56 protein-coding genes (2 of these 56 only partly in view) are annotated in these 56,418 nt (G+C 61.1%); 38 read left to right on the forward strand and 18 right to left on the reverse strand.

What is annotated here, in order from left to right:
• Positions 1-30 carry the 3' portion of a fumarylacetoacetate hydrolase family protein gene (locus K3756_RS01395; RefSeq protein WP_259990183.1) on the forward strand. Its footprint begins 663 nt before the window's first position, so 30 of the gene's 693 nt are visible here — the last part of the coding sequence; the start codon falls outside the window, past its left edge; its stop codon occupies positions 28-30.
• A 10-nt stretch (positions 31-40) separates the two neighbouring features.
• Here the strand turns inward: K3756_RS01395 and K3756_RS01400 are convergent, their stop codons facing one another.
• The 7 genes from K3756_RS01400 to K3756_RS01430 all read right to left on the reverse strand — a co-directional run bounded on the left by K3756_RS01400 (position 41) and on the right by K3756_RS01430 (position 6,622).
• The gene (locus K3756_RS01400; protein WP_259990185.1) at positions 41-637 is read right to left on the reverse strand and encodes a DUF805 domain-containing protein; all 597 of its coding nucleotides are present in this window, start codon (positions 635-637) and stop codon (positions 41-43) included.
• A gap of 72 nt (positions 638-709) precedes the next feature.
• Entirely contained in the window at positions 710-2,086 is a 1,377-nt protein-coding gene (locus K3756_RS01405; RefSeq protein WP_259990187.1) for a tetratricopeptide repeat protein, read from the reverse strand.
• Positions 2,083-2,295, reverse strand: coding sequence for a hypothetical protein (locus K3756_RS01410; RefSeq protein WP_259990189.1), 213 nt, complete (start codon positions 2,293-2,295; stop codon positions 2,083-2,085). Before K3756_RS01410 ends, K3756_RS01405 begins: the two co-directional genes overlap by 4 nt.
• Positions 2,282-3,280, reverse strand: a complete 999-nt coding sequence (locus tag K3756_RS01415; RefSeq protein WP_259990191.1) for a P1 family peptidase — start codon at positions 3,278-3,280, stop codon at positions 2,282-2,284. The genes K3756_RS01410 and K3756_RS01415 overlap by 14 nt, the downstream gene beginning before the upstream one ends.
• Positions 3,277-4,866 carry an ABC transporter ATP-binding protein gene (locus tag K3756_RS01420; protein WP_259990193.1) on the reverse strand — a complete coding sequence of 530 codons (1,590 nt, stop codon included), beginning with the start codon at positions 4,864-4,866 and terminating at the stop codon, positions 3,277-3,279. The genes K3756_RS01415 and K3756_RS01420 overlap by 4 nt, the downstream gene beginning before the upstream one ends.
• Positions 4,863-5,678 carry an ABC transporter permease gene (locus K3756_RS01425; RefSeq protein ID WP_259990194.1) on the reverse strand — a complete coding sequence of 272 codons (816 nt, stop codon included), beginning with the start codon at positions 5,676-5,678 and terminating at the stop codon, positions 4,863-4,865. The genes K3756_RS01420 and K3756_RS01425 overlap by 4 nt, the downstream gene beginning before the upstream one ends.
• The gene (locus tag K3756_RS01430) at positions 5,675-6,622 is read right to left on the reverse strand and encodes an ABC transporter permease (protein ID WP_259990196.1); all 948 of its coding nucleotides are present in this window, start codon (positions 6,620-6,622) and stop codon (positions 5,675-5,677) included. Before K3756_RS01430 ends, K3756_RS01425 begins: the two co-directional genes overlap by 4 nt.
• 254 nt (positions 6,623-6,876) lie before the next feature.
• Here K3756_RS01430 and K3756_RS01435 point away from each other — a divergent pair, with 254 nt between their 5' ends.
• The gene (locus tag K3756_RS01435) at positions 6,877-8,001 is read left to right on the forward strand and encodes an acetoin utilization protein AcuC (RefSeq protein WP_259990198.1); all 1,125 of its coding nucleotides are present in this window, start codon (positions 6,877-6,879) and stop codon (positions 7,999-8,001) included.
• 64 nt (positions 8,002-8,065) lie between these two features.
• On the opposite strand, the gene K3756_RS01440 is transcribed toward K3756_RS01435, so the two are convergent.
• Positions 8,066-9,538, reverse strand: coding sequence for an ABC transporter substrate-binding protein (locus K3756_RS01440; protein ID WP_259990200.1), 1,473 nt, complete (start codon positions 9,536-9,538; stop codon positions 8,066-8,068).
• A gap of 144 nt (positions 9,539-9,682) precedes the next feature.
• On the opposite strand from K3756_RS01440, the gene panB reads away from it, so the two are divergent.
• Genes panB through K3756_RS01455 form a run of 3 tightly spaced genes read left to right on the forward strand, consistent with a single transcriptional unit; the run spans position 9,683 to position 12,662 of the window.
• Positions 9,683-10,516 (forward strand): 3-methyl-2-oxobutanoate hydroxymethyltransferase, encoded by an 834-nt coding sequence (gene panB, locus K3756_RS01445; RefSeq protein ID WP_259990202.1) that lies wholly within the window; start codon positions 9,683-9,685, stop codon positions 10,514-10,516.
• Positions 10,513-11,364: a pantoate--beta-alanine ligase gene (panC, locus tag K3756_RS01450; protein ID WP_259990204.1), complete on the forward strand. Its 852-nt coding sequence runs from the start codon at positions 10,513-10,515 to the stop codon at positions 11,362-11,364. The genes panB and panC overlap by 4 nt, the downstream gene beginning before the upstream one ends.
• A 56-nt stretch (positions 11,365-11,420) precedes the next feature.
• Positions 11,421-12,662, forward strand: coding sequence for an Hsp70 family protein (locus K3756_RS01455; protein WP_259990205.1), 1,242 nt, complete (start codon positions 11,421-11,423; stop codon positions 12,660-12,662).
• On the opposite strand, the gene K3756_RS01460 is transcribed toward K3756_RS01455, so the two are convergent.
• Positions 12,659-13,936 carry an acetylornithine deacetylase/succinyl-diaminopimelate desuccinylase family protein gene (locus tag K3756_RS01460; RefSeq protein WP_259990207.1) on the reverse strand — a complete coding sequence of 426 codons (1,278 nt, stop codon included), beginning with the start codon at positions 13,934-13,936 and terminating at the stop codon, positions 12,659-12,661. The two genes, K3756_RS01455 and K3756_RS01460, sit on opposite strands and share 4 nt — an antisense overlap.
• Before the next feature lie 151 nt (positions 13,937-14,087).
• Here K3756_RS01460 and K3756_RS01465 point away from each other — a divergent pair, with 151 nt between their 5' ends.
• Positions 14,088-14,936, forward strand: coding sequence for a formate/nitrite transporter family protein (locus K3756_RS01465; protein WP_259990209.1), 849 nt, complete (start codon positions 14,088-14,090; stop codon positions 14,934-14,936).
• Between the two features lie 18 nt (positions 14,937-14,954).
• Complete coding sequence (locus K3756_RS01470; RefSeq protein ID WP_259990211.1) at positions 14,955-15,914, forward strand: YihY/virulence factor BrkB family protein; 960 nt, start codon at positions 14,955-14,957, stop codon at positions 15,912-15,914.
• Positions 15,915-15,917: 3 nt separating this feature from the next.
• On the opposite strand, the gene K3756_RS01475 is transcribed toward K3756_RS01470, so the two are convergent.
• Positions 15,918-16,646 (reverse strand): Crp/Fnr family transcriptional regulator, encoded by a 729-nt coding sequence (locus K3756_RS01475; protein ID WP_259990214.1) that lies wholly within the window; start codon positions 16,644-16,646, stop codon positions 15,918-15,920.
• A 67-nt stretch (positions 16,647-16,713) separates the two neighbouring features.
• Between K3756_RS01475 and K3756_RS01480 the strand changes: the two genes are divergently transcribed.
• Complete coding sequence (locus K3756_RS01480; RefSeq protein WP_259990216.1) at positions 16,714-17,100, forward strand: hypothetical protein; 387 nt, start codon at positions 16,714-16,716, stop codon at positions 17,098-17,100.
• On the opposite strand, the gene K3756_RS01485 is transcribed toward K3756_RS01480, so the two are convergent.
• The 3 genes from K3756_RS01485 to K3756_RS01495 form a co-directional block, all read right to left on the reverse strand.
• Complete coding sequence (locus K3756_RS01485; protein WP_259990217.1) at positions 17,060-17,407, reverse strand: hypothetical protein; 348 nt, start codon at positions 17,405-17,407, stop codon at positions 17,060-17,062. The two genes, K3756_RS01480 and K3756_RS01485, sit on opposite strands and share 41 nt — an antisense overlap.
• 1 nt (position 17,408) lies before the next feature.
• Positions 17,409-17,723 (reverse strand): DUF883 C-terminal domain-containing protein, encoded by a 315-nt coding sequence (locus K3756_RS01490; RefSeq protein ID WP_259990219.1) that lies wholly within the window; start codon positions 17,721-17,723, stop codon positions 17,409-17,411.
• A 146-nt stretch (positions 17,724-17,869) separates the two neighbouring features.
• Positions 17,870-18,679, reverse strand: coding sequence for a response regulator (locus tag K3756_RS01495; protein WP_259990222.1), 810 nt, complete (start codon positions 18,677-18,679; stop codon positions 17,870-17,872).
• A 108-nt stretch (positions 18,680-18,787) separates the two neighbouring features.
• Between K3756_RS01495 and K3756_RS01500 the strand changes: the two genes are divergently transcribed.
• The 4 genes from K3756_RS01500 to K3756_RS01515 all read left to right on the forward strand — a co-directional run bounded on the left by K3756_RS01500 (position 18,788) and on the right by K3756_RS01515 (position 21,629).
• Positions 18,788-18,943 (forward strand): NepR family anti-sigma factor, encoded by a 156-nt coding sequence (locus K3756_RS01500; RefSeq protein ID WP_259990224.1) that lies wholly within the window; start codon positions 18,788-18,790, stop codon positions 18,941-18,943.
• Positions 18,943-19,500, forward strand: coding sequence for an RNA polymerase sigma factor (locus K3756_RS01505; RefSeq protein ID WP_259990225.1), 558 nt, complete (start codon positions 18,943-18,945; stop codon positions 19,498-19,500). Before K3756_RS01500 ends, K3756_RS01505 begins: the two co-directional genes overlap by 1 nt.
• Before the next feature lie 149 nt (positions 19,501-19,649).
• Positions 19,650-21,224: a sensor histidine kinase gene (locus K3756_RS01510; protein ID WP_259990227.1), complete on the forward strand. Its 1,575-nt coding sequence runs from the start codon at positions 19,650-19,652 to the stop codon at positions 21,222-21,224.
• 219 nt (positions 21,225-21,443) lie between these two features.
• Positions 21,444-21,629: a hypothetical protein gene (locus K3756_RS01515; RefSeq protein WP_259990229.1), complete on the forward strand. Its 186-nt coding sequence runs from the start codon at positions 21,444-21,446 to the stop codon at positions 21,627-21,629.
• 43 nt (positions 21,630-21,672) lie between these two features.
• On the opposite strand, the gene K3756_RS01520 is transcribed toward K3756_RS01515, so the two are convergent.
• On the reverse strand, positions 21,673-22,221 hold the full coding sequence (locus tag K3756_RS01520; RefSeq protein ID WP_259990231.1) for a cupin domain-containing protein: 549 nt from the start codon (positions 22,219-22,221) through the stop codon (positions 21,673-21,675).
• A gap of 191 nt (positions 22,222-22,412) precedes the next feature.
• On the opposite strand from K3756_RS01520, the gene gabT reads away from it, so the two are divergent.
• Together gabT and K3756_RS01530 are read left to right on the forward strand one after the other, a co-directional pair.
• Positions 22,413-23,789 (forward strand): 4-aminobutyrate--2-oxoglutarate transaminase, encoded by a 1,377-nt coding sequence (gene gabT / locus K3756_RS01525; RefSeq protein WP_259990233.1) that lies wholly within the window; start codon positions 22,413-22,415, stop codon positions 23,787-23,789.
• Positions 23,790-23,880: 91 nt separating this feature from the next.
• The gene (locus tag K3756_RS01530) at positions 23,881-24,726 is read left to right on the forward strand and encodes a hypothetical protein (protein ID WP_259990235.1); all 846 of its coding nucleotides are present in this window, start codon (positions 23,881-23,883) and stop codon (positions 24,724-24,726) included.
• Here the strand turns inward: K3756_RS01530 and K3756_RS01535 are convergent, their stop codons facing one another.
• Entirely contained in the window at positions 24,727-26,352 is a 1,626-nt protein-coding gene (locus K3756_RS01535; RefSeq protein ID WP_259990237.1) for an FMN-binding glutamate synthase family protein, read from the reverse strand.
• A 396-nt stretch (positions 26,353-26,748) separates the two neighbouring features.
• Between K3756_RS01535 and K3756_RS01540 the strand changes: the two genes are divergently transcribed.
• From K3756_RS01540 to K3756_RS01605, 14 genes are all read left to right on the forward strand, one after another.
• Complete coding sequence (locus K3756_RS01540) at positions 26,749-27,708, forward strand: TAXI family TRAP transporter solute-binding subunit (protein WP_259990239.1); 960 nt, start codon at positions 26,749-26,751, stop codon at positions 27,706-27,708.
• 117 nt (positions 27,709-27,825) lie between these two features.
• The gene (locus K3756_RS01545; protein WP_259990240.1) at positions 27,826-30,576 is read left to right on the forward strand and encodes a TRAP transporter permease; all 2,751 of its coding nucleotides are present in this window, start codon (positions 27,826-27,828) and stop codon (positions 30,574-30,576) included.
• A 138-nt stretch (positions 30,577-30,714) separates the two neighbouring features.
• Positions 30,715-31,818, forward strand: a complete 1,104-nt coding sequence (locus K3756_RS01550; protein WP_259990242.1) for a carbon-nitrogen hydrolase family protein — start codon at positions 30,715-30,717, stop codon at positions 31,816-31,818.
• A 71-nt stretch (positions 31,819-31,889) separates the two neighbouring features.
• The gene (locus tag K3756_RS01555; RefSeq protein ID WP_259990244.1) at positions 31,890-34,622 is read left to right on the forward strand and encodes an aminotransferase class I/II-fold pyridoxal phosphate-dependent enzyme; all 2,733 of its coding nucleotides are present in this window, start codon (positions 31,890-31,892) and stop codon (positions 34,620-34,622) included.
• Positions 34,623-34,664: 42 nt separating this feature from the next.
• Complete coding sequence (locus K3756_RS01560) at positions 34,665-36,122, forward strand: biotin carboxylase (RefSeq protein ID WP_259990247.1); 1,458 nt, start codon at positions 34,665-34,667, stop codon at positions 36,120-36,122.
• Between the two features lie 21 nt (positions 36,123-36,143).
• Positions 36,144-37,115 (forward strand): C45 family autoproteolytic acyltransferase/hydolase, encoded by a 972-nt coding sequence (locus K3756_RS01565; RefSeq protein WP_259990249.1) that lies wholly within the window; start codon positions 36,144-36,146, stop codon positions 37,113-37,115.
• A complete protein-coding gene (locus K3756_RS01570; RefSeq protein ID WP_259990251.1) occupies positions 37,115-38,233 on the forward strand; it encodes a CaiB/BaiF CoA-transferase family protein in 1,119 nt (372 codons plus the stop codon). The genes K3756_RS01565 and K3756_RS01570 overlap by 1 nt, the downstream gene beginning before the upstream one ends.
• 73 nt (positions 38,234-38,306) lie before the next feature.
• Positions 38,307-38,954 (forward strand): paraquat-inducible protein A, encoded by a 648-nt coding sequence (locus K3756_RS01575; RefSeq protein WP_259990253.1) that lies wholly within the window; start codon positions 38,307-38,309, stop codon positions 38,952-38,954.
• Complete coding sequence (locus K3756_RS01580) at positions 38,912-39,571, forward strand: paraquat-inducible protein A (protein WP_409202431.1); 660 nt, start codon at positions 38,912-38,914, stop codon at positions 39,569-39,571. The genes K3756_RS01575 and K3756_RS01580 overlap by 43 nt, the downstream gene beginning before the upstream one ends.
• On the forward strand, positions 39,564-41,648 hold the full coding sequence (locus K3756_RS01585; protein ID WP_259990257.1) for an intermembrane transport protein PqiB: 2,085 nt from the start codon (positions 39,564-39,566) through the stop codon (positions 41,646-41,648). Before K3756_RS01580 ends, K3756_RS01585 begins: the two co-directional genes overlap by 8 nt.
• Before the next feature lie 4 nt (positions 41,649-41,652).
• Positions 41,653-42,207 (forward strand): membrane integrity-associated transporter subunit PqiC, encoded by a 555-nt coding sequence (locus tag K3756_RS01590; RefSeq protein ID WP_259990259.1) that lies wholly within the window; start codon positions 41,653-41,655, stop codon positions 42,205-42,207.
• A gap of 45 nt (positions 42,208-42,252) precedes the next feature.
• Positions 42,253-42,741, forward strand: coding sequence for an SsrA-binding protein SmpB (smpB, locus tag K3756_RS01595; RefSeq protein ID WP_259990261.1), 489 nt, complete (start codon positions 42,253-42,255; stop codon positions 42,739-42,741).
• 81 nt (positions 42,742-42,822) lie between these two features.
• The gene (gene sseA, locus K3756_RS01600) at positions 42,823-43,677 is read left to right on the forward strand and encodes a 3-mercaptopyruvate sulfurtransferase (RefSeq protein WP_259990263.1); all 855 of its coding nucleotides are present in this window, start codon (positions 42,823-42,825) and stop codon (positions 43,675-43,677) included.
• Positions 43,677-44,861: an amino acid aminotransferase gene (locus K3756_RS01605; RefSeq protein WP_259990265.1), complete on the forward strand. Its 1,185-nt coding sequence runs from the start codon at positions 43,677-43,679 to the stop codon at positions 44,859-44,861. The genes sseA and K3756_RS01605 overlap by 1 nt, the downstream gene beginning before the upstream one ends.
• Positions 44,862-44,968: 107 nt before the next feature.
• Here K3756_RS01605 and K3756_RS01610 read toward each other — a convergent pair whose 3' ends face one another.
• Both K3756_RS01610 and K3756_RS01615 read right to left on the reverse strand, forming a co-directional pair.
• Positions 44,969-46,282 (reverse strand): ammonium transporter, encoded by a 1,314-nt coding sequence (locus K3756_RS01610; protein WP_259990267.1) that lies wholly within the window; start codon positions 46,280-46,282, stop codon positions 44,969-44,971.
• A gap of 18 nt (positions 46,283-46,300) precedes the next feature.
• Complete coding sequence (locus tag K3756_RS01615) at positions 46,301-46,639, reverse strand: P-II family nitrogen regulator (protein WP_259990270.1); 339 nt, start codon at positions 46,637-46,639, stop codon at positions 46,301-46,303.
• 253 nt (positions 46,640-46,892) lie between these two features.
• Here K3756_RS01615 and K3756_RS01620 point away from each other — a divergent pair, with 253 nt between their 5' ends.
• The 7 genes from K3756_RS01620 (at position 46,893) to K3756_RS01650 (ending at position 53,828) form a co-directional block, all read left to right on the forward strand.
• Positions 46,893-49,082 (forward strand): transglycosylase domain-containing protein, encoded by a 2,190-nt coding sequence (locus K3756_RS01620; RefSeq protein WP_259990272.1) that lies wholly within the window; start codon positions 46,893-46,895, stop codon positions 49,080-49,082.
• Positions 49,083-49,178: 96 nt separating this feature from the next.
• Entirely contained in the window at positions 49,179-50,024 is an 846-nt protein-coding gene (locus K3756_RS01625; RefSeq protein WP_259990274.1) for a PhzF family phenazine biosynthesis protein, read from the forward strand.
• 87 nt (positions 50,025-50,111) lie between these two features.
• On the forward strand, positions 50,112-50,570 hold the full coding sequence (locus K3756_RS01630; RefSeq protein ID WP_259990275.1) for a RidA family protein: 459 nt from the start codon (positions 50,112-50,114) through the stop codon (positions 50,568-50,570).
• A complete protein-coding gene (locus K3756_RS01635; protein WP_259990276.1) occupies positions 50,567-51,343 on the forward strand; it encodes a glycerophosphodiester phosphodiesterase family protein in 777 nt (258 codons plus the stop codon). Before K3756_RS01630 ends, K3756_RS01635 begins: the two co-directional genes overlap by 4 nt.
• Before the next feature lie 50 nt (positions 51,344-51,393).
• Positions 51,394-52,581 (forward strand): GNAT family N-acetyltransferase, encoded by a 1,188-nt coding sequence (locus tag K3756_RS01640; RefSeq protein ID WP_259990277.1) that lies wholly within the window; start codon positions 51,394-51,396, stop codon positions 52,579-52,581.
• Complete coding sequence (locus K3756_RS01645; RefSeq protein ID WP_259990278.1) at positions 52,578-52,871, forward strand: 4a-hydroxytetrahydrobiopterin dehydratase; 294 nt, start codon at positions 52,578-52,580, stop codon at positions 52,869-52,871. The genes K3756_RS01640 and K3756_RS01645 overlap by 4 nt, the downstream gene beginning before the upstream one ends.
• A 12-nt stretch (positions 52,872-52,883) precedes the next feature.
• Positions 52,884-53,828, forward strand: coding sequence for a mechanosensitive ion channel family protein (locus K3756_RS01650; protein ID WP_259990279.1), 945 nt, complete (start codon positions 52,884-52,886; stop codon positions 53,826-53,828).
• A gap of 54 nt (positions 53,829-53,882) precedes the next feature.
• On the opposite strand, the gene K3756_RS01655 is transcribed toward K3756_RS01650, so the two are convergent.
• Positions 53,883-54,374: a peroxiredoxin gene (locus K3756_RS01655; RefSeq protein WP_259990280.1), complete on the reverse strand. Its 492-nt coding sequence runs from the start codon at positions 54,372-54,374 to the stop codon at positions 53,883-53,885.
• A gap of 87 nt (positions 54,375-54,461) precedes the next feature.
• Between K3756_RS01655 and K3756_RS01660 the strand changes: the two genes are divergently transcribed.
• The 3 genes in view from K3756_RS01660 to K3756_RS01670 are tightly spaced (at most 44 nt apart) and all read left to right on the forward strand, a layout consistent with a single transcriptional unit that may run on beyond the window.
• Positions 54,462-55,670, forward strand: coding sequence for an NAD(P)/FAD-dependent oxidoreductase (locus tag K3756_RS01660; RefSeq protein WP_259990281.1), 1,209 nt, complete (start codon positions 54,462-54,464; stop codon positions 55,668-55,670).
• Positions 55,667-56,224, forward strand: coding sequence for a 16S rRNA (guanine(966)-N(2))-methyltransferase RsmD (gene rsmD / locus K3756_RS01665; protein WP_259990282.1), 558 nt, complete (start codon positions 55,667-55,669; stop codon positions 56,222-56,224). Before K3756_RS01660 ends, rsmD begins: the two co-directional genes overlap by 4 nt.
• Positions 56,225-56,268: 44 nt before the next feature.
• Positions 56,269-56,418, forward strand: partial view of a hypothetical protein gene (locus K3756_RS01670; protein ID WP_259990283.1) — the 5' portion only. The gene runs 30 nt beyond the window's last position; the window shows 150 of its 180 coding nt (coding positions 1-150); the start codon lies at positions 56,269-56,271; the stop codon falls past the right edge of the window.

Genomic DNA, 56,418 nt, shown 5'->3' on the forward strand with positions numbered 1-56,418 from the left:
GAGCTGGAAGTGACCATCGGCCCGCGCTGAGCCGTGCCGATCAGCCGCGGGGGGCAGGCCCCCAGCGGTTGGCGCTGTCTTCCGATTTCTGCACAAAGAAGAACAACAGTACGAAAAACCCGATCAGCGGTACCAGTGCGATCAGCACCCACCAGCCGGTTCGCCCGATGTCATGCAGGCGCCGCACCCCTACCGCGAGCGATGGCAGCAGCATCACCAGAGAACTCAGGCTGCCGATGGGCTGGCTGTCGAACATACCGAGCGATCCATCGAGGATCGCGGCCCCGACGCTGATGATGATGGACCAGACGCACCACCACCAGAACTGCGGGCGCGATGACCGCGTGCGGAAGTCGACGAACCGGGCGAACCCGTCCTTGAGCGCGCCGGTGAACGAGTTTGCATCGGCGCGGGCGGGGTCCTCGGGGATGTCGTCGGGCAGATAGGGCGCGCGTGCGGGCGGCGTGTTGGCGCTGCGCAGCCGGCCCAGCGGCAACCAGTCGTCCATGCCTTCCTGCCAGACCAACGTATTTTCACGGACCACGCCCGCGTCGATCAATTCATCGAACTGCACCTGGCTGACCGGCCCTTTGGAGGTGCCCTCGAAGGCATAGTACCATTCGGTGGGTTCTGTCATGAAATGTCTTTCCTAAAAATGCCGTGCTGAAAGCGCCAGATTAGGGCGCAGGGCCGCCGATGCAAGTCTGATTCAACCGGCGGTTCCCCGTACGGTCTGCGCGGCGCGGGCCTGTGCCTCATTCGCAAGCTCTGGCAGGCCCACGCGGGAGTAGACATCGGCCAGCATCAGGTTCAGCGGCACGCCGTCGGGATCGAACGTGCGGCGCATCTCGAGCACCTGTTGTGCGGCTGAGCAGCGGCCTGCGTGGATCAGCGCATCGAGGTGGATCTGCTCAAACAGATCGCGCTGCGCGTGGCTGCCGCCGCATTCCGCCATGCGCGGCAGCACCGGCCCCAGATGCGCAATGCATGCGTTCCAGTCGCCCAGTGCGTGCGCCCGCAGCCCGCGCGCCGCGGGCAATGCCACATCGGCCCACGCGGCGTGGTCAAAGGCGGTTTGATCGCCGGCGCGCGTTGCGATAGCCTGCAGCAGCCCGTCGGCCTCTTTGCGGCCGGTCCGCCCCAGTGCATAGAGGTATTGCAGGGTCAGGAACGGATTGACCAGATCGTCGCCGCGCCGCGCCACTTGTTCTGCCACGTCCTTCCAGCGGTCGCCCACATCGACGCCCGCAAAGTCCATCCGCGCCAGCAGGGACGCCGCGCCCACCTGATCCTGGCTGTAGTCCTTGGCCAGCCCCCAGACGTGCGTGTCATAGGCCAGCCGCACATCGTCGTGCCGCCCCAGGCTGAGGTAGAAGAGCGCCAGATGCCACCAGTTGTGGCTGCGCATGAAGCTGTTGAGCGGGGCCCAGCTGTCGGCCACGCTTTCGAGAAATGCCGCCCCTTCCGTGATGCGCCCTTCGGTCAGCATCACATGCGCGATGGCGTGATGGGCCCATGCTTCGTCGGGTTGGAGCGCCATGGCACGGCGCGCGGCGGTTTCGGCCTTGTCCAGCAGGTGGCACTGTTCATAGCCGAATGCGATCATGCCGTGCGTATAGGCGATGTCCTGGGCGTGCGGAATTGCCTTGAGCGCCATGCGCAGCATCCCTGCCGCATCGCCGATGTTGAAAAGGTGATACTGGGCGAGTTTCAGGATCGCCATATCGCGCGGCCAGTCATCGGTGATGCGGTCGCAGATTTCGATGACCTGCGGCACATCGCCCGCCACCCAAGCCGCGACCGCGTCGATCACGGCGGCTTCGCGGTCGCTGACGGTGGCGCGTCCGGCCATGGCGCGTTCGATGTAGGGGGCTGCCTTGCGCGGGGCGACGGGCGCTTCGAGGAACATCCACAACATCGCGGCATAGGCGTTGGCGAGCGGGCAGTCGGGCGCGGCATCTGCTGCGCCGATGATACCGGTCGCTTTGGGGTGATAGCTGAGAAAGCCGTGAATAAAAGCGTCGATGGCGTGCAGGGCAGGCGCGTCTGCATGGCTGACCGGCAGGCCGTAAAGATCGGTGGTCATGGGGCGTCTCCCTCGAGAATATCGGCAAAGTGGCGCAGACGTGTGCGGGCTGCATCGGGCGCGTTCCGCCGTTTTGGCCGGTCCGTGGTGAGCCGCGGCACACGGGGTGACCGGCTGGCGCAGTCGCTCGGCAGGTCCGGCAGCGGCGACGGGCCGCGGCCGTCGCGTTCGGAGGCAAGGGGGATTTTGTCGGTACTAGGGCTCGGCATTCATGTCGCTCCAGCAGGCCAGCAGATCGCCCGGTGCGGGCCGCGCCAGATACACCGCCCGTGCGATCGCCCGCGCAAGGCACAGCGATGCGGCATGGCCAATCAGTGCCGGATCTGCGGTGTCGCGGGATGCCGTGCTCAGCGCGAAGACAAGATCGCCATCATGGGGGGTGTGTGCGGGCACGCAAGCGCGTGCGATGCCATCGTGGGCGGCGACGGCCATGCGGTGACACTGCGCCTTGTCGAGCGCCGCGTCCGTCGCGACAATGGCGATGGTGGTATTGCCCTGCGCAGACATGGCGGCGTGTTTACGGCTGGCGTGGAGCGCGCCGAGACCGCTTGCGGGGTCGGGGCCAAGCCCGCCGAATTCCGCGCCGATCTCGAAAGGCGCCGCAAAGAAATGACGGTCGCCGGGGGTGGTCACCGCGCCCAGAGGGTTGGCCGCAACCAGTGCCGCCACCAATGACCCGTCCGGAAGGCGCAGAGACGCGGAGCCCAGACCGCCCTTGAGCATCGCGGTAAGCGCGCCGGTGCCCGCGCCGACACTGCCCTGTGCCACGTCACCGTCGGTCGCGGCATCGAAGGCCTGTCGGCCAAGCGCGCGGTAGGGGTTGTCGTGCCACGTCTTGTCGCCACCGTTGAGCAGATCGAAGAGGATGGCGCCGGGCACCAGCGGCACACGGGCGGGCCCCACAGCAAATCCGCGCCCGGCGGCGCGCAACCCGTCGACCACACCGGAACAGGCATCCAGCCCGAAGGCCGATCCACCCGACAGCACCAGCGCATCGACTGCACCGACCGATTTATCTGGGGCGAGCAGATCGGTTTCGCGGGTTCCCGGTGCGCCGCCCATCACGTGGCACGATGCCACAAACGGATGGTCGGCGGTCACGACCGTCGCGCCGGATTTCAGGGTCTGATCCTGTGCGCTGCCGACTTTCAGGCCGGCAATGTCGGTCAGGCAGTTGCGGGGGCCGGGTGTCATACGGACAGACCTTTCAATTCAGGCAGACGCGGGGCCGCATCGATCAGGGTGCGGGTGTAGGGATGGGCCGGTTCGGTGAATACGCTTTCGGTGTCGCCCTGTTCCACGATCCGGCCCTTCTGCATCACCAATACCCTGTCGGTGATCGTACGCACAACGCTCAGGTCATGGGAGATGAACAGGTAGCTGAGGTCATAGGCGGCGCATAGATCGGCCAGCAGATCGAGAATGCGCGCCCGGACAGAGACATCCAGCGCGCTGACCGCTTCGTCGAAGATGATGATACGGGGCCGGATGATGAGGGCCCGCGCGATGGCGATCCTTTGCCGTTGTCCGCCGGAGAATTCGTGGATGTAGCGGCCTGCGTCCTGCGGGGACAGCCCCACGTCGCGCAGAGCGCGGTCGATGGCACGGGCGCGCGCCGCGCCCTGGGGCGGTGTGTCCATCAGGTGAAACGGTTCGGTGATCAGACGGGCGACACGGTGGCGCGGATTGAAGCTGCCGAAGGGGTCCTGAAACACCACCTGCATCTGGCTTCGCTGCGCCCGATTGCCTGTCTGGAGGGGCGTACCGTCGAGCGTTATCGTGCCTTCCTGAAGTGGCTCCAGCCCCAGAAGCGCCCGTGTCAGGGTCGATTTCCCGCAACCGCTTTCGCCGACAAGGCCCAGCCTTTCGCCCTGTGCCAAGGTAAAGCTGACGTTGTCGACGGCCCGAAAGCGCCCCGGTGCGCCGAAAAGCGTGCTGCGCGGTGTGCGGTAGTCGCGGCACGCTCCGCGCACGTCGAGCACGGGCTTGGTGCCAATGCGGGGGGGCAGTTCGACGGCGTGGCCCGATGCCGCAAAAAGTTGCCGGGTATAGGGGTGGGCCATTTCGCGCAGCACATCCGTGGTCTTGCCCTGCTCGACGATGGTACCCGCGCGCATGACGATGATCCGGTCGGCCATGCCCGCGACCACTGCGAGATCGTGGGTAATCATCAGCAGGCCCATGCCGTCTTCGCGGGCAAGGCGCGTCAGCAGGTCGAGGATTTGCGCCTGTGTCGTGACGTCGAGCGCGGTGGTGGGTTCATCCGCAATCAAGAGCGCCGGGCGCCGCGCGATGGCCATTGCGATCACCACCCGCTGGCGCTGGCCGCCCGACAATTCGTGCGGATACCGGTCGCGGGGGAATTGATCGGCGGGCAGGCCCACGCGGTCGAGCGTGTCGCTGGCCCGCTCCAGTGCCGCGCTGCGCGAAATGCGCTCGTGCACGCGGAGGGTTTCGGCCACCTGATCGCCGATGGTGCGCACCGGGTTGAGCGCGGTCATCGGCTCCTGAAATACCATGCCGACCGTATTGCCGCGCAGGTCGCACAGGGCGCTTTCGGGAAGCTCCGTCAAAATATGTTTGTCCAGAACGATGCGCCCGTCGACAAAGGCGCCTTTCGGCAACAGCTGCATCACGGCAAGGGCGGTCATGGATTTGCCGGACCCGCTTTCGCCGGTGATTGCCACGATTTCACCCGGGGCCATGTCAAAGCTGAGGTTGTGCAGGATGCCGAAGCTCTGGATCGACAGGCTGAGGTTCTCGACAGACAGCAGCGTCATGTGCGCACCACCCGCAACCGGGGATCCAACGCATCGCGCAGCCCGTCGCCAAGCAGGTTGAGCCCCAGAACCATCGCAATGATCGCGAAGCCGGGCATCAGCGCCAGATGTGGTGCCACGCTGACCAGTGTCTGGGCGTCCGCCAGCATGCGCCCCCAGCTGGGCAGAGGAGGTTGGGCACCCAGACCGACATAGCTCAGCCCTGCTTCGGCGAGGATACCGAGGCTGAACTGGATGGTGCCCTGAACGATCAGCAGGTTGGTGACATTGGGCAGGATATGTTCGAGCGATATGCGCGTGGATGATTTTCCCGCGACGCGGGCGGCCATGATGAATTCCCTTTCCCACAGGCTCAGCGCGGCCCCGCGGGTAATGCGGGCGAAGACGGGAATGTTGAAGATGCCGATGGCGATGATCGCGTTGACCGCGCCTGCCCCGAACACGGCGGTGATCAGGATTGCGATAACGAGGCTGGGAAACGCGAATATCAGGTCGTTGCCACGCATGATGACCTCGTCCAGCACGCTGCCCCGCCCGGCTGCGGCCCACAGTCCCAGCGGCACGCCGAGCCCCATGCCGATGCCCACCGCGACAAGCGCCACGGCGATCGAGGTCCGCGCCCCCACCATCAGCATGCTCAGGATATCGCGCCCGAAATGATCGGTGCCCAACAGGTGGTCGCCACCGGGGGGCTGCAGCTTGTTGGGGATATCGAGTGCGGTATGATCAAACGGTGTCCAGACGAAGGACACGAGCGCGGCCAGCACAAAGACAAAGGTGAGCGCCCCACCGATGAAGAGCGTGCGGCTCATGCCCGCGCCCTCAGGCGGGGGTCGACCGCCGCATAGGCCAGATCGACCATAAAGTTTACGAAAATCACGGCGAACACCAGCAGCATCACCACCGATTCTACCACGATCAGATCGCGCGCCGAAATCGACTGGAAAATCAGGCGACCCAGACCGGGGAGGTAGAAAACCTGCTCTATGATGATCCCGCCTGCCAGCAGAAACGAAAACTGCAGGCCGATGATGGTCAGGACAGGGATCAGGGCATTGCGCAAACCGTGCCGCCACAGGGTCTGGCGGGCGGACAATCCCTTTGCCCGCGCGGTGCGCATGAAATCCTCGCCCAGCACATCGAGGAGCGCCGACCGCATCACCCGTGTCAGGATGGCCGCCTGCGGCAAGGCGAGCGCGATGGCGGGCAGGGTCAGCGAATAAAGCCCCGCCGCGATGCCGTCGTCCCACCCCGCAAAGCCGCCTGCCGCGAACCACCGCAGCTTGATCGCAAAGAGCAACACAAGGATCATGGCAAACCAGAAGTTCGGAACGGCGACACCCAGTTGCGTGGCCCCCATCACGGCCATGTCGCCGGGCCGCCCGCGTCGGGCCGCCGCGTAAACGCCGGCCGGAAATGCAATCGCCGTCGACAGTGCCAAGGCAAAAAGCGCCAGCGGCAAGGACACCCACAATCGCTGTGCGATCATCTGCGAAACGGGGGTGCGGTAGGTGTAGGATGTGCCGAAATCACCGACCAGCATGCCACTCACCCATGAAAGATACCGCGCCAGCTTGCCCTGATCGAGGCCCAGTTCGGCGCGCAAGGCCGCCAGCGTTTCAGGTTGCGCATTCAGCCCCAGCATGAAGGACGCCGGATCACCCGGGGCAACTTCGATCACCACAAAGATCACCACAGAGGCGATGGCCAGGCTGATCCCCAAAGACAGCAGTCGTTTCAGCGTATACCGCAGCATAGGCAGGACGTTAGGCCGCGCGGCAGGAGGCGTCCAGCGAAAGCACAAACAGGGGCTGCTGGCGGTCGCGAAAAAAGTTGGGAACCAATCGGGGGATGGTGACGTTCCATTTACAACGACCACGCCGGGATCCAACCCCCTCGACCCGGCGCTGTTCATTTCTTACGTAACGAGTGAAGCGGGTGCTTTCCCTGGCACCCGCTTTTTCTTTGCCCGACGCTTGGCGGGGCGCGGGGCAACCCTATCTCTGCGCCATGGCCACGCCGCTCTTCATCGGACACGAGATTTTTCGCGGCTCCAGTTACGGCCGCTGGCATCCGCTGCGCGTGCCCAGAGTCTCGACGGTCATGGATCTGTCGCGGGCGCTGGGATGGTTGCCGCGCTCGCAGTTCATCACGTCGCCAAGGGCCAAGCCAAAGGCGCTTCAGGTCTGGCACGATCCGGCCTATATCGCGGCGCTGCAGCGTGTCGAGGCGACCCAGCATGCCACCCCCGATGATCTGGCGCGGCACGATATCGGAAGCGTCACCAATCCGGTATTCGGCGAGATTTTCCGTCGCCCCGCAACCGCGGCAGGCGGCTCCATCCTCGCAGGCGAGCTGCTGGCAAACGGCGGAACCATCTACAACCCTGCGGGCGGTACGCACCACGGGCTGCCTGACCGGGCCAACGGGTTTTGCTATCTCAACGACCCGGTGTTGGCGATGCTGTCGTTGCGCCATCACGGCGTGCGGCGGATTGCCTATATCGATATCGACGCGCACCATTGCGACGGGGTGGCACAGGGCTTTGCCGGCGATGACGCATGCCTGATGATTTCACTGCACGAGGAACGACTGTGGCCGCGCACCGGTCAGATTGACGATGACGCGGGCGGCAATGCGATCAATTTGCCAGTGCCACGTGGCTTCAACGACAGCGAGATGGCCTATGTCGTGGACCGCCTCATCTTGCCGTTCGTTGACAGCTATCGCCCTGATGCGGTGGTGTTCCTGTGCGGTGCCGATGGGGTCGAGGAAGACCCGCTCGCCCATCTGGGTCTCAGCAACAATGCACATTGGGCACTGTTGCGGGCGCTGATGGCGCTGGGGGTGCCGCGCCTCCTCGTGCTGGGCGGCGGCGGGTACAACCCTTGGACGGTCGGGCGGTTGTGGACCGGCGTCTGGGGGATCCTCAACAACCATCCCATCCCGGAAAGGCTCCCCGAACAGGCCGAAACCGTTCTGCGGGGTCTGCGGTTCGACAACAACAGACGCGGACGCAACCCGCCACAGCGTTGGTTCACGACCCTACAGGACGCTCCCCGACCCGGCGCTATCCGCGCCGAAATACGATCACGGGTGACATATCTGCGCCGGCGCCTTTCTCATTTGGCATGAAATACTCCGGGGGAATCGTGCCGTCAGGCAGGATGGGGGCTGGCCCCCAACCCGCGCGCCGCTCTCACTGCGCCCAGCGTACGGCCGTAAGGTCATTGGCTTGGGTCGGCTGGTTTTCCCAAAGCCCTTCGAGATCGGCGTTCGCCACGGACAAGGCCGCGAGCTGGAACAGATACCCGTTCACGTGATCGGCCGCGATCATGCGCTGGGCATCTTTGAGCAGTGCAGAACGGGCATCGGGATCGGTGGTGCTGTTCAGATCGGCCATCAGCGACTGGAACGCGGCATTGTCATATTGGAAATAATACTCCGGGTTCGCATAGATGCCGATGTCCATCGGTTCGGTATGGCTGACGATGCTGAGGCCGAAATTCTTGCCGCGGAACACGGTCTCCAGCCACTGGGCCCATTCCACATTGGTGATTTTGGCGTCTATCCCGACCTGCGCCAGTTGTGCCGCGACGATTTCACCGCCGCGCCGGGCATAGGAGGGGGGGGGCAGGTGCAGTGTCGTTTCGAACCCGTCGGCAAAGCCCGCTTCGGCCAAAAGGGCCCGTGCCCGGTCAGGGTCATAGGCGCTGTCGGCTGTCAGATCGACATAGGCCGGATTATGGGGCGCGAAATGGGTGCCGATGGGCGTGCCGTAGCCGAACATGGCACCGTCGATTATCGCCTGTCGGTCGATGGCATGGGCCACCGCGGCGCGGACCTGTGGATTGTCAAACGGGGGCTGCTGGTTGTTGATCGACAGGATGGTCTCGCCCTCGGTCGATCCGACAAGCACCTGAAAGCGCGGGTCGGCTTCGAACTGCGGCAGGTTCTCGGGCGCGGGAAAACCGGAAAAAGCGTCGATATCCTCCGCCATCATCGCAGCGAAGGCGGCGGTGGGGTCCGAGATGAATTTGAAGGTCGCGGCAGACAGCACCGCCGGCGTGCCCCAATAGGTGTCGTTGCGCACCAGTTCGACCTTGTCGCCCTGTGTCCAGCTGTCGAACTTGAACGCCCCCGTGCCGATGGGGGTCTGTTTGATGGTGTCGATGCTTTCAGGGGCCACGATGACCGCATCGCCCCATGCCAGGTTGAACAGCATGTTGCCGTTGGCTTCGCTCAGCGTAATTTCGACCGTCATCGGGTCCACAACGGTGACTTTCGAGATCGCGGCATAGAGTGCCTTTTGCGCATTGGCGCTGTCTTCGGCCCCGATCCGGTCGAGGGTGAATTTGACATCCTCGGCGTCCATCGTGCTGCCGTCGTGGAACGTCACGCCGTCCTGAAGCGTGAAGGTATAGGTCAGCCCGTCGTCCGAAATTTCCCAGGATTTGGCGAGCCCCGGAACCACCGCGCCATTCCGGTCAAAGCGTGTCAGCCCCTCGAAAACATTGGCATACAGGACGCTGTCGATCGCACCTGCGGCAGCGCTGGTCGGGTCCAAATGCGGTGGTTCAAGCTGGATGGCGATGGTGATGTCGTCCTTGGACCAAGCGGCCCCGGCAGTCAGCGCCACAGTGGTGGTGGTGAGGATCAGATTGCGGATCATGGCGGGTTTTTCCGTTGTTGTTTCTGGCGATCTGCCTTGCAGCTTTCCCTACTACGTTGCGTTTAGCAAGGATTCGGGCAGTGGCAGACGGGGGGGTGGCCTGCTATAGCGGGGCAAATATTTACCAAGCGAAAGGTCGCGATCATGAGCGCCACCGCCCCCAAGAAAGCCCCTCTGCCGGACGATATCCGGGCCCGAAAAGGTGGCGTTCCCCTGGTCAGTCTGACTGCCTACACCACGCCCATGGCGCAGATGATGGACCCGCATTGCGACTTTGTGCTGGTGGGTGACAGCGTAGGAATGGTGCTGCACGGTCTGCCATCGACGCTGGGTGTGACGATGGAAATGATGATCCTGCACGGCCAGGCCGTCGCGCGGGGGCTGAGCGGTGCGATGATGGTCATCGACATGCCCTTCGGCAGTTATGAGCGCAGCCGCGAGCAGGCTTTTGACAATGCCGCCCGCCTGATGGCCGAAACCGGCGCGGGTGCCGTCAAGCTCGAGGGGGGCGTGGCCATGGCCGAAACAATAGCGTTTCTGGTGGCCCGCGGCATTCCCGTTATGGCGCATGTGGGTCTGACACCTCAGTCGATCAACACGCTGGGCGGCTACAAGGTCCAAGGGCGCGGTGCTGCCGGGGATGCGATGATGGCCGATGCAAAGGCCGTTGCTGCGGCCGGGGCTTTTGCGGTGGTGCTGGAAAAAGTGCCGCAAACGCTGGCCGATGCCGTGACTGCCGCCGTCGATATTCCCACGATCGGGATCGGCGCGTCGGCGGGATGCGACGGCCAGATCCTTGTCGTGGACGATATGCTGGGTCTGTTCACGGCGTTCAAAGCAAAATTCGTCAAGCGCTACGCAGAGCTGGGCGCGACAGGTGCCGATGCGATTGCGGCCTATGCCGAGGATGTGCGCGCACGGCGCTTTCCCGGCCCCGAGCATGTCTTTGCCGATACGGCACCGGAACCGCGCAAATGAGCGCGCCGATCGTTCGGACGCGCGCGGAGCTGCGGGCAATGACCGCCGGTTGGCGACGCGCCGGAGAGACGATCGGGGTGGTTCCCACGATGGGCGCGTTGCACGATGGCCATCTGAGCCTTGTGGCGCGGGCGAAATCCACGGCGGACCGTGTTATCGTCACCATTTTCGTCAACCCCAAGCAGTTCAACAATCCCGAAGACCTGAAGAACTATCCCCGCACCGAGCATGAGGATGCGCGCAAACTCGAGCGTTTCGGGGTCGATGCCATCTACGTGCCGGACGGCGCACAGATGTACCCGGAGGGCTTTGCCACCAACGTCAGCGTGACCCGCATGACCGATATTCTGTGCGGTGCGCATCGGGCCGGGCATTTTGACGGTGTTGCGACCGTCGTCGCCAAGTTGTTTCTGCAGACCTCTGCCGATTTTGCATTCTTCGGCGAAAAGGATTTTCAGCAGTTGCAGGTCGTGCGGCGGATGGCCCGTGATCTGGACATTCCGGTGGAGGTGATCGGCTGCCCGACCATCCGCGAGATTGACGGTCTGGCCATGTCATCGCGCAATCTTTTGCTGTCGGACCGCGCACGCGCGCGTGCCGCAACGTTGTACGAGGTAATGGAGGATATGGGCGACGCGCTGAGCGCCGGGGCCTTGGTGGCAGATCTGCTTTCTGATGCCCGCAGGCGGCTGGACGCGGCGGGGTTTGGCGAGATCGACTATCTCGAGCTGCGCCGCAATGACACGCTCGACCTGCTGGAGCGTGCCGAGGTGCCCGCCCGCCTGTTCGCCGCCGTGTGGATGGCGGGTGTGCGGTTGATCGACAACATCGACGTGACGCCCGCCTGAGCATTGCGCTGTCGCGGGCCTGACGTTACACCGCGCGTTTTGCGAGGGAGCGGAGCATGGCGGTACTGGGTGTAGATTTCGGAACGTCCAATTCTGCGGCCGCTGTGATGCGCGACGGCATCCCCTTCATCATCCCGCTGGAGCCCGCGGCGCAGACCTTGCCAACGGCGGTGTTTTTCGACTTTGACGCGCGGCGGATGAGTGTCGGATCGCCCGCAGGGGCGGCGCTTTTGGCAGGGGACGAGGGCCGCTACATGCGCGCGCTCAAGAGCCTTCTGGGCACTGCATTGATGCGCGAGACGCGGAACCTGCTGGGCGAACGGATCGATTTCATCGAGATCACCGCGCGGTTCCTGCGCGAGATCAAGCGCCGTGCCGAAGCGGCCACAGGCGAGCCCTACGACAAGGTTCTGTCGGGCCGACCGGTGCGGTTTCATTCGGCGGATTCCACGCGCAATGCGCAGGCCGAGATTGACCTGCGCGATTGCTATCTGGCGGCAGGCTTTGACGATGTCCGGTTCATGCCCGAGCCCGAAGCGGCGGCGCTGGCCAACCGGGGTGTGCTGGCCCCGGGCGATCTGGGGCTGGTGGTGGACATCGGGGGTGGTACGTCGGATTTTACCCTGTTCCGGAACGGTGACGCGGGGATCGATATTCTGGCCAGCAACGGGGTGCGCATCGGCGGGACCGACTTTGACCGCACGCTGAGCATTAATCATGTGATGACCCATTTGGGGCGCGGCAGTCAGATCAAACACGCCTTTGGCAGCGACACGCACACGGCTCCGGCGACGATCTTCAACGATCTGGCAACCTGGCAGAAAATTCCCTTTCTCTATGCCCCCGAGGCGCGGCGGCTGGCCAAGGATCTGGCGCAATACGCGGCCGAACCTGTCAAGCTGGGGCGGCTGGTGTCGGTGCTGGCCGACGAGTTGGGCCACGATATCGCGTTTGCGGTGGAAGCGGGCAAGATTGCCGCCAATGGCGCCGGTGCCGGTGTGATCGACCTTGCGGAAGTGGAACGCGGGCTGGCCGCCCCGGTGACGGACGCCGATCTGGACCGGAGCCTGAGACCGCTGGCGGAGGAGGTGTCGCAGGCGGCTGTCGATACCGTGGCCGCGGCGGGCCTGCCGGTGGACGCGGTGACACATCTGATTTTCGTGGGCGGGTCGAGCCTGATGCAGGTGATCGAGCGCGCGCTCAGGGCGCGGTTCGCGACGGCCCGTTTGCACCGCGGCGCGGCGCTGACCGCCATCATCGATGGTCTGGCGCTGAATGCGGAAGCGGCGTTCGCCTAACGGCCCAGCAATAGTGTCTCGAGCGTGGCGCCCATGACGCAGGCGCTGTCGAGCATATCATCCACGCCGATCCATTCATCCGGTTTGTGTGCCAGCTCCAGAACGCCCGGACCATAGGCGATACAGTTCTTCAGTTTGCCGATGCGGTCGATGTGTTTCTGGTCATAGGTACCGGGCGAGGCCACGTATTGCGGTGCCGTGCCGATCACGTCTTCGATCGCGGCAGCGACGGTGGTGACAATCGGGGCCTGCCTGTCGGTCATGGAGGGCAGCACGGCGTTGAGCTCTGTCAGTTCATAGTCGAAATCGGGCCGTGTGTCGCGCAGACCTTCGAGCAGGTTGGTCACTTCGTCGCGGACCTGTTCGATCGGTTCTTCGGCCAGAAACCGGCGGTCGATCACGATGCGGCAGCTGTCGGGGACACAGTGCGCGGGCAGGCCGGTGAAATCGTCGTCCTGTTCTTTCTGGCCGCCGTGGATCGAATTGATGTTCATGGTGGATTGCCGCGCCCCTTCGGGTACGACGGGCATGTCGGTTGTGCGCTGCGCCATGGCAGGGAAAAGCTTGTCCTCGAATTCGGACAGGACGGCCCCCATATGGCGCACGGCGCAGTCGCCCAGAAAAGGCATCGAGCCGTGGGCGATTTCGCCTTTGGTTTCGATTTCGGCCCACCAGCCGCCGCGATGGCCAAGGCAGATGCGGTCCTTGTTCAGCGGTTCGGGAATGATCACGTGTTGCACGCGGGCGGGGTCGAAATATCCGCGCTCCGCGAGATAGGCGACGCCGCCGTAGCCGCCGCTTTCTTCGTCCGCGGTGCCCGAGATTTCGATGCTGCCGGAGAAGTCGGGGTGGGTTTCGATGAACGCTTCGGCGGCGATGATCGATGCTGCCAATCCGCCTTTCATGTCGCAGGCGCCACGCCCGTAGATGCGCCCGTCGTGCAGCGTGGCGGCAAAGGGGTCAAAGCTCCAGCCCGCGCCGACTTCGACGACGTCGGTATGGCTGTTGAAATGCACACAGTCGCCCGGATGTGCACCGGTGCGCCGCGCGATGATGTTCCAGCGGGGGTATGTGTCGCTGTCGCCCGGCGTGCCGTGAGCGCGGATCAGTTCGGTGTCGAATCCATGCGCCGAAAGGCGGGTATCGAGGTATTCGCAGATGGCGCGATAATCCTGACCCGGCGGATTGAGCGTCGGGATGCGGATCAGATCTTGCGTCAGGGCGATCAGCGCGTCTCGCCGGGTGCGGATGGTGCGCGAAAGGGCGGTATCCATGAGCGGTGTCCTCTAGCCAATGGGCCGTGCGTTCGTATCATTGCGCATCCCTGACCCGGCGCAAGTGTGAAATCCGCTGCACATACGCTGGCCGCTGGGTTTTGTGCGAAAGCGGGCTATGTCGCACGGGAAGTCAGAAAAGAGCATTGCCATGTCACCGTTGATCACACCGCACCACTACAAGAAAACCGCCGAGCAGGAGGAAGAGGACAAGACAGTCTCCGATGCAACGGCGCTTTCGCCCAAGCTGATTTACGAAGTCATTCGCCGCGAAGGCGAGGAGGAGTTGAGCCGCTCCAAACGGTCGTTGTTCTGGTCGGGTATCGCGGCCGGTATCCTGATCAGCCTGTCGGTGCTGGGCGAGGCGATTTTCCGAACCTACCTGCCGGAAACGCCATCGCGGTATCTGATCGAGAACCTTGGCTATTCATTGGGCTTTCTCGCCGTGATCATGGGGCGGATGCAGCTCTTTACCGAAAACACCATCACCACGGTCCTGCCCATCATGCAGGAACGAACGCTCAATGCCGTTGGTTGCATGCTGCGGCTGTGGGGGATCGTACTGTTCGCCAATGTTGTCGGCGCGTTCGCGATCGCGGCGCTTTATGTCTTTACGCCCGCGCTGCCGCCCGAACTGATGCCCGCGATCTTTGAATTGTCCGAGCACGCCACTGGCATGCCGCCGCTCGAAGGGTTCAGCCGTGCGATCCCCGCGGGCATCATCGTGGCGCTAATCGTGTGGATGCTGCCGCAGGCAGCGGAGGCGGCGTTTTTCCTGATCCTGACGTTCACGTGGCTGATTGCCGCGGGTGATTTCACCCACATCGTTGCAGGGTCCGTCGAGATGGCGATCCTGATCCTGAGCGGGCAATTGGGGGCATATGACGCGCTATTCGGCTTCTTCATTCCCGTACTGACAGGCAACATCATTGGCGGTACGCTTATCTTCACGCTGGTGGCTTGGGGACAGGTACGCGATGACATCGAAGAATCGAAATAGCGCAATGTTGACGGCGCGATGACCGAAACGGCGCCGTCTGCACCCGAACCAAAGCACGAGAGCACGTTCGCGTTGATCTGGATCTCGCTCAAGGGCGGGGTGACGCAAATTTCTGATTCGAATCTCGCGCTGATTTCGGCGGGCGTGGCGTTCTTTGCGATGCTGTCGCTGTTTCCGGCGCTTGCGGCCCTGATCGCCGTGATGAGCCTGATCTCGAACCCGGCCGTGGTGGTGGCGCAGCTTGAGGATATGCGCGGGTTGCTACCGCGCGAAGTCTACGAAATTTTCAACACGCAGATTGTGTCATTGGTTACAACCAGTCCGGACAAACTGGGTGTCGCCGGACTAGTTTCACTGCTGGCGGCGGTATGGTCCGCGCGGGCCGGTGTTGCGGCGATGATGACCGGTTTGAACGCTGTCTATAAGGAGCCCAACCGCGCGACCGCGTCGCATTACGTGCGGGCCATTTTGCTGACTGTGGCGCTTGTGGGTGTTGGCATTGTGTCATTGTTGACGCTGGTGGTGGCGCCGGTGGTTCTGGCGTTCTTTCCGCTCGGCTGGGTCGGTACGATACTGGTCGAACTGCTGCGCTGGGGGATCGCGATTTCGGTGCTTCTGGCGGGGGTTACCGTGCTGTACCGATTTGGCCCCAATCGCGGAAAACTGCATCGCCGCGTGCTGCGCCCCGGCGTTGTTTTTTCGGTGATCAGCTGGGCGCTTCTGTCGATCCTGTTTTCGTTCTATGCCGCGAATTTCGGCAATTATAACCAGGTATATGGCTCAATCGGCGCGGTGATCGCGATGTTGGTCTGGCTGTGGATCAGCAGTTTCTTGATTTTGCTGGGGGCGGTCGTTAACGCGCAGATTGAGCGGCATTTCTATGCCTTGCCGCAGGAAAAGAATCCGTTTGACCAGATGTCGTCGGACGAGGCCAAAAAGTTCCCCGATCCCGAAGACGTGGCGCGCGACGCGCAATAACCGCTACATCAACGGGCGGCGGCGGGCGGTTTTGAGTTCGGTCACCGCAATATCGGCCAGCGCCTCAAGATCATTGATCTGAAGAATGCGGTCTGACCAGCTGGCGAGTTGGCGGTCTTTCAGTTTGCTGAGGGTTTTGTTGGTATGCACCAGCGACAGGCCAAGAGCGTCTGCCACATCGCGCTGCGTATAGGGCAGTTCCATCGTGTTGTTGTGCACCATGTTCAGGCTTTCGCCACGCTGGAAGATTTTCACCATCGCCCAGGAGACGGCCTGCATCGCGGTGCGCTGGCCTACTGTCGCGAGGGTTTCTCCGAGGAAGTGTTCCTCCATCGCCGCGAGCCACGTGATGTCGAATGCGCGTTCGGGGTGATTTTTGAAAAAGCTCCAGAATTCCGAGCGGTTGAAAACGCACAGACGCATCTGGGTTCGCGCCTCGACCGAGTGGCCCATTTCACCCAAAAGCCCGGCTTGCAGCCCAATGAAATCGCCGGGAAACACGAAGTTGATGACCTGTTTGCGGCCATCCTTGAGGTGTCTTTCGCGGATGCCCATGCCAGACAAAGCGGTAAAAAGCTGCGGCGCATTCGACCCCTGCATGAGGATCGGCGTGCCCGGATCAACGGCCAATTCGCCCACCTTGAACCGCTGCATATATTCAACCTCATCGGCTGATAGGCGGAGAAACGCCTCTTTGCGGTTCAGGGGGCAATATTTACACTGTGTCGTCATCAAAAAGGCCCTATCGGTATGTCACAGTTTATAGCAGAGCGAGGCTGTGCTTCGTAAAGACTGCCCCATGAAACAGGATAACAGCTCCCCGTCTTTTCTCGTCTTTGAGCAAGATCATTTTGTTCTCTCCGATATCAGCGAACTGCTGAGCGATAACTTCGCGGATACGCGGGTTGTCATGCTCAACGATCTTGAAAGTCTGAGTGCGGTACTGGCTACCACGCTTGGCGAAAAAGCCGTCATCATTTCGGCATTGCCCGAGGAAATCGTTGCCGCTTCCGGAAAGCTCGAGAAGAGCAAGGGAGACGTCGTTGCCATCATGATCACCGATGCGTCGGACCTCGCGTTGGACGTGAATTTCCCCTGCACGGTTGTCGTGCGCCCGTTCAGCACCGCAATGCTGTTGGATGCAATCAAGACCGTGATTGGGAACCTGCCGTCATTCCAGTCATGAACGCGGTGAGCAATCCCTGCACCCCGCCGGGAGAATGCGTCGCGCGCATGTCTTGTTTGATGCGTTTCTTGCGCCGCCGTCTCATTGACATGATGGCCAGCGCGATAAGCCCCGCCCCGGTGTAGAGCGCGCCCATGACGACGGCTGCGATCAGCGGATCAGCCAACCGGACCAGCAGCATCCAGCCCGCGACAGTCCAGAAGGCCACACCTACGGCAAGCGCGATCCCCGCGCCCAGCCCGATGGCTGCGGCACTGGCCGCGTCTGATACGCCGTGTTCGATGCGGGTGACGAAATGATCCAGCATATCAGCGGCGGTTTGTTATGACCAAACCGACCAGAAACCCAAAGCCCGCGGCCAGGCTCAGCGCCGTTGCCGGTTGGGTGCGGATGAATTCCTCTGTCTGGTCCTGCATTTCGGCCGCGCGGGCAAAGCCTGCATCCTTGATCTCAGCCGCTTTTGCCTTCGCAGCGGCGGCGGCTTCGTCCTTTTTGGCGGCGCCAAAGCTCGAGATCGTGTCGGTCAACGACGCGATGTCATCTTTAAGCACCTGGATTTGCAACGAGAGGTCCTCGACGTTCACGTCTTTGTTCTTTGTCCCGTTGACGGATGAATTTGCCATTGCCATGTCTCCTTTTAGAGCGACTATTGCTGTGCCAACGCCTTGGCCCGAGTTTTGTTCCGTCCTTGCCACGAATATAAGCGATGACATACGAAAAAGCCCCGCCCGGGGTAGGGGCGAGGCCTGTGTCTGTCATGTCTAAGCTGTTACGCGTGCAGGGTTTCCGTGGACGAAAAGAACATCGCCTGCGACACGGCGGAGACGACCTGATCCACCGTGTAGGGTTTGGAAATCAGGAACGCCGGTTCCGGTTTGTCACCGGTCAGCAAACGCTCGGGGAACGCGGTGATGAAGATGACCGGCCGCAGGCCCAGCTCCGTCAGAAGGTCATTGACCGCATCGATGCCCGACGAATTGTCAGCCAATTGGATGTCGGCAAGGATCAGATCCGGTTGGTCGGCTTTGCCGAGTTCGACGGCTTCATCGCGGGTGCGGGCGATGCCTGTCACGCGGTGACCCATCTCGGCCACGATGGATTCGATGTCCATCGCGATGATCGCTTCGTCTTCGATGATCATCACGGAGCCCATGACGCTGTCCGCCATTTCCTGCCGCGCGATGTTAACGAGCTCTTCGGCCTCGTTCGCCTCGACATCGATGATCGTGCCGATATCGCCGTAGGAAAAGCCCTCGATCGTGTGCAGCAGCAACGCTTCGCGGCTGTTGTTAGTCAACTTGGCGAGGTGTTTCTGCGCTTTGGCGCGCGCGCCTTCTTCACCATCTTCGATCGGCGCACCGGCGCTAGCCCAAATTCCGTAAAGGACACGGAACAAACCGGTCTTTGTATCCGTTCCATCCAGAACACTGCGGTCGGTCAGGATCGCTTCGAGTGCCGCGGCCGCGAATGCGTCGCCGCTTGCCTGGCTTCCGGTGAGCGCGCGTGCGTAGCGGCGCAGATACGGGATGTGATTGCCGATATCTTCGCTGGAGCCAGGTTTCGTTGTGTCGTCAGCCATCGAGGCACGTCCCTTTTTTCATCTTTCTTTGGAACTTTAACACCGTTCCTTAAGTTTGGTTCCAAGTTGGATCCACTATTTCGTAATTTTTGCACGGTCTGAGGGTATATGACAGAGCAAGGGCAGAAGAAGACGGGCGGAGGTGTCATCGATGAGAACCTCAAGCGCGTGTACAATGAGGCACTCGATGAAGGCATTCCCGACCGTTTCAAAGATCTTCTGGATCAGCTGAAGCAGCAGGACACGCAAAGGGAGCCGGACTGATGGCAGCGCGCGATCCGCGCGATGAACTCGTCGATCACCTGCCCGCGATGCGGGCTTTTGCCATCAGCTTGACGCGCAATGGCGCGATTGCCGATGACATGGTGCAGGACACGCTGGTCAAGGCGTGGACAAATATCGAAAAGTTCGAGGTTGGCACCAACATGCGTGCCTGGCTTTTCACCATTTTGCGCAACACATACTATTCGTCGCGCCGCAAATCGAACCGCGAGGTGGCGGATGTCGATGGGGTATTTACGGATAACCTTGCCGAGAAACCGGCGCACGATGGTCACCTGCAAATGCAGGATTTCCGTGTCGCACTGGCCAAGCTGAAAGACGAGCAGCGCGAAGCATTGCTGTTGATCGGCGCATCGGGTTTTTCGTATGAGGAAGCGGCAGAAATGTGTGGCGTCGCGGTCGGCACGATCAAGAGCCGCACCAACAGAGCGAGAGCGCAGTTGGCTGAATTGATGGGTCTGAGGGATGACGAGGCGATGGAATTGACCGACGACGCGACGATGTCGGTGATCTCCGCCTCCAAAGTTTCCTCTTTCTAAGCATGACGTCCGGTTTTCTGAATTCCGGGCTATTTGGAGGGCTCGCATTCCGGGTCCTCCTTTTTCTGTCGCTCGCATTGCTTCCTATCGGATTGATTGCATTCGTACAGACCCGGGAGATTGCAGAGCAAAGCGAGGTTTCCGCCGAATTGTCATTGATCGCGGTGACGGAACAGGCGGTCGCGACGGAACGGACCATATTGCAAGAAGCGTTCGGCGCGGGGCAGGCGCTTGCGTCGATCGTGAAACTGGTGCGGACCGACCCTGAAACATGTTCGTCCTTCATGCGCACGTATATGGAGGGATCGGGCCGGTACCGTCTGGTCGGGTTCATCGGTCGCGACGGGCTGATGTCATGCTCTTCGCACGATGCGGTTTTCGACTTTTCGACCTACAGCGGTTTCGGCGCTTCGATGGACACGCCAGCGCGCAGTGTATCGACCAACCCGCTCGGGCCCATCAGCCGGGAAGCGGTGGTGCTGGTGAATGTGCCGGTATTCGAGAACGACGTGATGGTCGGCTATGTCGTCTTGTCGATCGCGCAAGCTAACCTGAACGCGCTTGAACCCGTGCCCTTGGACCACGATCCGGTGGCGGTGATCACCTTCAGCGACGAGGGCAAGATACTGTCGTCCGGGGCGGACCAGACGCGGGTGACGCCCCAGTTGCCCCGCGATTACACGCTCAAGCAGCTGACAGGCGAAAATCGTCAGGTGTTCGAGGTGCCCAACGCGGAAGGCACGCCGCGCGTCTATGCCATTGTCCCGCTTATCCCCGGCAAGGTTTTCGCGATGAGCATCTGGCCCATCGATACGCCGTTTCTGGAGACGGATTTTAGCGGCCGGATTTCATCGCTGCTGCCGGTGTTGATGTGGCTGGCCAGCCTTGTTGTGGCGTTCTGGGCGCTGCACCGGCTGGCGATCACCCATATCCGCAAACTCGGCCGGCAGATGCGGCACTTTGCGCTGAACCGCACGCTGCCCCGCCACCCGCTTGGCGAACGCGTCCCCCACGAGATCGTCGCGATGGAACAGTCATTCCTCGGAATGGCGGATTCGATCCTGCAGGATGAGGCGCGGTCCGAAGATAATCTGCGGCAGAAGAACATCCTGCTGAAAGAAGTGCATCACAGGGTGAAGAATAACCTGCAGCTGATTTCGTCGATCATGAACATGCAGATCCGGCAGGCCCCGACCGAGGCCAACAGGATGGTCCTGCAACGGCTGCAGGACCGTATTCTCAGCCTCGCGACCGTGCACAAGAACCTCTACCAGGATAACGAGATGACCCGTGTGGACGGGGGTGCGCTGCTCAAGGAGATCGTGGCGCGCAATCTGGCGGTGGGGCTGTCGCAGTCGTCCGGCGTGCAGGTTACAGAGGATTACGACGATATCATGGTCGGACCCGATGATGCAGCCCCGCTGACGTTGCTGGTGTCCGAAGCGGTTACGAATGCGTTGAAGTACGTCCCGCAGGGCGAAGGCCATACATCGAATATCTCGGTCAGCTTGAAATACGTCGGTCCGGAGGAGGCGGAACTGCGGGTGGTGAACACCAGCGGTGGCGAGCCACCCGAGGGGGGGACCGGGCTGGGTTCGCGGCTGATCCTTGCCTTTGCGCGGCAATTGAACGGCGAATTGAGCACCCGCGATGACGACGGTGTGCACGTCCTCAGCCTGCGCTTTCCGGTGCCGTCGGTGGAAAAACAGGTCTATGACTACTGATCTTCATTAACTTTTTGAATTTTTTTTGACCTGAAGTCGGGCCCCTAGGGTCTATTGCAAGACACTGAGATTCTTGCTTTCTCTCCTTTAGGGTGCGGAATTTCGCGAAACACTCAACCGTTAACGCGTTGTTTTGTCGCAAGAAACTCCCTGTTTTTATGGAACTTAGTCCCGATTTTTCCTGTTGTGTTGATGAACGCTCGGGAAAAGGAGGCTTCAATGACGACAGATATGTTTATCGGCGGCCTCATGATCCTGACGATGGTCGCGGTGGTTATCGTTGCGATGACCACTTCTCGTGGCCGGACAGGCCAACAACAAACAACATCGCGCCACAATCGTATGGCGCACAAGAAAAGAAGTTCTGACAGGGAGATGACCGGATCGTCAGATCATCATCGCTGAATACAAATTGAAACCCCCGCGGCGTGCCGCGGGGGTTTTGAATTCAGAAGGATGGAGGTGTCAGTGCCGATACGATCTCGCACTCTTCACGGCCGATGTTGCGAAACCTGTGTGGCAGGCGGCTATCGAAGAGATAGCCCTCGCCCGCGCCCAGCACGGCCACGTCGTCCCCGACTGTAATCTCAATTTCTCCGCGCGTGATAATGCCCGCTTCTTCGCCTTCGTGTGACAAAAGCTCGGGGCCGGTATCAGCACCGGGCGGATAGGATTCGTGCAGCACCTGAAGGCTGTGCTCGCGCGCGTTGCCCAATTGCCGCAATGAGACCTGCCCGGGCCCTTGAGGGGCCAGTTCGGTGAATTCGTCAGCGCGGTAGAACACCTTTGCGCCAGTTTCCTCAATCGGGGTGAAGAATTCTGCCATCGAGATCGGGATCGCGTCGAGCAGGGATTTCAACGACGCCACGGAGGGGCTGGTTTTATCGGTTTCGATCAAGGAGATCGTGCCGTTGGTCAGGCCAGCCCGCTGTGCCAATTCACGCTGTGACAGCCCACGTTCAACGCGGATCGTTTTCAGCCGGTGTCCAATATCCAAGGAGGTATCCTGTCGTCTGGGTTGCGTGCGGACCGCAGCCATACAGGCAGCGGTTGTCAGCGCAAAGAGACCACCGCAAACCGGAATATTCAAGCGCCAACACAATCACGATTGACAATTAAATTAAACATCATAAAGGCTATTTTAAACGCGGGATTTTGCGCGTTGCCTCTTCTGATAGGATTGTTGATATGGCCAGCACTGCAAAACGCGGCACCCGTAAGACCGCAGCCAAGAAGAAACCACAGATCGCGATCGTCGCCCCTGTGGAGCCGAAAACATACTCGAATGCGGATCTGGTTGCGCGCCGTGATGCGGCCGTGCCGCGCGGTGTGGCATCGGCGGCGCCGGTGTATGCTGCGCATGCAGAAAACGCGGAGTTGTGGGACGTGGACGGCAACCGCTACATCGATTTCGTCGGTGGCATCGGTGTGTTGAACACAGGTCACCGTCATCCGTCCGTCGTTGCCGCAGCAAAGGCGCAGGAAGATCTGTATACGCACACCTCTTTCCAGGTCGTGCCCTACGCGCCTTATATCGAGTTGGCCGAACGGCTGAACGCGCTGGCCCCCGGGCATGCGCCAAAGAAGACATTGCTGGTGACCACGGGCGCGGAAGCGGTGGAAAACGCGGTCAAGATCGCCCGCGCGGCGACGGGTCGTCCCGGTGTGATCGCCTTTACCGGCGGCTACCACGGCCGGACACTGCTGACATTGGGCATGACCGGCAAAATCAGCCCCTACAAGAAAGACGTGGGCCCGTTCCCGTCGGATATCTTCCGCGCCCCGTTCCCGTCGGTGCGTGACGGGATTACCGTGGATGACGCGCTGACCGGTCTGAAGAACCTGTTCCTGACCGATGCGCAGCCGGAGCGTGTTGCCGCCATCATCATCGAACCGGTGCTGGGCGAAGGCGGATATATCCCCGTACCGACCGAAATGATGGTAGCACTGCGGGCAATCTGCGACGAACACGGCATTCTGCTGATTGCGGACGAAGTGCAGGCGGGCTTTGGCCGCACGGGCACATGGTTTGCGGTCGAGCATTCCGGCGTCACGCCTGATCTGATCACCGTCGCGAAATCCATGGCGGGTGGTTATCCGCTGGCGGGCGTCATCGGTCGGGCCGATATCATGGATGCGATGGAGCCCGGTGGCTTGGGCGGCACCTACGGCGGCAATCCCGTCGCCTGCGCCGCGGCGCTTGCCGCGATCGATGCGATCGAGCACGAGGGCCTTCTGGCGCGGTCCACGGCGATGGGCGACAAGCTCAAGGCGCGGTTTGCCGAGATCGGCGCCCGCGCGGCACCTTTCCGCATGTGGGATATCCGCGGTGTCGGCGCGATGGTTGCGGTCGAGCTTGTCACCGATTTCGACAGCGCGGCCCCCGATGGTGCCCTGACTAAACGGGTCATTGCGCATGCGCTCAAGCGGGGTCTGTTGTTGTTGTCTTGCGGGATGCACGGCAACGCAATTCGCGTGATGGTGCCGCTGACGGCCTCTGACGAGATCCTCGAGGAAGGTCTGGCGATCTTTGAAGAGGCGCTGGCGGCAGCCGTCGCCGAATAGGCCACGCCGCAAACGAGACGACGAAAGGGCGCGGGATTTCTCCTGCGCCTTTTTGCTTTGCCCCGGTGGCGCTGTCTGAAACACTGGCCCAATGCGAACGCTGCTTTTCCTGATTTGCGCAATGTTGCCTGCGGCTTTGTGGGCTGATGCCCCTGTACGGGTCGGCTTTCTCGGGCCGGTGACGCAGGTTGATCCGTTGATGGTGAACGGTCAGGAAATACTTTTGGCCGAAGATGTCCCCGTGGTCAGCTTTATCGGCGGCGACGGCGCGTTGCGTGTCGGAGATGTCCTGCAGATCGAGGCAGAGTTCGACGGCGACAGGTTTTCGGCGACGCGCGTTGTGCGGCAGTTCCTTGCTGTGGGTCCGGTACAGATCGCCAAAGATACCGGGATTTCGGTGATGGGGAGCGGTTTTCGGGGGCCTGGCGCGGATGGCGTGGCAGAGGGACAGTGGATCGCGGTGGCCGGGCAATGGCGCGAGCGCCATGGCGTTATCAGCCGCTTGATCCCCCTGAACGATCCGGCGATCGCGATGACGGGCGGACACCCCAATTTGCCAGAGGATGGGGTCGGTCCGATCCGCATCGGTCAGACGGCCATCACCGGATTGGCGGCGGTCCCATCCAAGACAGGATACTGGACCGTGATCGGTGCCGCGGGTGCTGACAGTATCCGCGCCAATGTGTTGTCGACGGGTTTGTTTGCGGACGATATCGCCTTTGCGCTGGTCGCGGGCTTTGCATCCGGCCCAATCGCATCAGAGACATACGAAATCATCGGCACGGGGATCGTGGGATACGCAAGGGAGGCGCAGATGCCGCAACGCGACCAGCCACAGCTGTTTTGTGTCGCAGGCGGGAAGGTCAGTCGCGGTGCGCCGGCGGATGCCGGTGCAGTCGTGCTTGCGCTCTTCGATGTTTGGGGCTGCCCGTCCTGATCAGAATACGATTTCGGGCGGGGTAAAGCTGTCTGCGCTGGCGCGGCTCCAGCGTTCTTTGTACCCCATGTGATCGGCCGCATCAGGATCGGTCAGGAACCCTTCGGGCAAATACGGGAATGCCTGATTGCCCTGCACCATCGACCTGTCCGATTGGCGCTGCATCAGGTGGTGTGGCAAGAAATCACACGGTGCGGTCAGACCGGCGGCCCCGGTCATTTCGCCCAGCGCTTCGAGCGTGTTGCGGTGGAAGCGGGCGACACGTTGGGATTTGTGTTCGGGGTCCAGCGCGCGCGCGCGGATCGGGTCCTGTGTCGCGACGCCGACCGGGCAGTGGTTCGTGTGGCAGGCCTGTGCCTGAATGCAGCCCACGGCAAACATGAAGCCGCGCGCCGAATTGCACCAGTCCGCACCCAGCGAAAGGGCGCGGGCGATGTCAAAGGCCGATACGATCTTGCCTGCGGCCCCGATCTTGATCCGGTCGCGGATGCCCGCCCCGCGCAGGGTGTTGTGCACAAAGGTCAGCCCTTCGACCATCGGCATGCCGACGTGGTTCGCAAATTCGAGGGGCGCGGCACCGGTGCCGCCTTCGGCTCCGTCGACCACTATAAAGTCGGGGATGATGTCGGTCTCGAGCATGGCTTTGACCATGCACATGAATTCGCGCTGGTGACCGATACACAGTTTGAAGCCCACAGGTTTGCCGCCCGACAGGTCGCGCAGTTGTTTCAGGAAATGCATCATTTCCAGAGGTGTGGAAAACGCGGAATGCGCCGCGGGAGAGACGCAGTCCTCGCCCATGGGGATGCCGCGGGCTTCGGCGATTTCCTCGGTGATCTTGGACGCAGGCAGCATGCCGCCGTGACCGGGTTTCGCGCCCTGGCTGAGTTTAAGCTCGATCATCTTGATCTGCGGCAGCGACGCGGTCTTGGCGTATTTGTCGGGATCAAAGCTGCCGTCGGATGCGCGCGCCCCGAAATATCCCGACGCCACCTGATAAATAAGATCGCCGCCGCCTTCCTTGTGATAGCGGCTGACCGATCCCTCACCGGTGTCATGGGCAAAACCCCCAAGCTTTGCGCCCTTGTTCAGGGCCAGAATGGCCTGGGCGGAGAGCGACCCGAAGCTCATGGCAGAGATGTTGTAGATCGAGGAAAGATAAGGCTGTTTGCACTGGTCATTGCCGATCGTGATGCGGAAATCACTGTCGTCGATGTGCTTTGGCTGCACCGAATGGGTCACCCAGCTATAGCCCGCGTCGTAGACACGCTGGCGGGTGCCGAACGGGCGGGCGTCTTCCTGACCCTTGGCCCGCTGGTACACAAGGCTGCGCGCGTCGCGGCTGAACGGTTCTTCGTCCTGGTCATTTTCGATGAGGTATTGGCGGATTTCGGGCCGGATGCCTTCGAACAGGAAGCGCATGTGGCCCAGCACCGGATAATTGCGCAGGATCGAGTGCTGTGGCTGGCGCACGTCGTGCCAGCCCAGAAGGCTGAGCGCGCCGAAGACCACGAATGCCAGAAGGAACCATGCCGACCAGATCAGCGCCGCAAGTAGAGACAGGACCGTGAGAATCACCACCGAGCCGAAAACGGTGAAGCGTTTGAGTTCCGAGAGTTGGGTCATGGTAAGTCCGCCACCTTTATTCGTCCGGCCAGTGTTTAGCGCAGTAGAGCGTTTTTCGCGGCCTTGATGCAACCTTGCTCACGTAACGTTCATTTTCACCAAACAACTTATGGCTGAGTGTGTCTCGCATATGGTGCATGGGACGCGCGATATTTTGCGTTGACTTATCAATGAGGTACTGACCCTCTGCAACCGCAATGAGAGACTGCTTGCTCATTTATCGAAAGGTGCATAACGTGAAATTGTGCAAACAGAGGTTGGGCCGGTAGCGGCGCAAGTTTCTGTCTGGGGAGGCGCAATTCAAGTCGGAGCAGATGCGCGAGCGGCTGATCCCCCTTCCCGAAAACACATCAGAGGCGGCATGCAATGCTGCCCTTAATAATGGGAGAGACCTTTATGAAGATGTTCCAAACGATTGCTTTTGCCGGTGCAATGCTGGCAGGCACGACTGCGGTTGCGCAGGAGAAATTCATCACCATCGGGACCGGCGGCCAGACCGGTGTCTACTTTGTTGTGGGCCAGTCCATTTGCCGTCTGGTGAACCGTGGATCCGACGATCACGGCCTGAAGTGCACAGCCCCTTCGACGGGCGGGTCCATCGCCAACATCAACGCGATCAAGGCGGGTGACATGGATATGGGCGTGGCCCAGTCCGACTGGCAGTTCCACGCGTTCAACGGCACCTCGAAGTTCGAGGGTGACAAGTTCGACAACCTGCGCGCGGTTTTCTCCGTGCACGGTGAGCCATTCAACGTCATCGCGCGCAAAGACAGCGGCATCAAATCCTTTGACGATCTCAAGGGCAAGCGGGTCAACATCGGCAACCCCGGTTCCGGCCAGCGCGCCACGATGGAAGTCGTGATGGACGCCAAAGGCTGGACGCTGGATGACTTCGCGCTCGCGTCGGAGCTGAAGCCGGCAGAGCAGGCGGCAGCACTGGGTGACAACAAGGTCGATGCGATCATCTACACGGTCGGCCACCCCAATGGCTCCATTCAGGAAGCGGTATCGACCATTGATGCCGAACTGGTGCCTGTCACCGGCGACGCGATTCAGGGTCTGATCGATGACAACCCGTACTATGCGGCGGCCACGATTCCGGGCGGCATGTACAAAGGTACAGATGCCGATGTGAACACCTTTGGCGTAAAGGCGACATTCGTGACCTCCGCCGATGTGGACAACGACGTTGTTTATCAGGTGGTGAAGGCCGTGTTTGACAACTTTGACCGGTTCAAGCGGTTGCACCCTGCGTTCGAAAACCTGACCGAAGAAGAAATGATCTCGGGCGGGCTGTCCGCGCCACTGCATGACGGTGCGGCCATGTACTACAAAGAACGCGGTTGGATTGAATAAGCGTCCGCACGACCAAGTTTCAGGCGGGGGCGGCGTGTATCGCCCCCGCCATACGCCTGACAGGGGCGTCCCAGAATAAGCGCAGAGCCACTGCGACACGCAACGGGGGACATTGCGATGACAGATCACGATCAACAACAAGCTGCCGCAGTCGAGGCAGAGGCCGCAGGTCGCGGTGGGCTCGACCAGCAGGAACTCGACGAACTTGTCGCGTCCTCTGATACCGGCGGCAGGTCGGTCGCGGGGCCTGTCGGCATCCTGCTGATGCTTGTGGCGCTCGCGTGGTCGCTGTTCCAGTTGTACATCGCGTCGCCCTTCGGGTTGTTCAATGATACGCTGGCGCGGTCCATTCACCTGGGCTTTGCGGTGTTTCTTGGCATTTTGGCGTTCCCCGCGGCGCGTACGACCTTCCAGATTGCGCTGGGGGTGATTGTCCCGCTGGCGCTTGCCGCCCTTTTCATGCTGTCGGCCAAAGAGGGCGTCGCCGTGTGGTGGATCCCGATCCCGGCCATCGCGATTGCGGCCACGGTGGTGCTTGGGTCGCCCAAGGACCGGATACCGATCTGGGAGTGGGCGCTGGGCATCGCGGCTGCGGCGACCGCGCTTTACCTTTTCATGTTTTACCGCGACATCGCCGACCGTGTGGGCGCGCCGATCATGCAGGATTACGTCGTGGCCGTCGTGGGCCTGATGTGTCTGCTGGAGGCCACCCGCCGTGCGCTGGGGCCCGCGTTGATGATCGTTGCATCCGTGTTCCTGATGTATACGGTTCTGGGGCCACAGATGCCTTCGATGATTGCACACAAAGGCAATTCCCTTTCCGAAATCGTCAATCACCAGTGGATCACGACCGAAGGTGTGTTCGGCATCGCGCTGGGCGTTTCGACATCGTTCGTGTTTTTGTTCGTGCTGTTTGGATCGCTCCTGGATCGTGCGGGCGCGGGCAACTATTTCATTCAGGTCGCCTTTAGCCTCATGGGCCATATGAAGGGCGGACCAGCGAAAGCTGCGGTTGTGTCCTCTGCTATGACCGGTTTGATTTCCGGCTCGTCCATCGCGAATGTCGTGACCACGGGTACGTTTACGATCCCGCTGATGAAGAAGGTCGGGTTCAGTTCGGAAAAGGCCGGCGCGGTCGAAGTCGCGTCGTCGGTCAACGGGCAGATCATGCCGCCGGTGATGGGGGCTGCGGCCTTCCTGATGGTCGAATATGTCGGCATCGCCTATTTCGATGTGGTCAAACACGCCTTCCTGCCAGCGGTCATTTCCTACATCGCGCTGGTCTATATCGTGCACCTCGAGGCGCTGAAGGCCGGGATGGAGGGCTTGCCCCGTCCGGTGGAACCAAAGCCGTGGGTCGCGTGGCTTATGAGCCTTGCGTTCACCATTGCCGTTGTGTGCGGCATCAGCTTTGCCGTTTACTATGGCATGGGCTGGTTGCGTCCGGCGTTCCCCGAGACGGCGGGCTATATCATCTTTGCCTTCCTCACGGCGGTCTATGTCGGGCTTTTGTATGTGGCATCCAAGGAAAAGCCGCTGGAGCTGGATGATCCGAACGAGCCGGTGACCAAGCTGCCTTTGCCCGGTCCGACAATCCGCTCCGGTTTGCACTACATCCTGCCCGTTGTCGTGCTGGTCTGGGCGTTGATGGTGGATCGATTGTCGCCGGGTCTGTCGGCGTTCTGGGCCACGGCATACATGGTGTTCATCCTGCTCACACAGCGTCCGTTGATGGCGATGTTCCGCGGGAACAGCGATCTGGGCAACAGCATCAAGGCCGGTTTTCTTGACTTGATCGACGGTCTGGTCACCGGGGCGCGCAACATGATCGGGATCGGCATCGCCACGGCGACCGCAGGTATCATCGTGGGCGCGGTCAGCCAGACCGGCGTGGGTGCCGCGCTCGCCGATGTGGTCGAAGCGCTGTCAGGGGGGTATATCCTCGCGATGCTGGCGTTGACCGCCGTCCTGTCGCTGATCCTCGGTATGGGCCTGCCGACGACGGCCAACTACATCGTTGTATCGGCGTTGCTGGCGCCGGTGATCGTGACGCTGGGCCAGCAGAACGGTCTGATTGTGCCGCTTATCGCCGTGCACCTCTTTGTGTTCTACTTCGGGATCATGGCCGATGTGACCCCGCCTGTCGGGCTTGCCAGTTTTGCCGCCGCCGCCGTTTCCGGGGGCGATCCGATCAAGACGGGTTTCGTCGCATTCTTCTACAGTTTACGGACTGCCGCGCTGCCTTTCCTGTTCATCTTCAACACGGAGCTGTTGTTGATCGATGTGACGTGGGCACAGGGGATATTTGTGTTCATCGTGGCGACCATCGCGATGTTGTTGTTCGCGGCGGCAACGCAGGGGTGGTTCCTTGCCAAGAACCGGTTTTACGAGACCATCGCGTTGCTGTTGATCGCGTTCACCCTGTTCCGGCCGGGATTCTGGATGGATATGGTGTCGCCGCCCTTCTCCGAGGCGGAGCCGACCGAGATCGCGCAGGCTGCGGCGGATACACCGGTGGGTGAGCCACTGCGCGTGCGCGTGGCCGGTCAGGACGGTTTCGGCGATCCGATCGAATTTGTCGCACTGGTCGACATGCCGGAGGGCGCAACCGGCGAAGAGCGTCTGGAAAACGCGGGTCTGGTGTTCCGCACGGACGGGGACAAAATGATCATCGACGATGTGGCGTTCAATTCGCCCGCTCAAAACGCGGGGCTCGATTGGGATCAGGAGGTCTTGAGGGTGCTCAAGCCCGAGCCACAGCCCAGCAAATACCTGATGTTCATTCCTGCACTGCTGCTTTTGGCAGCGATTGTCATGCTGCAACGGGGCCGCAACGCGCGCGCCCCGCGGCAGACGGCGGCGGCATAGCGCCATCGCGGAAGCACCGACATATCTGCGCTGTCACGGACGCGCCGTCACAACCGAATTGTTCGGTTCCGTTCACCCTGCAAAGGGCGTATGGAGCGGCAACACGGCCGTGTGCCGCCTGATCCGGAGTGAGCAGATATGACCCCTTTCGCAATTGCCGGCGTACAGATGTACGTCAACGCCCTGCAGTCCAACGTCGATGGTATGATCCAGCGGCTCGATATTCTCATGGCGCGGTTCCCGTGGACCCAGATGGTGCTGTTCTCGGAGCTTGCACCGTTCGGCCCGCTGGACCGGTTTTCACTGCCGCCCGAGAACGACGCGCTTGAGCGGTTTCAGGAAGCGGCGCGCAAGCACCGTGTCTGGCTGATCCCCGGTTCGATGTTCCTGACCGACCCGCAGGATGGCCGGATCTACAACACATCCGTCGTGATCAATCCCGAAGGCGAAATCATCCGCCGCTACGCCAAGATGTTCCCGTTCCGCCCGTATGAGAGCGGCATCGCGGCGGGCAGCGATTTCTGCGTTTTTGATGTGCCGGAAGTGGGGCGTTTTGGCCTGTCGATCTGCTATGACATCTGGTTTCCGGAAACGACGCGCCAGTTGACGAGCCAAGGGGTCGAGGTGTTGCTGCACCCGGTGCTGACAGGCACGACCGACCGCGACGCGGAACTGGCCATTGCGCGTGCCACGGCGGCGCAATTCCAATGCTACGTCATCGATGTGAACGGTCTGGGTGCGGGCGGCGTTGGCAAGTCCTGCGTGGTTGATCCCACGTCGATGGTGCTGCACCAGTCGGCGGGTCAGGAAGACATGTTCCCGATCGAGGTGGATCTGTCGATGGTTCGCCGCCAGCGCGAAACAGGCATGAAAGGGCTGGGCCAGGTGCTCAAGTCCTTCCGCGACCGGTCGACCGATTTTTCCGTCTATGACCGCACGAGTGGCACCGACGAATACCTCAAGACACTTGGCCCGTTGGCCGTCCCGCATCAGGGGACGCGCGCGGGTCTTGGCGAAATGGAGCCGGCGCTGCGCGTGCCGGAACCTTTGGCCTACAAAGGGGCCGAGGCCGCGATCCAGACCGGTTTCGCGCCGGAACCTCTGCCCAATCCGACCGCTGGCACCGCCACAGCACCCGTACAACCCAAACCGCCTGCCGCTCCGGCTGCAGGTATGCCCAATCCGCCCGTCAAGCCGGGTACCCTGACAGGCACGACCCAAAACGAGACATCCAGCGGCTAGGCCCGTTCCTGCGGTGGAGGGCGTCTCCGTCTGCTCGCAAAGGCCTGTCCGCTTCAAGTGGAGAACGACCGATGCATTCCATGAGCGACTATTCGTCAGCCATCCAGCTGCGTTCCGACCGGTGGAGCGCGTTGCGCGAAGCGACGGGCGGCCTGACGCGTGGCCCGTCTGCGGGTGAAGCGTCGCAACTGCGCCAGACGGTCGATGCGCTGTTTGAAGCGCTGTCCATGATGGAGCCCTACTGGGCGTTTCCGGGCATATCGGCCTTCAACCAGATGCGCCGCCATTACGAGCAGGGCAAGCTTGATGATCTGAGCTTTGCGGTCAATCGCGTGACCCGTGCGTTGACGACGGGGGCTTACCGGCGCCGGTCGATCCCGCTGGAGCGCGACAGTGTCGATCAGGACGAGCAGGACGACGAGGCGCACCAAAGCCCTGAGATGCGCGCCCTGTCCAAGCCCTATTTCGAAGTGCTGATCGTCGACAATGTATCGGAGCAACAAGAGCGCTGGCTGAAAAGCAATGTCACGGGCATGCGCCGTCCGGAGGATCCGTTTGTCTATGAAGCGGTGGTTGTCCCGTCGATCGAGGACGCGCTGATCGCGGTGCTGTTCAACCACAACATACAGGCCATCGTGGTGCGCCCCGGTCTGACGCTGAAGTCCGAAAAGATCGAGGAAATCCTGACCCGCTATCTCGCACGGGCCGGGGGCCGCGAGGAAATCGACGCGCTAATGCCGGAGAACTACGGCCCCGAACTGTGCCGGATGATTGCCCGTGTGCGCCCCGAGCTTGATGCCTATCTGGTGACGGAGCGGTCTGTCGAGGAGATTGCCGGTCTTGATCTTGGCATTTGCCGCCGCGTTTTTTACAATTCCGAAGACTTCATGGAGTTGCACCTCAACATCCTGCGCGGTGTGCAGGCGCGGAACAAATCGCCGTTTTTTACGGCGCTGGTCGAGTATTCCAAGCAGCCAACGGGCGTATTCCACGCGATGCCGATCAGCCGCGGTAAATCGATTACGCGTTCGCATTGGATTCAGGACATGGGGGCGTTCTACGGGCCCAATATCTTTCTTGCCGAGACATCGGCGACATCGGGCGGATTGGACAGTTTGCTAGAGCCGCATGGCCCCATCAAGGAAGCACAGGAACTGGCCGCGCGGGCGTTCGGCTCCAAGCAGACGTTCTTTGCCACCAATGGCACATCGACTTGCAACAAGATCGTGGTTCAGGCGCTTTTGCAGCCCGGTGACATCGTTCTGGTCGACCGCGACTGCCACAAATCGCACCATTACGGGATGGTGCTGGCCGGGGCGCATGTCAGCTATCTCGACAGCTATCCGCTGAGCAAGTATTCGATGTACGGCGCGGTGCCGATTTCGGAGATGAAAGAACGGCTGCTTGAACTGAAAGAGCAGGGCAAGCTGGACCGTGTGCGTATGCTGCTGCTGACTAACTGCACCTTTGACGGGCTTGTCTATAACGTGCAGCGCGTGATGGAAGAGTGTCTGGCGATCAAGCCTGATCTGATTTTTCTGTGGGACGAAGCGTGGTTCGCCTTTGGCCGGTTCAACCCGACATACCGCCAACGGACAGCGATGGACGCGGCCAACACCCTGCGGAGCAAGTTGCGCAGCGCCGATCATGCGGTTGCCTATGACGCGCAGCAGGCACAGCTCAAGGATGCCGATCACGAAACGCTGCTGAAGACGCGGCTTTTGCCGCCCCCGACCGCACGTGTGCGGGCCTATGCGACCCAATCCACCCACAAGACACTGACGTCCCTTCGGCAGGGGTCGATGATCCATGTGAACGACCAGGACTTCAAAGGCGAGGTCGAGCAGTCGTTCCACGAAGCCTATATGACACACACGTCCACATCGCCGAATTACCAGATCATCGCATCGCTCGATGTGGGACGCAGGCAGGTGGAACTGGAGGGGTTCGAATTTGTCCAGCGCCAGATCGAAGCGGCCATGTCGATGCGCCGTGCGATCAGCGACCATCCGCTACTGCGCAAATACTTCAAAGTATTGACCGCCGGTGACATGATCCCCGAGCAGCACCGCGAAAGCGGCGTGACCAGCTACTACGATACAGAGCAGGGCTGGACCGATATGTGGGACTGCTGGGAAAAGGACGAATTCGTGCTGGACGCGAGCCGCGTGACGCTATGCGTGGGGGGCACCGGATGGGATGGCGATACCTTCAAGAACAAGGTGTTGATGGATAAATACGGCATCCAGATCAACAAGACGTCGCGCAATACCGTGTTGTTCATGACCAACATCGGGACGACGCGATCCTCGGTTGCCTATCTGATCGAAGTGCTCGTTGAAATTGCCAAGTCGCTGGATGAATTGAACGATGATGCCTCGGGTATGGAGAAGCTCGGCTTTGATCGCCGGGTGAAGAACCTGATGGAGGACTGCCCGCCGCTCCCCGACTTCAGCCGCTTTCACCGTGCGTTCTTGTCGTCGGGCAACAGCCACGAAGGCGATATCCGCAAGGCGTTCTTTCTCGCCTATGACGACACCAATTGCGATTATCTCGAACTCAACGGATCATTGAAGGAGGCGATGGCGCGCGGCGACGAAATTGTATCTGCGTCTTTCATCATCCCCTATCCGCCCGGCTTCCCGATCCTCGTGCCGGGGCAGGTGATCAGCAAGGAAATCCTGAGTTTCATGCGCGCGCTCGACGTGAGTGAAATCCACGGATACAGGCCCGATTTGGGGCTGAGGGTCTTTACCCAAGCGGCATTGGAGGGCGTGAAGCCCGGTCTCAAGGCTGCAGAATAAAAGGGCCACACTGGCCCACGAATACCGACAAGGAGCATCACTATGGCTACCGTACTCAAGAATATTTCCGAAATTCGCCGGTTTTTCCACCGCAACGAAGATCCGATTTATTTCATCTCGGCGACGAACTTCAATTTGCTGGGGCTGGATGAATGGGTGAAGAATTTCAAGTACATCTGCTATATCGATTGCTACGGGGGCAAGCATCCAAACGTGTTCTGCCCATCGGAACAGCCGCACGCGGAATTCCAGTCGATCGAGGACATCAACAACTACCTGCTGCAGCACAAGGAGGTCATCGACTTCATCAAAAAGCGCGGCGGCAAGCCGAAGTTCGTGTTCCTGATGTTCGATGAGGAAACCGAACGTCTGTCGAAGGAACTGGGGGCCGAGGTGTGGTTCCCCAAGGCCAAGCTGCGCACCGCGATGGACAACAAGATCGAAACGGTCCGTATCGGCAACAAGGCAGGCGTGCCTTCGGTGCCCAACACGCTGGCCGAGGTCAAATCCTACGAGGATCTGCGCAAGACTTGCGAAAAGGCCGGTATCGGTCACGATCTGGTGCTGCAATCCGCCTTCGGGGACAGCGGCCACACGACCTTTTTTATCAAGAGCGAAGCTGATTTCCGCCGCCACGAGCACGAGATCATCGGCGAAGGTGAAATCAAGATCATGAAGCGCATCAATTGCCGTGGTGCCGCGATCGAGGCCTGCGCCACCAAGGAAGGCACGATCGTCGGACCGCTGATGACAGAGTTGGTCGGTTTCAAGGAACTGACGCCCTATCGTGGCGGGTGGTGTGGCAACGAAATTCTTGCCACGGCCTTTCCTCCGAAGGTCCGCCAACAGGCGCGTGACTTGACCTTCAAGTTCGGTGAACAGCTGCGCAAGGAGGGGTATCGGGGCTACTTCGAGCTTGATTTCCTGATCGACAAGAAGACCGGCGATCTTTGGCTGGGTGAGTTGAACCCGCGCATCACCGGCGCGTCCTCGATGACCAACCACGCCGCCTTTGCCCATGCGGACGCGCCTTTGTTCCTGTTCCACCTGCTCGAATTCTCGAAGAAGAAGTTCAATCTCGACGTGGATGAGCTGAACGCCCGCTGGGCCGATCCGGCAAACATCGACGGCTGGAGCCAGATGGTCATCAAGCATACCAAGGACAGTGTTGATATCTGTACACAGAGCCCCGAGACCGGCATTTACAAGATGCTCGAGGACGGCTCCGTGGTGTTTGACCGGTTCGATTACCACCGCCGCGCCGTCGAGTCCGAAAACGAGGCGTTTTTCCTGCGCATCCTGCAACCGGGTGATTACCGCTACGAAGGGGCCGATATCGGTATCCTTGTGACGCGAGGTCGTTCCATGACGAAGGCTTTCCAGTTGAATGACAGGGCGAAAAAGTGGATTCACGGCATTCAAAGGGCTGTGGACGGAAAACCGCTGCCTGTCGCCTCGGCCAGCCCTGATCTTGCCGATCCGGCGTTCAAGATCCTGTAGCAAGCGAAAGGCGCCCCCGGCATGTATTGGCGCGCAATCTCAGAAGATACGCCCGGTCCCAAATGGGCCGGGCTTTTCCGCGAATACTGGCCGGAGTATCGCGCCTGGTGGCTGAAGGAGGGTGAGACCGCCCGCCCGACCTATGCCGAAAGCAGACGCGCGCTGGGCGTACACATGCCGGAACTCCTGCCGCTGTACGATCAGTTGTGCGAGCTGGCCGGTGGCACCGATCACGCAGCGCGGTTTCTCAGCTTTTACACACCACCGCCTTACCTTGCCGCCTGCAGCCAGGCGATCTGGGCAGGAAAAGAGCCGGTGATGGTGCGCAACTATGACTACAATCCCAAGGCGTTCGACAGCCTTGTGCTCAAGACGCGCTGGATGGGCCGCGACGTGATGGGCACGTCCGACGGGCTGTGGGGTCTGGTCGATGGCGTGAATGACAAGGGCCTATCGATATCGCTGACGTTCGGCGGCCGCCGTGTCGCGGGCGAGGGGTTCGGCATTCCGCTGATTTTGCGTTACGCTCTGCAGGTCTGTGAAACCGCACAGGAAGCGGCAGAAGTGCTGGCCCGTGTGCCGACGCATATGAGCTACAACGTCACCGTGCTGGACCGCAAACGCGACTATCTGACCGTGATGATGGCACCCGACAGACCCGCGGTGGTCAGCCATGCCGCGGTGGCAACCAACCATCAGGAAAACGTCGAGTGGGTGAGCCATGCGCGGTTCACGGCCACGGTGGAGCGCGAAAGGTTCCTGCTTCAGCGACTGCGTTTCCACCGGGATCCGGAGGAAAAATTCATCGGCGCGTTCCTCAAGCCACCGCTGTATTCCACCGCTTTCCGGCAGGGGTTTGGCACGCTCTACACCGCTGTTTACCGGCCGCGTCGCCGCCAGATGGAGCTGCGCTGGCCCGGTGTGACATGGCAGCTGTCCCTCAAGGATTTCGCCGAAGGTGCACGGGATGTCAGTTTGCCCGGAGCCGCGTGATGGCCGGACCGCTCGCATCGTTGAAGGTTGTGGAATTCGCGGGGCTTGGTCCCGCGCCGCTGGCCGGCCAACTGCTCGCCGATCTGGGGGCGCAGGTTGTCAGCATCGACCGCAAGCACACCGACGCAGATCCGACCGACATCAACAGACGCGGGAAACGCTCTGTCGTGTTGAACCTCAAATCGGCGGGCGGGATCGAGGTGGCGCGTCGTCTGATCGCCACATCCGACATATTGATCGAAGGGTTTCGCCCCGGCGTTATGGAGCGGCTGGGGTTGGGCCCCGATGACTGCCCCGATACGCTGATTTACGGACGGATGACCGGCTGGGGTCAGTCCGGCCCACTGGCGAAAACGGCGGGCCATGACATCAACTATCTCGCGCTCACGGGTGCGTTGCATGCGATGGGTGATGCCGATCGACCGCCGGTTCCGCCGCTGAACCTTGTTGCGGACTACGGCGGTGGATCGATGTTCTTGCTGCTGGGTGTGCTGGCGGCAGTGATCGAACGGGGCGTTTCCGGCAAGGGGCAGGTTGTGGATGCGGCCATGGTTGACGGTGTGCCCGCGATGATGGGGCTGATCCATGCGATGCTGGCGCGGGGCGACTGGACGCAGGACCGGCAATCCAACTGGCTGGACGGGGCGGCACCGTTTTATCGGTGCTACACCTGCAAATGCGGCGGCTACATCTCTGTCGGCGCGCTGGAGCCGCAGTTTCACGCGCTGTTGCTGGAAAAAGCGGGGCTGCCTGCCGCGGACGCGCAGACACAGAATGACCCCCGATCATGGGCAGATCGGCGGGCGGTCTATGCCCGTGCCTTTGCCCAACGCACCCGCGACGAATGGGCCGCTGTGTTCGACGGGACCGATGCTTGCGTGGCGCCCGTCTTGCGATTTGCCGAAGCGGCGCTGCACCCCCACATGGCCGCGCGCGGAACGTTTACATCGCCCGGCGGTATCCTGCAGGCCGCGCCTGCACCCCGTTTCGGGCGCAGCGTCCCGCCGCAACCAGCGCCGCCCCGTGGCGCGGGGGCCGACACCGCCGCCCTATTGGCGGAGCTGGGCTACGACAGCGCGGCACAGGCGCGATTGCACAAGGACGGGGCATTGGAATAGCGCGCGGCGGCACAAATCCGATCATTCGACGCTACCCATATGCACCCCCGTCCAAAGGGACTATATAGAGCCTATGAAAGACGCTGACGCCTCCGACCTTGACGCTCCGCTGGAAGACCTGATCGTCTGCCCCGTGTGCGATGCGACCTACCAGCTGGCCCAGCCAGCCAAAGGCGAGCGTGCGGTATGTGTGCGCTGCCACAAGGTGCTGATCGCGCCGCGTCTCAAAGCAGGGGTGCAGATCATCGCGGTGGCGATTTCCGTGGTGATCCTGACGGTTGCGGCATCGATCTTTCCTTTTCTGAACATCTCGGCAGCAGGCAAATCGAACTCCGTGTCCATCATTGACGCAGCTTTGTCCTTTACCGAAGGGCCGCTGCTGCTTTTGTCACTTCTGACAGCGGGTTTCATAATTCTGATTCCGCTCGCCCGGATGATCCTGACGCTCTATGTTCTTGTGCCCGTTGTGCGTGATAAACCGCCCGCGCGCCACGCGATGCGCGCGTTTCGCTATTCAGAAGCATTGCGCCCGTGGTCGATGGCCGAGATTTTTGCGATCGGCTGTGCGGTGGCGCTGGTCAAGGTGGCGGATCTGGCAACGGTCGGTTTCGGACCGGCGTTCTGGATGTTCGGATGTCTGGTGGTTCTTGTGATGGTGCAGGACGGATTTATGTGCAAATGGTCGGTATGGAATTCACTGGAACACCCACGCCGACGGTAACGGCCCGCGAAGCGGGGCTGGTGGCATGCACACGGTGCACCCGTGCCTGGCCGCGCGGTACGCCCACCTGCGGGCGGTGCGGTGCAAAGCTGGTGTCAAGAGATCGCAAGAGCCTGCAACGGGTCTGGGCGCTGTGGCTGGTGGGCTTCATGGCCTATATCCCGGCAAATCTTTATCCGATGTTGTCGACGCAGCAATTGTTGCAGGTGCACGAAAGCACGATCATCGGCGGCGCGGTAGAACTTGCACAATACGGGTCGTGGGGCGTGGCGGGCATCATTCTGTTCGCGTCTGTCGTCATTCCGCTTGGCAAATTCTGGGCAATTGCCTTTCTTGCGATCAGCGTACGGGCCGAAAACAGCGGGCGCCACCACCAAAGGCTGTGGCTGTACGAAGTCGTGGAATACATCGGGCGGTGGTCGATGATCGATATCTTCGTGGTCGCCATCCTCTCCGCATTGGTGCAATTACAGGGACTTGTATCGATCCAACCCGGTCCTGCGGCTTTCTTTTTTGCGCTATCCGTGATCTTTACCATGTTGTCGGCGCAGGCCTTTGATCCCAGAATGATCTGGGATGCCTACGACCCAGAAAACGAAGGGCCGTCTGATGGCTGAAACTCCTCCTCCGGTCCATATCCGGCCAGCCCGCAAGCCGCGCTTTTCCGGAGCATCCGTAATCTGGCTGATCCCGTTGCTGGCGCTTGTCGCGGCGCTGGCCGTGGCGGTGCAGAACTACAATTCCCGCGGTCCGCTGATCGTGGTGGCGTTTCAGGATGGGGCCGGCATTGCTGCCGGCGAAACCGAATTGCGTTACCGCGACATTTCGGTGGGCAAAGTCGAAAAGGTCGGTTTCAGCAGCGGTCTGGGGCAGGTCGAGGCGCATATCCGCGTCAAGAAGGACATCGCGCCCTATATCGACAACGGCTCTGTGTTCTGGATCGTCGAACCCGAAGTGTCGGCCCGTGGCATCACGGGTCTGAGCACGGTGTTGAGCGGCGTTTATATTCAGGGGTCGTGGGATGACAACATCGGTTTGACGTCGGACCGGTTTGTCGGGTCGTCACAACCGCCCCTTATCCGGCCGGGAGAAAGCGGGCTGCAACTTGCGTTCCGCACCACCACCAACGGGGAGTTGACGGATAATGCGCCGATCCTGTTCCGCGGTATCGAGGTCGGGCGTGTCGGCAAGGCCCAGATTGCCAACAGCGGGGCCTTTGCGATCGTAGAGGCGCTGATTTACGACAGCCACCGTGATTTGATCAATTCGTCGACCCGGTTCTGGGATGTCTCGGGCGTGAGTGTCAGCATCGGGCCGGGCGGCGCGGATGTCGAGTTTTCCTCGCTTGCGACGCTGGTGGGCGGCGGGCTCACCTTTGATACATTCGTGTCGGGAGGGGAGCCCGTGCAGGACGGCGCGGTTTTCGAGGTTTATGGCGACAAGGACAGCGCCCGCAACAGCCTGTTCACCGCATCCGAAGTCGAACCGCTGCAGATCAGTGTGATTTTTGAAGAGAACATCTCGGGTCTGGCGACCGGTGCGGATGTCGAACTGAGCGGGTTCAAGGTGGGCGTTGTGGACAGCCTGTCGGGCGTTGTCGATACCGATCAATTCGGCGACAGCCGCGTGCGTCTGAACGTGATCCTCGCCATTCAGCCCGCACGACTGGGGTTGAAAGACGAGGTGACCGCAGATGCCGCGTTGCAGTTCTTGGCCGAAAGGGTGCAGGAGGGGCTGCGCGCGCGCCTTGCGTCGGCCAGTCTGCTGACGGGCGGTTTGAAGGTCGAGCTGGTGGAAGTGGAGGATCCGTTCCCCGCCACATTGACCACATCGGGCGCCGATCTGCCGATTTTTCCGACCACGCAGAGCGAAACATCCGACGCCGCCGCGACGGTCGAAGGGGTATTCAACCGCATCAACAACCTCCCGATCGAAGAGTTGTTGAACAGCGCGATACGGTTCCTCGACAACGCCGATGCGCTTGTGTCGAGTGAAGATATTCGCCAGACCCCCGGTGACGTGCGCACGCTGGTCGGTGATCTTTCCGAACTGCTGACATCGGACGACATCAAGAACGTACCGGTTGCGCTGAACGCGACGCTCGTGCGGATCGAGGATCTGGTGGCCGATCTGGAAGAGCAACGTGTGACCGATATTCTGGTGCAAGCACTGACGGATGCCTCCGATGCCGCCAATTCTGTCACCTCATCTGTCGAGGGGGTGCCGGAACTGGTCGAAGACCTGCAAGAGGTCGCGGCGAAGGCCAACAGCCTCGAGCTCAATGCGCTTCTCGAGGAGCTGACCGTGCTGACGCGGTCCGCGGACGCGCTGGTGTCGAGCCCGGATACAGCCGAGTTGCCCGCAGCGCTCAAGGGCGCGCTGGACGAAGTCAATGCAACCCTTGGAGAGTTGCGTGCGGGGGGGGCGGTGACGAATGTAAACCAGACACTTGCGTCGGCACGCAACGCCGCCGACAGCATCGCGGTGTCCGCGCAGGATTTGCCGCGGGTGGTAAACCGGATTTCCGCTTTGCTGACGCAGGCCAGCCGTACCATCGAAGGCTACAACAAGGGTGACCAGATCAGCCGCTCGGCGGAAAATACCCTGCGTGACATCAGCGAGGCGGCAGATGCCCTCGCCAAGCTTGCGCGTACTATCGAACGCAATCCGAACTCCTTGCTGTTGGGAAGATGATATGATGATCCTCAAGAACCTGATGCTGGCCGCTACGATTGGCCTTCTTGCCGCGTGCGGCAATCCCGATCGCATTGCCGTGACATCCCCCGCGATCAACGAAAACATACGGATCGGTTTCCGGTCGGTCGAGGTAAAGGACGTGTCGTTGCCCAGCTATGCGGCGGCGGATGAAATCGCGCAGCAGGGGCCGGACGGAACGCTAGTGACATCGTCGGTGCTGTGGGCGGATGCGCCCGAACGCGCGGTGGCGCTTGAAATCAGCCGCAATCTGGCGCGGCTTTCCGGGGCGCGGATTGCATCCGAGCCGTGGCCGTTTGAGGAAGAGCCTGCCGCATCCCTTGACGTGCGGTTTGCCGATCTTGTCGCGGGCACGGACGGTGTGTTCCGCGCGACGGGCCAGTATTTCGTCGGCGTGTATCAGGGGCGCGAACGCTCGGGCCTGTTTGATCTGAGTGTGGCGTATGACCCTGCGGCCGGACCGGCGGCGATTGCGCAGGCGCGTGGCCGCGTGGTGCTGGATCTGACCAAATTCATCGCGCGCAACGGTTTGCGGTAGGCTTGTCCCTTGCGGGGGCGGTGCTGCCGCCCTACATCTGGCCCAATGGCACAGGTAAAATCATCCACGAAATCCGACCCGAACTACAAGGTCATCGCCGAAAACCGGCGTGCACGGTATGACTATGCAATCGATGATGACATCGAGTGCGGCATCATGCTGGAGGGGTCAGAGGTCAAATCGCTTCGCTCCGGCGGATCGAATATCGCCGAAAGCTATGCTTCGGTAGAGGACGGTGAGCTGTGGCTGACCAACAGCTATATTGCGCCCTACAAGCAGGCCAAGACATTCGGTCACGAGGAACGCCGCCGGCGCAAGTTGCTTGTATCGCGCAAGGAGCTGGCCAACCTGTGGAACGCCACGCAGCGCAAAGGCATGACGCTGGTGCCATTGGTGATGTACTTCAACCACCGCGGCATGGCGAAGATCAAGCTGGGCATCGCCAAGGGCAAGAAGAACCACGACAAACGCGAAACAGCCGCCAAGCGCGACTGGAACCGCCAGAAATCGCGGCTGTTGAAAGACCACAGTTAAGCGCTTTTGCGTGACCTCGCACTTGTCAGTGATGGGGCGGAGCGGTAGCAACGGGCAAACCCATTGCAACGGGGGCTTCCCATGGCTGATGATCCCAAGACGCTGGTTTCCACCGACTGGCTTGCGAAACACCTCAAGGACCCGGACCTGCGATTGCTGGATGCGTCGTGGTATCTGCCCGATGAAAATCGTGATCCGCTGGCCGAGTACAACGCGGCACATATTCCCGGCGCGCGGTTCTTTGATATCGACGAAATCTCGGACGCCCGCAGCGACCTGCCGCATATGGCCCCGCCAATCGAAAAATTCATGTCGCGGATGCGGGCGATGGGCGTTGGCGATGGTCATCAGGTGGTCGTCTATGACGGCTCTGGTCTGCTTTCTGCGGCGCGGGTCTGGTGGCTTTTCCGCCTGATGGGGCAGGAAAACGTCGCGGTTCTGGACGGTGGATTGCCCAAATGGGTCGCGGAGGGGCATCCGACAGAGGACATGCCGCCGATACCGCGGGACCGGCATATGACAGTACGGTTCCAGAACCAGTTGGTACGCGATGTCACGCAGGTGGCCCACGCCTCAAAGCTGGGCAGCCCGCAGATTGTCGATGCCCGTGCGGCCGCCCGTTTCCGCGGTGACGCGCCCGAACCCCGGGAGGGATTGCGCGCAGGCCACATTCCGGGGTCGCGCAACGTGCCATTTACCGATCTTCTGAATGCTGACAGAACGCTCAAGACCCCGGATGAAACACGCGCGGCGTTCGAGGCCGCGGGCGTCGATCTGGGCAAGCCGGTGATCACGACCTGCGGTTCCGGCGTCACGGCAGCGATACTGGCGTTGGCGCTCGAGCGGTTGGGTCATAACGACTGGGCTCTTTACGATGGATCTTGGGCAGAGTGGGGGATGTTCCCGACCGTGCCCGTCGCGACCGGAGACGCATGATGTTCGAGACACTGCAGGCCCAGCCGGCCGACAAGATTCTGGCGCTTGTCCAGATGTACCGCGAAGACCCGCGAGAGATGAAAATCGATCTGGGCGTGGGTGTGTACAAGGATGCGACGGGGCTGACCCCGGTAATGCGGGCCGTCAAAACCGCGGAGCGGCAGCTTTGGGAGACGCAGGACAGCAAGGTTTATACCGGTCTTGCGGGTGATCCGGCATTCGGTGATGCGTTGGTTGATCTGGTGCTGGGCGATGCGGTATCCCGCGATACCGTGGCCGCCGCCGCGACACCGGGCGGGACAGGTGCGGTCCGACAGGCGTTCGAGATGATCCAGATGGCGCGCCCCGATGCGCGGGTCTTTGTGTCGGACCCGACGTGGCCCAATCATCTGTCCATCCTGAATTATCTGGGAATGGAGATCGTTCCCTACCGGTATTTTGACGCCGAAACGCGTGGTGTGGATTTTAACGGGCTGATCGAGGATCTTAAAACGGCCCGCGCGGGCGACGTCGTGCTGTTTCATGGATGCTGTCACAACCCCACCGGCGCCAATCTCAACCCCACCGAGTGGGACGCCGTGATCGACGTGCTGTTGCAAACCGGCGCAACGCCAATGATCGACATTGCGTATCAGGGTTTCGGCGATGGTCTGGACGAGGATGCAGCGGCAACGCGCAAATTGGCCGCCGCGGTGCCCGAATGTCTGATTGCCGCAAGCTGCTCCAAGAATTTCGGTATCTACCGCGAGCGGACGGGTATCCTGATGGCTGTTTCGGCAGATACATTGGCGACGGGTCTGAACCAGTCGACGCTGGCGTTCCTCAATCGCCAGAACTTCAGTTTTCCTCCCGATCACGGCGCTCGTGTCGTGACGATGATCCTGAAAGATGACGCGCTGCGTGCAGATTGGCAGGCAGAGCTCGAAGAGGTCCGCACCGGTATGCTGGGTCTGCGCACGCAGTTGGCGGGCGAGTTGCAGCGGCTGAGCGGGTCGGACCGGTTCGGTTTTCTCGCCCAGCACCGCGGTATGTTTTCAAGACTGGGGACAACGCCCGAACTGGTCGAAAAGCTGCGCAAGGATCACGCGATTTACATGGTCGGTGACAGCAGGATGAACATTGCGGGCCTGAACCCGCAAACGGTACCGGTGCTTGCGCAGGCGATCATCGACGCCGGCATCTGAACCCAAACGACGTCGGCAAAAAAGCCCCGCAGCGGTTCGGCTGCGGGGCTTTTTCTTTGTGGTGGGTGCCGCGTCCCACTCTGTGCGGGGCGCGGCGTGGGCTGATATCAGCCGCGGGAGAATTCGGGATAGGCTTCCATGCCCAGCTCGGATGTATCGAGACCCGTGATCTCGGCCTCTTCGCTGACGCGAATGCCCATGACGGCCTTCAGAAGTAGCCATAGGACAGCCGCTGCAACAAAGGTGAAGACACCGTAGGCCACGATACCCGTAAGCTGCGTGATGAGGCTTGCGTCACCGTTGTAGAATACGACCGCGATCGTGCCCCAGATGCCCGCAAAGAGGTGCACAGGGATGGCGCCGACAACGTCGTCGATTTTCAGCTTGTCGAGCATTGGCACCGCAAAGACCACGATCGCGCCGCCAATGGCACCGATCCAGAGCGAGCCGAAAAGCGATGGCGCAAGCGGTTCTGCCGTGATCGACACCAGACCGGCAAGACAGCCGTTCAGAACCATCGTCAGGTCGACCTTCTTGTACAATACCTGCGTCAGGATCAGCGCCGCAACGGCACCCGCTGCCGCGGCCATGTTCGTGTTGGCAAAGATCCGGCCCACGTCGGTGATGTCACCCACAGTGCCCGCAGCCAGTTGCGAGCCGCCATTGAAGCCGAACCAACCAAGCCACAGGATGAACGTGCCCAATGTCGCCAGCGCAAGGTTGGAGCCGGGCATCGGATTCACGCGGCCGTCCTTGTATTTGCCCAGACGCGGTCCGAGGATCAGCGCACCGGCAAGAGCCGCCCAACCGCCGACAGAGTGTACCACGGTGGAACCGGCGAAGTCGGAGAAGCCCATTTCGGACAGCCAGCCGCCGCCCCACTGCCAGGAGCCGGAAATCGGGTACAGAAGACCCGTCAGCACCAGCACGAAGATGAGGAAGGGCCACAGTTTGATGCGTTCGGCCAGCGCGCCCGATACGATCGAAGCGGTCGCCGCGACGAACATCAGCTGGAAGAAGAAGTCCGAGGCGACGGATGCGTAATCAAGCGATGCATCCGCAGCGGCAAGCCCGACAGGCTCCAACACGGTCGGCACGAAGTTGAAAGCGAAGTATCCGTTAAAGTCGCCGGGATACATCAGGTTGAAGCCGACCAACCAGTACATGATCGATGCGAGCGAGAACAAGGCGATGTTCTTGGTCAACTGCATCGTGACGTTCTTGGAGCGCACGAGACCGGCCTCGAGCATGGCAAAACCGGCAGCCATCCAGAACACCAGAAACCCGCCCACCAGAAACAGCAGGGTGGTCATGATATAGGGACCGATTTCATCAAAGCCCGGCGCGGCGGCGTCCTGGGCCAATGCGAATGTCGGCAGCAGTGCTGCAACAGTCGCGGCTGGAAGTATGTATCGTTTCATCGTCTATCCGTCCCTTGATTAGATGGCGTCTTCGCCGGTTTCACCGGTACGCACACGGACCGCTTGTTCTACGTCGAGCACGAAAATCTTGCCGTCGCCGATCTTGCCCGTCTGGGCGGTCTTGCTGATTACTTCGACCATCTGGTCGGCCACGGCATCCGCCACGACCAGCTCCAACTTTACCTTCGGTACGAAGTTCACGACGTATTCAGCGCCGCGGTAGATTTCGGTATGGCCGGACTGCGCGCCGAAGCCTTTGATTTCCGTGACCATCAGCCCGCGTACACCTGCGTCGGTCAGCGCTTCGCGGACTTCCTCCAGTTTGAACGGCTTGATGGTGGCAATAATGAGTTTCACCTATCGATCCCCTTGTAGTGCAGGTTGTTCCTGCCGGTTGCCCCGCCAGCAAACGGGACGAACCGCAGAGTTGTGAAGCATTTCGCTCTTTTGCCGCGACACGGTTCCGGCTGGAGTGATTAAAAAATAATCAACACGACTAAACAGCCTAAAAACTGTGCAAATATTTGAGGGTTGTTTGCCGATCAAACGCTAAACAATCGGGTTCAGGCGGGGTAAACTGGCCCGAACAAAGGGCGAGCAGGCCAATTTCATGAGTGATTCATCCAAGCGTAAGCGACCGCTGGTTGCGGAGAAGCGGTATGGCGCGGCGTCCAAGGCGCAGCAGAGCCGGTCGAAAACCAAGTCGAGAAAGAAAAAGCCTGCCAAACGCCGGAGCCGTGCGCCGCGCCGTGGCGGTATCCTCGGCTTTCTGTCGCGGATCGCACGCTGGGTCATGCGCCTGATCTGGGTGCTGTTCTCGCGCACCGCGCTTGTCGGTATCGCGATGCTCGCGCTGATAGTCGGCTATTTCTACACCACCCTGCCGCCTGTAGAAGAGCTGCTTGACGGACGTGTCAGCGGCTCCGTGACCATGATCGATAACGAGGGCGAGGTATTCGCCTGGCGTGGAGACCAGTTCGGAGGGGTCGTCACGGCGCAAACCGTTTCGCCAAACCTCAAGAACGCGGTGATCGCGACCGAGGACAAGAGATTTTACCGGCATTTCGGGTTGAGCCCGCGGGGCATCGCATCGGCGGTGCGCATCAACATGAGCGAGGGCCGCGGCCCGTTGTCGGGGCACGGCGGCTCCACCATCACGCAACAGACGGCGAAGTTGCTGTGCCTTGGCGAACCTTTTGATCCGACCTCCGGCCAGACAGAAGCCGAATACGAGGCCGATTGCCGCCGCGGATCAATCAAGCGCAAGGCGAAGGAAGCCGTCTATGCGATGGCGATGGAGGCGAAGTACACCAAGGACGAAATCCTGTCGATCTACCTGAACCGTGCGTATCTTGGTGGGGGTGCATATGGCGCCGAGGCGGCGGCACAGCGCTATTTTGGCAAGCCCGCCGCGGCGGTGAATGCAGCCGAAGGGGCGATGATAGCAGGGCTGCTGACCGCACCGTCAACTCTGGCGCCGACCAGCAACCTCGAGCGATCGCAAAACCGTGCCGCAACGGTGCTGCGCCTGATGCGCGAACAGGGATATATCGATGCGGAACAGGAAGCGCGCGCCAAAGCAAATCCTGCGGTGTTGTCCGAAGCCGCGCAGGCGCGGGCCGGTGGTTATTTCGCGGATTGGGTCATGTCGTCAGGCCCCGAATTCTTTACCCGTAAAACCACAGAGGATGTGATCATTCGCACGACCCTCGACCAACGGATGCAGCGCGCCGCCGAAGAAGGTCTGAAATGGGTTTTCGAGAACAAGGTCCGTGCGGGATCCAAGGCGCAAGCCGCCATTGTCGTGATGAGCGCCGATGGCGCGGTGCGGGCGATGGTCGGCGGGCGCAAGACAAAGGTAACGGGGGCGTTCAACCGCGCCACACAGGCGCTGCGCCAGACGGGATCGGCGTTCAAACCGTTCGTCTATGCTGCCGCGCTCGATCTTGGCTATTCGCCCAACGATATCGTCGTGGACGAACCCTATTGTCTGGATATTCCGGGTTCGGGGCAGTGGTGTCCGAAAAACTACACCAACCGTTTCGTGGGGCCGACGTCGATGACGACCGCATTGGCGCAGTCGCTCAACATTCCGGCAGTCAAGATTTCCGAAAGCGTGGGCCGTGATGTGGTTAGCACGGTTGCCGAGCAGTTCGGGATCAAGAACGATCTGGCGGCGGGTCCGGCCCTCGCGCTTGGCGCATCCGAAAGCACATTGCTCGAAATGACGGGTGCATTCGCGGGAATTTTGAATGGCGGCTCTTCAGTCACGCCGTACGGGCTGCTTGATCTGCGATTGCGTGGCGATGACGAGCTGTTGATGGGAACAGGGGGCGGCATTGGTGAGCGGGTCATTCAGGAAGAAGCGGCAGGCCAACTTATCTATATGATGGAGAAGGTTGTCAGCGAAGGCACCGGCAAGCGTGCGCGGCTCGAAAACTGGCAGGTGGCCGGAAAAACAGGGACAACATCCGCGGCAAAAGATGCCTGGTTCATCGGGTTCTCGGCGGATTACGTGGCCGGCGTCTGGATGGGATACGACGACAACACCCCGCTCAAGGGTGTGACCGGCGGTGGGCTCCCTGCGGACATCTGGCGCGAAACGATGCAGCGGGTGCACGTAGGCATCGATCCCAAGCCGCTGCCGATGATCAAACCGGCGGCCCCGCAAGTGGTCTTTCAGGGCGAAACGAACCAGGCTGCGCCCCAACCGGCACCGCAACCGCAACGCCGCGAACCTGCCCGCCCGCTCAGCCTGATCGATCAGGTCCTGCGCGATATTTTCGGTGGCGGAAACTGACGCTTCAAGATTTGTGCGAACCTGCGCACAAATCTGCGTTGGCGCTTGCACGGGCTGTTTCCTAGGTGTGACTGACACATAAAAAAGGAGACAGTGATGCAAGAGCCAGTAAAAATCTCGTCGTTTTCCGATGGCGCGCGTGGTGGCAATCCGGCTGGTGTTGTGATTGCGGATAGGTTGCCTGCCGCAAGCGAAATGCAGAAAGTTGCGGCGGACCTCGGCTTTTCGGAAACCGCCTTTGCCGCTCGGGACGCAGATGGCGGGTGGACCGTTCGGTACTATGCGCCCGAGGGTGAGGTGGCGTTTTGTGGTCATGCGACGATCGCGCTTGGCGCACAGTTGGGGCGGCTGAATGGCGCGGGCACGTATCCGCTGCATCTGCGCGATGACTTTATTTCTGTACGCGCCGATCCGGCGGGCGATGGCTGGAAAGCCGCATTGCAATCACCCGCGACATGGTCCGAAGAACTCGACCTGACGTTGACGCAAGAGCTTTTGCAGAATTTCGGTCTGACGGACGCCGATCTCGATACGCGTCTGCGCCCCGCCTTGGCCTTTGCCGGTGTGCGCCACGCCGTGCTGCCATTGGCCCGTCGAGAGACGCTTTCGCAGATGGAATATCCTTTCGAAGCGGTCAAGGCGCTGATGCATGCGCATGATCTCGTCACCGTCAGCCTGATCTTTTTCGAGGGGCCGCGCGTGATCCACGCGCGCAATGCGTTTGCCAGTGGCGGAGTGGTCGAGGACCCGGCGACGGGCGCGGCGGCCGCCGCACTTGGCGGACTGCTGGTCGACCGGAATTGGGACGGTCTGCAGGGCGGAGGCGCGATAGATATCCGTCAGGGCGACGATATGGGGATGCCGTCGCGTATCCGTGTCGATGTGACCGGCGTGCCGGGCGACAGTGTGACAGTAAGCGGTGCCGTGCGCTGGATGGGATAAGCGGCGCTGGGCAAATGCGGGCTTTTCACTTGTCGGGGCGGGCGGTAACGTCCCGACAGATACACATCGCTGCCAAGGAGCGCCCCCATGAGCCACGCACAAAACCTTTCAGAAAAAGGCATCACACTTCCAGATGCGTCGGCGCCCGCTGCCAACTATGTTCCTTACGTTCGGGTCGGCAACACGCTTTACGTTTCAGGCCAGATTTCGCGCAACGACGACGGGCTGATCACCGGTGTTCTGGGCGATGACATGAGCGTCGAAGAAGGGGCTGCCGCAGCGCAGACCTGCGCTTTGCAATTGCTGGCACAGGTGCGGGCGGCATGCGATGGCGACATTGACCGGATGGTGCGGGTCGTGAAGTTGACCGGATTCGTGAATTCGACCAAGGATTTCACCCAGCAGCCGCAGGTCATCAACGGGTGTTCCGATTTCCTCGTGGAAACTTTGGGTGATGCCGGGCGGCATGCCCGCTCTGCCGTGTCCGCGGGCGCGCTGCCTTTGGGTGTTGCGGTCGAGATCGAAGGCATCTTCGAAATCAAATGACCCAAGCCAATCCACAGCTGCCAGACAGCTTTCTCGCGGTTCCGTTGACGCACCGCGCCCTTCATGACGTTGCCGATGGCCGACCTGAGAATTCGCGGGCCGCGATCCGCGCGGCGATCGCCCACGGCTACGGTATCGAAATTGACGTGCAGCTCAGCGGCGATGGCGCGGCGATGGTGTTTCATGACTACCACCTTGAACGGCTGACGGAGGTGCAGGGCGCTGTGCAGTTGCATTCAACAGCCGCGTTGAAGTCGATCAATCTGCGTGGCGGCGACGAAGGTATTCCCGATTTGCCGGAAGTGCTGGAGCTGGTGGCCGGTCGGGTGCCGCTGCTGATCGAACTGAAGGATCAGGACGGCGCGATGGGACCCAATGTCGGAGCTCTGGAACGGGCCACTGCGACTGCCATCAAAGGGTACGGCGGCGACGTGGCCGTAATGTCGTTCAACCCACACTCGACGGCTCTGATGCGGGAATTGTGCCCCGACATTCCACGTGGGCTGACCACGAGTGCTTTCACCCCCAAGGACTGGCCTTTCGGAGAGGACGTCTGCGCGCGCTTGCGCGAGATACCGGATTACGATCGTGTCGGCGCATCCTTTATCAGCCACGAGGCTGCGGATCTGGACCGTCCGCGGGTGGCCGAATTGAAGGCGCAGGGCGCGCGTGTCTGCTGTTGGACCATCCGCAGCCCCGAACAGGAAGCCGAGGCCCGCAAAGTTGCCGATAATATTACCTTCGAGAGGTATCTCGCCGCGCTCGACGCTTGAACTTCGCGGTGCCGGCCACAGGTTAGCGGCTGCAGGGCAAGGAAAGAGCAATGAGCGCGCAAGAGGTGGAAATCAGGGTCATTGGATCTTTGGCCGAGATATCGGCCGATGAGTGGGATGCATGCGCCTGCCCCGAGGCGATCAGGGGCGGCCGCCCTATTGATCCCTTCACGACCCACCGGTTTCTCAAGGCGCTGGAAGACAGCGGGAGTGTCGGGCCCGGCACCGGCTGGCAGCCGCAGTATCTGGCTGCGCATATCGACGGTCAGCTGATTGCGGTGGCGCCGCTTTACGCCAAATCCCACAGTCAGGGTGAGTACATTTTCGATCACAACTGGGCGCACGCGTACGAGCGTGCGGGCGGGCGGTATTATCCGAAATTGCAGATCGCGGTGCCCTTCACGCCCGCCACAGGCCGCAGGTTCCTTGCCCGTCCGGGGTTCGAGAAATCAGGCGTCGAAGCGCTGATTCAGGGTGCGATGCAGTTGACCGAGAATAACGCCCTGAGTTCGGTCAACGTCACATTCTGTACCGCGCAGGAAGCCGAGCAGGCAGAAGCGCTGGGAATGATGTCGCGCAAGAGCCAGCAGTTTCACTGGCGCAACGATGGCTACGCGGATTTTGACGGATTTCTGCAAAGTCTGTCGAGCCGCAAGCGCAAGAACATCCGCAAGGAACGGGCAGCTGCGAATGATTTTGGCGGTTCGATCCATGTGCTGACCGGAGATCAGATTACGCCCGAACACTGGGATGCCTTTTGGGTGTTTTATCAGGATACCGGCGCGCGCAAATGGGGGCAGCCGTACCTTACACGCGCGTTCTTTGACGAGGCGCACAAAGTGCTGCGGGATGACATCGCCTTGGTGTTGGCCGAACGGGATGGCCGGTGGATTGCCGGCGCGCTGAACTTTATTGGCGCAGACGCGTTATTCGGGCGGTACTGGGGATGTACGGAGCACCATTCATGTCTGCATTTCGAGCTTTGCTATTACCGCGCAATCGATATGGCGATTGACTTGCGGCTTGGCACGGTGGAGGCGGGCGCGCAGGGCGAGCACAAGCTGGCGCGGGGGTATCTGCCTACCGCCACGTGGTCGCTTCACTGGTTGCGTGATCCGGGGTTTGCCCGCGCGGTGGGTGACTACCTGCAAGCCGAGCGTGCCGCAGTGGACGAAGAGATCGAGGTGCTGACCGACTACGGCCCCTTCAAACGATCACAGATCGAGGAACAGGAATGACAGAGAAACTGAGCGAAGAAACCCGAGGGCCGCTGCTCGATCCGCTTCTGAGCAATGGCTGGAGCATGGTCGAGGATCGCGATGCGATCACTAAGACCTTCAAGTTTGACGACTTTGTTGATGCTTTCGGCTGGATGAGCCGGGCGGCACTCTGGGCCGAGAAGTGGGACCACCACCCCGAATGGCGCAACGTTTACAACAGTGTCGAGGTGACACTGACCACACATGACGTGGACGGGCTGAGCACGCTGGATGCAAAGCTGGCCCGGAAGCTCGACGGATTGACTTAACAGAGGACGACAATGGAAGACATTTTGAATTTCGAGATCTGGCAGGGAAAAACTGTCGGTGACATACTGACGCTCGAGTTCCTAAGCTCGCTTGTCGGGTCGGTATTGGCCGCCATCGCGATCCTCGTCATCGGTTGGCTCTTGTCGAAATGGGTGAAGAACCGCATCATCAAACTGTCGGAGCGTCACGCGCACCTCGACGACATGCTGTTCGATTTTCTGGCATCCATCGCGCGGTATGTGATCCTCGCCTTCACCGCGCTATTCGTGCTCAACACATTCGGGGTGCAGACAACGTCGATTGTCGCGCTCTTGGGTGCGGCGGGTCTGGCGATCGGTCTGGCTTTGCAGGGGACGCTGTCCAATGTGGCAGCGGGCGTGATGCTGATCCTGTTCCGACCGATCAAGACCGGTGACTTTGTCGAGGTTAATGACAAGATGGGCACGGTGAAAAATGTAAGCCTTAACTTCACCGAGTTGGCCGATCTGTCGAACGTTCAGGTGATCATCCCCAACTCGGAAGTTTGGGGCAATACCATAACGAATTATTCGACGAATGACACACGCCGCGCCGAATGGACCTTCGGCGTCGGCTACGGTGCCAATCTGAAAGACGCGGAAACGATCATTCATGACACAATCATGGCCGATCGTCGCGCCAAGTCTGATCCGGCTCCATTTATACAGGTCACGAATCTCGGCGGCAGTTCGGTCGATTTTCTGGTGCGGGTCTGGTGCGATGCGGCGGATTATTTCAGCTTCAAGGCCGATATGACACGTGCCGTCAAAGAGGCGCTGGATGAGGGCGGTGTCGATATTCCGTTCCCCACACGCACGTTGGTCATCACCCGTGAAGATGCAGACGCCCAAGCGGACGAGCAATCGTCCGGCCAGCAGTCTTCTGACGAGACGGGTGCGCGCCGCGATATGGATGGCGGCGACGCGAAAGAGGCATAAACCTGCCTCGGAACTTGGAGAGGGGCGGCGTGTGACACGGCGCCCCTTTCTGATTTACGACATGCTGTCGAGCAGGCTCTCGCCGCCCGAAACTTCGCATACGCCGGGGTTCTCTTCGGCCTGAAGCAGTGAAACCTTGCCGTCTTCGACCAGCATCGCATAGCGCTTGGAGCGTGCGACCAACCCCGCGGGTGGGGCATCAAAATCCATCCCGATGGCCTTCGTAAATTCGGAGCTTGCGTCGCCCAACATCGTAATGCCTGCTTCTTGCGCGCCGGTCGCTTCGCCCCACGCCTGCATGACGAAGGGATCGTTGCACGATACGCAGATAATTTCGTCCACGCCCTTGGCCGCAAAATCGTCCTTTGTCCGTACAAAGCTCGGCATATGGGCGGAATGGCACGTGGGGGTGAAGGCACCGGGAACGGCAAAGATCACGACCTTGCGGCCTGCTGTCTTGTCGCTCATCTTCACCTGTGCCGGTCCTTCGGCGCCCATCTCGACCAAAGTTGCGTCGGGCAGCGTATCGCCTTGAGAAATTGGCATGCGGTAACCTTTCATCTGATTGTGTTTTGCCTGATGCCAGATATAGGGTCGCCTGACAGCGCCGACCAGCACAGACATGGAGGAAACATGCGCCATATCATCGTGATCGGAGCCGGACAGGCCGGATCGTCGTGCGTTGCCAAGCTGCGCAATGGCGGTTTCGAGGGGAATGTCACGCTCATCGGTGCCGAGACAGAGCCGCCCTATCAACGCCCTCCGCTGTCTAAGGGGTATCTGATGGGCGACATGGCACTGGAGCGTCTCTATCTGCGGCCCCGCAGTTTCTACGAAGAACACGGTATTGAATTGCGGCTGGGCACGACGGTGGATGCCATCGATACGCACGCCCGCCAGATTGCGGTCAACGGCCGCATGATGGCCTATGACGATCTGGTGCTGGCCACCGGTGCCGTGCCGCACCGTTTGCCGGACCGCATCGGCGGGTCATTGGAACGGGTATTTACCGTGCGTGATTTGGCCGATGTGGATGCAATGGCCCCGTTCTGTGCGTCCGGCGCGAAAGCATTGATCGTCGGTGGAGGCTACATCGGGCTCGAAGCGGCAGCCGTGGCGTCAAAGCTCGGCATGCAGGTGACCCTTGTCGAAATGGCAGAGCGCATCCTCAAGCGTGTGGCGAGCCCGCAGACCAGTGACTTTTTCCGCAAGCTGCATCAGGACCATGGTGTCGATCTGCGCGAGGGGGTCGGGCTCGACAGGCTTGTTGGCGATACGGTCGTTTCAGGTGCCGTGTTGACCGATGGAAGCACGCTCGACGTGGATCTGGTGATCGTGGGTGTCGGCGTTGCGCCCGCGACGCATCTTGCCAAAGCTGCCGGGATCGAGGTCGAAAACGGGATCAAAGTGGATGCGCAGGGCCGCACTTCCGCGCCCCACGTATGGGCGGCGGGCGACTGCGCCTCCTTTCCTTACGACGGTCAGCGGATCAGGTTGGAAAGCGTACCCAACGCCATAGATCAGGCCGAAGCCGTAGCCGAAAATCTGATGGGAGCGGACAAGGCTTATGAAGCGAAGCCGTGGTTCTGGTCAGACCAGTATGACGTAAAACTGCAGATTGCGGGTCTGAATACCGGCTATGACACTGTCATCACGCGCGTGGGCGAAGGCGGCTCCGTATCCTTTTGGTACTTCGCAGGGCCACGCTTGCTGGCGGTCGATGCCGCGAACGACCCGCGCAGCTATATGATCGGCAAACGCCTCATCGAAGGGGGCAAGTCGCCCGATCCGGATGCAATTCGTGACCCCGAGACAGACTTGAAAGCACTGTTGCGCGGATGAGAATTATCGCGGGCAAATACCGGGGCATGGCCTTGGCGCAGGTCGGCAAAGGGGACGCGAGCGCCCATTTGCGCCCCACGTCCGACCGTGTCCGCGAAAGCCTGTTTTCCGCCCTGACGCACCGCAACGTCATTGAAGGCGCGCAGGTTCTCGACCTGTTTGCAGGGACCGGCGCGCTGGGTCTTGAGGCATTGTCGCGCGGTGCGCGCGAGGTGCTGTTCGTCGAAAACGGCCGCGTCGGCCAGCGGTTGATCGCGGAAAATATCGAAAAGCTCGGGGTAGAATCGGCAACGCGTCTGATGCGTAATGATGCGACGGGCCTGGGAGCGTGGCCATCGGCACCATTCGATCTGGTTTTTCTGGACCCGCCCTATGGCAAAGGGATGGGCCAGTCCGCACTGATATCGGCCGCTGCGGGCGGCTGGTTGACGGCGGGCGCAACCATCGTCTGGGAAGAAAGCGCGCCGATGCACGCCCCCGACGGGTTTGAACGGACAGACCGGAAAAAATATGGCGACACGCATGTCACCTTCCTGTCATGGTCAGGCACGTGATGGCAGCGTTTTGCGATTGGCCGCTTTTGTGGCACGATGGCATAATGACAGATGCAACCTGCTCCGCCCCACCGATCCCGTACCGTATTGCGACCACGCGGCCCGAACGGCCGCCCGTGGGGATGCCCGTGTTCATCAGCGATTGCGCGACGCCGCTGGCCGGTGAAACGCTGTTGTCCCTGTTGCTGCGGCGG

It is taken from the genome of Sulfitobacter sp. S190 (assembly GCF_025141935.1).
Lineage (GTDB): Bacteria > Pseudomonadota > Alphaproteobacteria > Rhodobacterales > Rhodobacteraceae > Sulfitobacter.

Coding starts and splice junctions, on each gene's coding strand:
- K3756_RS01400 (WP_259990185.1), bottom strand. CDS start 637: ATGACAGAACCCACCGAATGGTACTATGCCTTCGAGGGCACCTCCAAA.
- K3756_RS01405 (WP_259990187.1), bottom strand. CDS start 2,086: ATGACCACCGATCTTTACGGCCTGCCGGTCAGCCATGCAGACGCGCCT.
- K3756_RS01410 (WP_259990189.1), bottom strand. CDS start 2,295: ATGCCGAGCCCTAGTACCGACAAAATCCCCCTTGCCTCCGAACGCGAC.
- K3756_RS01415 (WP_259990191.1), bottom strand. CDS start 3,280: ATGACACCCGGCCCCCGCAACTGCCTGACCGACATTGCCGGCCTGAAA.
- K3756_RS01420 (WP_259990193.1), bottom strand. CDS start 4,866: ATGACGCTGCTGTCTGTCGAGAACCTCAGCCTGTCGATCCAGAGCTTC.
- K3756_RS01425 (WP_259990194.1), bottom strand. CDS start 5,678: ATGAGCCGCACGCTCTTCATCGGTGGGGCGCTCACCTTTGTCTTTGTG.
- K3756_RS01430 (WP_259990196.1), bottom strand. CDS start 6,622: ATGCTGCGGTATACGCTGAAACGACTGCTGTCTTTGGGGATCAGCCTG.
- K3756_RS01435 (WP_259990198.1), top strand. CDS start 6,877: ATGGCCACGCCGCTCTTCATCGGACACGAGATTTTTCGCGGCTCCAGT.
- K3756_RS01440 (WP_259990200.1), bottom strand. CDS start 9,538: ATGATCCGCAATCTGATCCTCACCACCACCACTGTGGCGCTGACTGCC.
- panB (WP_259990202.1), top strand. CDS start 9,683: ATGAGCGCCACCGCCCCCAAGAAAGCCCCTCTGCCGGACGATATCCGG.
- panC (WP_259990204.1), top strand. CDS start 10,513: ATGAGCGCGCCGATCGTTCGGACGCGCGCGGAGCTGCGGGCAATGACC.
- K3756_RS01455 (WP_259990205.1), top strand. CDS start 11,421: ATGGCGGTACTGGGTGTAGATTTCGGAACGTCCAATTCTGCGGCCGCT.
- K3756_RS01460 (WP_259990207.1), bottom strand. CDS start 13,936: ATGGATACCGCCCTTTCGCGCACCATCCGCACCCGGCGAGACGCGCTG.
- K3756_RS01465 (WP_259990209.1), top strand. CDS start 14,088: ATGTCACCGTTGATCACACCGCACCACTACAAGAAAACCGCCGAGCAG.
- K3756_RS01470 (WP_259990211.1), top strand. CDS start 14,955: ATGACCGAAACGGCGCCGTCTGCACCCGAACCAAAGCACGAGAGCACG.
- K3756_RS01475 (WP_259990214.1), bottom strand. CDS start 16,646: ATGACGACACAGTGTAAATATTGCCCCCTGAACCGCAAAGAGGCGTTT.
- K3756_RS01480 (WP_259990216.1), top strand. CDS start 16,714: ATGAAACAGGATAACAGCTCCCCGTCTTTTCTCGTCTTTGAGCAAGAT.
- K3756_RS01485 (WP_259990217.1), bottom strand. CDS start 17,407: ATGCTGGATCATTTCGTCACCCGCATCGAACACGGCGTATCAGACGCG.
- K3756_RS01490 (WP_259990219.1), bottom strand. CDS start 17,723: ATGGCAAATTCATCCGTCAACGGGACAAAGAACAAAGACGTGAACGTC.
- K3756_RS01495 (WP_259990222.1), bottom strand. CDS start 18,679: ATGGCTGACGACACAACGAAACCTGGCTCCAGCGAAGATATCGGCAAT.
- K3756_RS01500 (WP_259990224.1), top strand. CDS start 18,788: ATGACAGAGCAAGGGCAGAAGAAGACGGGCGGAGGTGTCATCGATGAG.
- K3756_RS01505 (WP_259990225.1), top strand. CDS start 18,943: ATGGCAGCGCGCGATCCGCGCGATGAACTCGTCGATCACCTGCCCGCG.
- K3756_RS01515 (WP_259990229.1), top strand. CDS start 21,444: ATGACGACAGATATGTTTATCGGCGGCCTCATGATCCTGACGATGGTC.
- gabT (WP_259990233.1), top strand. CDS start 22,413: ATGGCCAGCACTGCAAAACGCGGCACCCGTAAGACCGCAGCCAAGAAG.
- K3756_RS01530 (WP_259990235.1), top strand. CDS start 23,881: ATGCGAACGCTGCTTTTCCTGATTTGCGCAATGTTGCCTGCGGCTTTG.
- K3756_RS01535 (WP_259990237.1), bottom strand. CDS start 26,352: ATGACCCAACTCTCGGAACTCAAACGCTTCACCGTTTTCGGCTCGGTG.
- K3756_RS01540 (WP_259990239.1), top strand. CDS start 26,749: ATGAAGATGTTCCAAACGATTGCTTTTGCCGGTGCAATGCTGGCAGGC.
- K3756_RS01545 (WP_259990240.1), top strand. CDS start 27,826: ATGACAGATCACGATCAACAACAAGCTGCCGCAGTCGAGGCAGAGGCC.
- K3756_RS01550 (WP_259990242.1), top strand. CDS start 30,715: ATGACCCCTTTCGCAATTGCCGGCGTACAGATGTACGTCAACGCCCTG.
- K3756_RS01555 (WP_259990244.1), top strand. CDS start 31,890: ATGCATTCCATGAGCGACTATTCGTCAGCCATCCAGCTGCGTTCCGAC.
- K3756_RS01560 (WP_259990247.1), top strand. CDS start 34,665: ATGGCTACCGTACTCAAGAATATTTCCGAAATTCGCCGGTTTTTCCAC.
- K3756_RS01565 (WP_259990249.1), top strand. CDS start 36,144: ATGTATTGGCGCGCAATCTCAGAAGATACGCCCGGTCCCAAATGGGCC.
- K3756_RS01570 (WP_259990251.1), top strand. CDS start 37,115: ATGGCCGGACCGCTCGCATCGTTGAAGGTTGTGGAATTCGCGGGGCTT.
- K3756_RS01575 (WP_259990253.1), top strand. CDS start 38,307: ATGAAAGACGCTGACGCCTCCGACCTTGACGCTCCGCTGGAAGACCTG.
- K3756_RS01580 (WP_409202431.1), top strand. CDS start 38,912: ATGGTCGGTATGGAATTCACTGGAACACCCACGCCGACGGTAACGGCC.
- K3756_RS01585 (WP_259990257.1), top strand. CDS start 39,564: ATGGCTGAAACTCCTCCTCCGGTCCATATCCGGCCAGCCCGCAAGCCG.
- K3756_RS01590 (WP_259990259.1), top strand. CDS start 41,653: ATGATCCTCAAGAACCTGATGCTGGCCGCTACGATTGGCCTTCTTGCC.
- smpB (WP_259990261.1), top strand. CDS start 42,253: ATGGCACAGGTAAAATCATCCACGAAATCCGACCCGAACTACAAGGTC.
- sseA (WP_259990263.1), top strand. CDS start 42,823: ATGGCTGATGATCCCAAGACGCTGGTTTCCACCGACTGGCTTGCGAAA.
- K3756_RS01605 (WP_259990265.1), top strand. CDS start 43,677: ATGTTCGAGACACTGCAGGCCCAGCCGGCCGACAAGATTCTGGCGCTT.
- K3756_RS01610 (WP_259990267.1), bottom strand. CDS start 46,282: ATGAAACGATACATACTTCCAGCCGCGACTGTTGCAGCACTGCTGCCG.
- K3756_RS01620 (WP_259990272.1), top strand. CDS start 46,893: ATGAGTGATTCATCCAAGCGTAAGCGACCGCTGGTTGCGGAGAAGCGG.
- K3756_RS01625 (WP_259990274.1), top strand. CDS start 49,179: ATGCAAGAGCCAGTAAAAATCTCGTCGTTTTCCGATGGCGCGCGTGGT.
- K3756_RS01630 (WP_259990275.1), top strand. CDS start 50,112: ATGAGCCACGCACAAAACCTTTCAGAAAAAGGCATCACACTTCCAGAT.
- K3756_RS01635 (WP_259990276.1), top strand. CDS start 50,567: ATGACCCAAGCCAATCCACAGCTGCCAGACAGCTTTCTCGCGGTTCCG.
- K3756_RS01640 (WP_259990277.1), top strand. CDS start 51,394: ATGAGCGCGCAAGAGGTGGAAATCAGGGTCATTGGATCTTTGGCCGAG.
- K3756_RS01645 (WP_259990278.1), top strand. CDS start 52,578: ATGACAGAGAAACTGAGCGAAGAAACCCGAGGGCCGCTGCTCGATCCG.
- K3756_RS01650 (WP_259990279.1), top strand. CDS start 52,884: ATGGAAGACATTTTGAATTTCGAGATCTGGCAGGGAAAAACTGTCGGT.
- K3756_RS01655 (WP_259990280.1), bottom strand. CDS start 54,374: ATGCCAATTTCTCAAGGCGATACGCTGCCCGACGCAACTTTGGTCGAG.
- K3756_RS01660 (WP_259990281.1), top strand. CDS start 54,462: ATGCGCCATATCATCGTGATCGGAGCCGGACAGGCCGGATCGTCGTGC.
- rsmD (WP_259990282.1), top strand. CDS start 55,667: ATGAGAATTATCGCGGGCAAATACCGGGGCATGGCCTTGGCGCAGGTC.